The sequence below is a fragment of the Tetzosporium hominis genome (assembly GCF_002265435.1).
In the GTDB taxonomy this organism is placed as follows: Bacteria; Bacillota; Bacilli; order Bacillales_A; family Planococcaceae; genus Chryseomicrobium; species Chryseomicrobium hominis.
In genome coordinates, this window is sequence record NZ_NOKQ01000187.1 from 115,344 (window position 1) to 173,014 (window position 57,671).

Genomic DNA, 57,671 nt, shown 5'->3' on the forward strand with positions numbered 1-57,671 from the left:
ATCCGCTGTAGCACCGGCTTCTTGCATATGGTAGCCTGAAATCGAAATCGAATTGAACTTCGGCATGTTTTGAGATGTATACGAGAAGATATCCGCAATGATTTTCATCGACATTTCAGGTGGATAGATGTACGTATTTCGTACCATATATTCTTTTAAAATGTCGTTTTGAATGGTTCCTGTCAGTTGTTCTGGCAATACACCTTGCTCTTCCGCTGTTACTATGTAGAATGCCAAGATAGGAAGTACTGCTCCGTTCATTGTCATCGATACAGACATCTGATCGAGTGGAATTCCGTCGAACAAGATTTTCATGTCTTCAACAGAATCAATGGCTACACCGGCTTTTCCGACGTCTCCTTTGACACGTTCGTGATCCGAGTCATACCCACGGTGAGTGGCAAGGTCAAATGCCACAGACAAGCCTTTTTGCCCCATTGCCAAGTTGCGGCGATAGAATGCGTTACTTTCTTCTGCTGTTGAAAACCCGGCATATTGCCGTACAGTCCACGGTTTTTGAACATACATCGTCGGGTACGGCCCACGAGTGAAGGGCACCATTCCAGGTAGTTCCCCAATGTGACGTGCTTGCTGCAAATCTTCTTTTGTGTAACGCGGCTTTACTGGAATGCCTTCGTTTGTCATGATTGTCTTTTTCATTGTGCATCCTCCTTAGCTAGCAAGTTAGAGCAGAGTTCTGTACCTTTTTCAAGAAGAGACTGACCCAAATGAATTGTCCCGTTCACACCTTTTGATTGGAAGTTTTCGAAATCAGGGTGCTTGCCTGCAATATCAATATATTGAGTAGAGTCGATTATGTTCCCTACCACGTTCGAAATATCTTCATCAGTTCCCGCAATGACGACATATGCATAATTACTCATTTGAGCTGGAGAAATCACCGCTGCATCCCAACCGAACGTCGACAAGATCCCTTTACAAAAGTCTACACGAGGTTTGCTTGCTTTGTAGTCACCGGCTTGTACGATGGCCACCTTTTCAGAAAGCGGTTGAAGGGATGCGCGAAGCTCTTCGAAAGGCTCGGCAAGACGTTTGTATCCGTTGTCTTGAGAAACAACTGCAACAGCATCTGCAGGATTTGCATAGACCGTGGTGCCGATGAGGGCTTGCTTGCGTTTAGCCACGGCTTTTAGCTGAACTTCAAAGGAATTAGTTGATTGCAACTGCAACCATTCGTTTTGCTGCTGTTGAGTTTTCTCACTTAGTTCACTAAAAACTGTCCACGCTTTTTCAGCAAGTTGATCGGTCAACGATTCAATCGCATAAGCGCCCGCTGCCGGATCTTGAACTGCAGATACGAACGTTTCGTGCTCAATAATTTCTAAAATGTTTGCTGCAAGACGTTTGCTAAGTTCGGTCTCACCTGTCAGTTGATCAAACGGATAGACTGCCACTTCGTTGGCACCACCAAGAACTGCTGAAAACGCACTGTTCGCGCTTCGCAGTAGGTTGACCATTGGATCATATAAAGAATACGAGCGCAAAGACGTCTCAGCCACAACTTTTAAAGGAACTATGTCAAGCTTACGTGCATGAAGAAATGCGTTCCACAAGACGCGGGCTGCGCGAAGTTTGGCTATTTCCATGAAAAACTGCGTATCTAATGAAAAAGCTACTTTTTCAGGTGTAGTGCCGGCTTCGACCTTGTTATGTGCCTCAAGTAAAAATGCCACAAGCTCTGTGACTGCATCTGCCCCACGTTTATGCCACTCTCTTGTGTCTAGATCAACTTGTGTTCCAGGCTCTATAGCCTTCACACCTTCAGCTACCCAGACTTGTTGAAGCTTCAGAATTTGATCTTCTTGCTCTTTTGTTAATTCTGTATAAAGAGGTTCAATCGTGATCATCTCAGGAGTTGCTGTCGTGAGTGATGACCAATCTTTTCCTCGTAACGATGAGGTGACAAGTTCTTTCCATTGTTCTAGTGTCTTTGATTCAAACGAGCTTGTAGAGTGTGCCATGTTGTTCCTCCCTAACTTGAATGCGTTTTCATACCATTTCTAGTGTACTCTATTTTCTGGAATAGAAAAAGCCGTCCAACAAAGTGGACGGCCCCTAAAATTTAATAGACTGACGTGTTTTCTTTCGTCATGTTTTCTAGAATTTCTTTCACTCGTGCTAAGAAGCGGCCACATACGAGACCATCAAGTACTCGGTGATCAAGAGATAGACACAAGTTGACCATGTCACGAGCTGCAATCATGCCACCGTCCATGATAACGGGACGTTTGACAATAGACTCGACTTGAAGAATAGCTGCTTGTGGATAGTTGATGATTCCCATCGACTGTACAGATCCGAATGAACCTGTATTGTTGACTGTGAATGTACCACCTTGCATATCGTCAGATTTCAATTTACCAGCACGGACTTTGCCTGCCAGTTCGTTGATCTCACGTGCGATCCCTTTAATCGTCTTTTCATCTGCATGCTTGATAACCGGCACATACAACGCATCTTCCGTCGCAACTGCGATAGAGATGTTGATGTCTTTTTTCTGGATGATCTTGTCGCCTGCCCACATAGAGTTCATCATTGGGAATTCTTTTAACGCTTGTGCAACGGCTTTAACGAAGAAAGCGAAGTACGTGACGTTGAATCCTTCTTTTTGCTTGAACTCGTTTTTGATGGAGTCGCGATACTGAACTAAGTTCGTCACGTCCACTTCAATCATTGTCCATGCATGCGGTGCCTCGTGCTTACTGCGAAGCATGTTGGCAGCAATTGCTTTACGGATACCTGTAACTGGGATTTCCACGTCACCTGGTAGTGTCGGGATATCTTGTTTAGGTGCCGCTGGAGCTTCTTTAGCAACTGGAGCTGCTTGTGGAGCTTCCGGTTGACTCGGAGCTGCTGGTGTTTCTTGTGCTTGAGGAATCTCACCAGAATCGATAATCTTTTGAAGATCTTTTCGAGTGATACGTCCTTCTTTACCAGAGCCTGATACTAAAGCTAAGTCAATTCCGTGCTCGCCTGCCATTTTTAAAACAGCTGGAGAGAAACGACCGCCACCTGCAGGGCGTTCTACTTTCGCAGGAGTTGCTGGTTGCGCATCCTGTTTAGGTGTTTCCTGAGGGGGCTCTTCTTTAGTCGGTGCAGGAGTGGCTTCTTCTGTAGCCCCACCCTCCGTCTCAATCGTACAAACGACTTCGCCTACCGCTAATGTATCTCCTTCTGAAGCAATCAATTCCTTGATCACGCCAGTAAATGAAGAAGGAATCTCAGCAGTGACTTTATCTGTGTTTACTTCAGCAAGTGGATCGTATTTGTTGACGTGGTCGCCAGGTGCAACCAACCATTTGTCAATGGTCCCTTCCGTCACACTCTCTCCGAGCTGAGGCATTTTGATTTGTTCAAGTGCCATAGTAGTTCCTCCTTTTTAGAATTCTGCAAGCTCGCGCATTGCTTTTTCTACTTTATCTGGGTTGATCATAAAGAATTTCTCCATCGTCGGAGCATAAGGCATTGCAGGAACATCTGGTCCAGCAAGACGTTGAACAGGAGCGTCTAAGTCGAATAGGCAGTTCTCAGCGATGATAGCTGCGACTTCTGACATGATGCTTCCTTCTTTGTTGTCTTCTGTTACAAGAAGTACTTTTCCTGTTTTAGAAGCCGCTTCGATAATGCCTTCTTTATCTAATGGATACACGGTGCGTAAATCAACAACGTGAGCTGAGATACCGTCTTTTTCAAGACGTTCAGCAGCTTGAAGTGCAAAGTGAACCGCTAAACCGTAAGTGATGACCGTGATGTCTTCTCCTTCACGTTTCACATCTACTTTCCCAATTTCGATTGTGTAATCTTCTGTTGGAACTTCGCCTTTAATTAGTCGGTATGCACGCTTGTGTTCGAAGAATAAAACTGGATCTTCGTCACGAATTGCCGCTTTTAAGAGACCTTTCGCATCGTAAGGAGTTGACGGAATCACGATTTTTAAACCAGGTTGGTTTGCAAATACCGCCTCTACAGATTGTGAGTGGTACAATGCCCCGTGAATTCCTCCACCGAATGGTGCACGAATAACCATTGGACAAGTCCAGTCATTGTTAGAGCGGTATCGAATACGAGCCGCTTCCGAGATGATTTGATTGACTGCAGGCATAATAAAGTCTGCAAACTGCATTTCTGCGATAGGACGAAGACCATACATGGCAGCACCGATTCCTACTCCAGCAATTGCTGATTCTGCAAGGGGTGTATCCAGTACGCGGTACTCTCCAAATTGATCATAAAGACCGTTTGTCGCTTTAAATACGCCGCCTTTACGGCCAACGTCTTCTCCAAGAACGAATACGCGCTCATCACGTTCCATCTCTTCTTTCATCGCAAGTGTGATGGCATCAATATAAGACATGATTGGCATTAGTTGTCGCCTCCTTGCTCAGCATATACATGTTTCAGTGCATCTTCTGGAGCAGCATACGGTGCATTTTCAGCATAATCCGTTGCTTCGTTGACTTCTTTCATGATGCGGTCGTTCAGTTCTTTTTCAGACTCGTCAGTTAAGATTCCGTTTTCTTTCAAGTACGCGGCAAATGACAAGATTGGATCCAGCTTTTTACCTTCTTCGATTTCTTCAGCTGATTTGTACTGGCGGTCATCATCATCTGATGAGTGAGCCGTCAAACGGAATGTTACGGCTTCGATTAGAGAAGGACCTTCCCCGTTTCGTGCGCGCTCTACCGCTTCTTTCATAACACGGTACACTTCGATTGGATCTTTTCCGTCCACTTCAAATCCAGGCATGCCGTAAGCAATGGCACGGTCAGCAATGTTCTTACTTGCTACTTGGCGGTCAAACGGTACAGAAATTGCATATTTGTTGTTCTCTACCATTGTGATACATGGAAGCTTATGAACTCCAGCGAAGTTAAGACCTTCGTGGAAATCCCCTTGGTTAGAAGAACCTTCTCCAAGTGTTACAAAGGATACGAAATCTTTTTTCTCAATTTTTGCTGCAAGAGCCACCCCAACTGCATGAGGAACTTGAGTCGTAACCGGCGAAGAACCTGTCAAGATACGGTTCTTCTTCTGACCAAAGTGACCTGGCATTTGACGACCACCTGAGTTTGGGTCTTCAGCTTTAGCAAATGCAGAAAGCATCAAGTCACGAGCTGTCATACCAAAGTGAAGAACAACACCCATGTCACGGTAGTAAGGTGCGATATAATCTTTTTCTGTGTCTAGAGCATATGCAGCACCAACTTGAGCTGCCTCTTGTCCTTGACAAGAAATAACGAATGGAATTTTACCAGCGCGGTTTAGTAACCACATACGCTCATCGATCCGACGTGCAAGCAACATCGTCTCGTACATTTTTAATACGTCATCATTTGTAAGTCCAACTTGTTCATGACGAGTAGTCATTTCAGTTCCTCCTTTTAGCTGTGGATGGCTTTGCCGTCGACTGCAAGAGCAGCCTCTCCCATAATTTCAGAAAGCGTTGGGTGTGGGTGAACGGTAGAACCGATTTCCCAAGGAGTTGCATCTAGAACCATCGCAAGGCCAGCTTCAGAAATCAAGTCGGTTGCATGTGGTCCAATCATGTGGACTCCTAAAATGTCATTTGTATCTTTATCTGCAATTATCTTTACAAATCCATCAGATTCTCCATAAACAAGAGCTTTTCCGATAGCTTTGAAAGAGAACTTACCAGTTTTCACGTTGAAGCCGCGCTCTTTTGCTTGTGCTTCTGTCATTCCGACACTTGAAGCTTCTGGATTCGAGTAGATGCAGCGAGCTACTTTTTCCGTATCCATTGCATGTACTTCTTCCCCGGCAATGTGTTCAACAGCTGTGATACCTTCATGACTCGCTACGTGAGCAAGCTGAAGTCCTCCGATCACATCTCCGATTGCGTAGATATGAGATTCTTTTGTCTGATACGTATCTGACACTTGGATGAAGCCTTTTTCAATAACGATATCCGTGTTCTCGATTCCAATGTTTTCAACATTTGCTTGGCGACCGACAGATACGAGCATCTTCTCAGCTTGAAACGACTGATTCTCACCTTTGATTTCGGCTTGAATCGTAACGCCATTGTCTAGTGAGAGTGTTTCAGGCATCACTTTTGCAGATGTAATGATTGTGATTCCTTTTTTCTCAAGAATCTTTTTCATTTCTTTTGAAATCGCATCGTCTTCCGTAGGGATAATACGGTCTGCGTATTCAATAACTGTTACTTCGACTCCGAAATCGTGAAGCATTGAAGCCCACTCGATTCCGATAACGCCTCCACCTACGATGATGATAGATTTCGGAAGCTCTTTCATTTCAAGTGCTTCATCAGAAGTCATGACGAATTCGCCGTCAATTGTAAGACCTGGAAGCGTGCGTGGTCGTGATCCTGTAGCAAGAACGACGTTCTTCGGAATCAACATTTCGTTTTCTTCACCATTGTTCATCTCAACAGAAATGGTACCACCTGGAGAAGGACTAAAGATAGACGGTCCGAGCATGCGTCCTGTTCCTTCAAATACATCAATCTTGCCTTTTTTCATTAGACCTTGTACACCTTGGTGCAGTTGGTCGACGATTGATTGTTTACGTTTCTGGACAGCGCTGAAGTCAAGTGTGACATCCCCTGTCACAACACCAAATTCATGTGCGCGGTCTTTCGCTGTATGGTAGACCTCTGCAGAACGCAAAAGGGCTTTACTTGGAATACATCCTTTATGTAGGCATGTTCCGCCTAATTTTCCTTTTTCAACGATGGCTGTTTTCAGGCCAAGTTGTGCTGCACGAATCGCAGCCACATAACCGCCTGTTCCACCACCAAGTATGACCACATCATACTCTTTTGCCATGGGAAATCCCTCCTTTAGTTCGGATAATGCTTCGGTTGCTCTTCGCCACTTAACACGCGGTAAGCACCTTCAGCTAGAGCTTGTAGTTCATCTTCTCCTGGATACGTTACAACGTCTGCAATCCAGCTGATTCTACTTGCGATCTCTTGGACAAATGCTTTGCCGTAAGCAAGACCACCTGTTAATAAAATCGCGTCGACTTTTCCAGACAAAACGGCACTCTGAGCACCGATTTCTTTTGCGACTTGATAGGCCATAGCGTCATAAATCAACTTCGCTTCTTTATCGCCTTGTTCGATACGCTTTTCGACCGTCACCGCATCGTTTGTGCCCAAATAACTGACCAGACCACCTTGACCCACGATGAGTTTCATGACTTCATGCTGGTAGTACTGACCCGAAAAACATAGCTCGATTAAGTCTCCAATCGGCACACTTCCCGCACGTTCAGGACTGAAAGGTCCATCACCATGAAGACCATTGTTTACGTCGATCACTTTTCCTAAATGGTGTGTACCGACCGTTATTCCACCGCCCATATGGACGACGATGAGAGATAACGAATCATACGGTTTGCCTACTTCTTTTGCATAGCGTCGCGCCACAGCCTTCTGGTTTAACGCATGAAAAATAGAACGACGTTCAAGCTTTGCTGTACCGGACACACGTGCAAGTTCTTGCATTTCATCTACGACGACTGGATCGACGATATATGCGGGAATATTTAAGCCTTTAGCTATCTCGTTGGCAATGATGCCCCCTAGGTTTGATGCATGTTGCCCAGAATAGCCGATGCGCAGGTCTTCAAGCATTTGCTCGTTGACTTCATACGTGCCGCCTTCGATAGGGCGTAACAGGCCCCCGCGTCCGCACACAGCGGACAAGCGGGAGATATTCATTTGTTCTTCATCCAGGGCCTGTAAGATCATATCTTTACGAAATGCAAATTGATCGATAATTGATGGAAACTTTTCGATTTCTTCTGTTTTGTGGCGAATCGTTTTTTCAAATAGCAATTGTTCATTTTCATAAATGCCGATCTTCGTGGAGGTTGAACCTGGATTCAGGACAAGTATTCGATAAGGTTCCATTTGTAATGCCTCCCCAGAGTTGATTAGCGATTTGTTAAAGAGTGTTTTCCATTCTGTAAGAACTGACGGCGTGATTTAGCCATACGAGCGATGCGCTCTTCAGCTAAGCGATCTGCAGCAGCATATGACGCAATGCCTTCTGCTTTAGAGATTTCAAAAATACGAGTGATTGTATCGTAAATTCCTTCAACGCGTTTCATAGCGCGCTCACGATTGTAACCATTCAATTCATCCGCAACGTTCATAACCCCACCTGAGTTAATTACGTAGTCTGGTGCGTAAACGATACCTAGTTCAGCAAGCTTGTCGCCGTGACGTGGTTCTTTCAATTGGTTGTTTGCAGCACCTGCTACAACTTTCGCTTTCAATTGTGGAATCGTGTCATCGTTAATGATTGCCCCAAGAGCACATGGTGCAAAGATATCGACGTCTTGTGAATAGATTTCAGATACATCTACTTGAGTTGCGCCGAATTCTTTCACTGCACGGTCAACAGAAGCTTGGTTGATGTCTGCTACTGTCAAGATTGCGCCTTCTTTATGAAGGAAGTCACATAGTTTGTATGCTACGTTTCCAACACCTTGGACAGCTACTTTTTTACCTTCAAGTGAATCCGAACCAAAAGCTTCCATTGCAGCTGCTTTCATTCCCATGTACACACCGTAAGCTGTTACTGGAGATGGGTTACCAGAAGAGCCGAATGCAGGCGAGATACCAGTTACATAGTTTGTTTCTTCGTGGATTAGGTCCATATCCGCAACAGTCGTACCAACATCTTCTGCTGTGATGTAGCGTCCGTTTAGACCTTGGATGAAACGACCGAATGCACGGAACATCTCTTCGTTTTTATCTTTTAGTGGATCGCCGATAATTACAGTTTTCCCTCCGCCCAAGTTAAGCCCTGCTGCAGCATTTTTATATGTCATTCCTTTTGCTAGGCGCAGTGCATCTTCAATTGCTTCTTCTTCTGTAGCATAGTTCCACATACGTGTTCCACCTAGAGCTGGTCCAAGAGTTGTATCGTGAATTGCGATTATTGCTTTTAGTCCTGAAGTTTTGTCCTGACAGAAAATCAATTGCTCGTAATCATAAGTCTCCATATATTTGAAAATTTCCATTTGTAATTCCTCCAATAGTAGTTTAGTATGCGGCAAGCGCTATTGAATATAATTTGCTTTCTGCACTGTCGGCGCGTGAAGTCAGTACGATAGGTACCTTAGCACCTTCAATGACTGCTCCGACTTTGGCATGAGCAAAGTACATAAACGATTTGTATAGAATGTTTCCAGCTTCAATGTTTGGCACGACTAAAATGTCCGCGTGTCCAGCGGCTTGTGATTCAATCCCTTTCGCTTTTGCGGAAGCAACAGAAATCGCGTTGTCAAAAGCAAGAGGGCCTTCAACTGTACAGCCTGAAATTTGACCTCGTTGGTTCATCATCGTCAGCAATGCCGCATCCGTACTTGACGGCATGGACGGATTCACAACCTCTACCGCACTTAGGGGCGAGACAATCGGATGACTGATTCCGATCCTGTGTGCTACTGAAACTGCATTGACGATGATATCTTTCTTCTGTTTTAAATCAGGAGCAATGTTCATCGCGGCATCTGTAACAAATAATAGCCGGTCAAAGTCCGGAAACTCGAAGACGGCTACATGCGAAATCGTCTTGCCTGTTTTTAGACCCGTGTCATCGCGAAGTACTTCTCGAAGAAGCGCCGCTGTATCCACGTGACCTTTCATCAGTGCATCTGCTTGTCCTTTCCCTGCAGCTTGAGCAGCCTCTCGAACAGCGAGCTGTGGTGACGGGCTAAAGCGAACTTCAACATCTTCATGTTTCGGCATTAGTTCCGAAAAACTAGCAAAAGATTCTTCTGTATCAAATAAGATAAATTTCGCCAATTGATGATAAAGAGCCTGTTTCACTGCTTCTAAAACTTCTTTGTCCGCAGCACATGCAATAGCAATGGTTTTCTTTTCTCGTGCTGCACTTTGTTTTAGTAGTTCATCAAATGTTTTCATCGTCACCCTCCTTTAATCTTCGATTCCAAGTTTCTCAATCTTGTAATAAAGAGTACGAAGTGAGATTTTTAATTTTTTTGCTACTTCCGATTTATTGCCTTTAAACGTAGCAAGAGTATCTTGGATAAGCTTGCGCTCGTATTCTTCTACAAGGTCCGATAAAGAGCCTTGTGGAAGAACCGGCTGGGCTCTTCGAATCGTCGTCAGTGGGAGATGCTTTTCTTCAATCCACTTTTCAGTCGTATTCATAAAAATGAGTGTGCGACTGATGACGTTTTCGAGCTCCCGGACATTTCCTGGCCAGTCGTAGGATTCAAGCGCTCGTAATGCGCGTTCTGAGAATCCTTCAATCTGTCTACCAAACTCTTTGTTCAGTTTCACCAAGACGTGTTCTAAAATCAACGGAATATCTTCCGTTCGTTCTCTTAGTGGTGGTATAAAAATCGGCATCTTGTTGACATGAAAATAAAGTTCTTCGACAAACATGCCGTCCCGCATATTCTTTTCTAATTGATCACTCGTCGATGCAATCAGACGAATATCGCTATGGGGTACTAGTTCCAGTAGCTGCTGCTGCATATCTTGAGGAAGGTCGCCAATTTCATCTAAGAACAACGTGCCACCTTGAGCTTGTTTAATGTAACTCTCTTCTGAAGAAGAGTGAAACAGTTTGGCCAAGTCTTCTTGAGAACTACAATTCACACGAATGAACTTGTTATGCCTTCGTTCACTCTTCCTATGAATGGCATGAGCAAACAAGTCTTTCCCAACTCCAGTTTCTCCTCTTAGGAGGACCGTGACAGGAACATTGGAAGCAAGCTTTGCTTGATCTTTGGCAAATTGGATTTTTTCTGATTTCCCAATGATGTCTTCAAACGACAAGTTAGATTCAAGTGACCGGATCAACAATCTGGCTCGGTCGAGTTCTTTCATCATTGAACGCATCTCCGTAACGTCATGAATAACACCGACACTACCTTTTAATCGATTGTTCACAATGACCGGTGCTACGTTTACAATGACATCTTTTCTATCTTTTCCTACCTGTAGTTGTTTGCCTCGGACTGGCTTCCTAGTTTCAAGGACTTGCCTGTGAATACTTTCTCCGTCAGCGATATCTGCTTCAGCAGGTTTTCCGATAACGTCTTGTTCTTGAAGCCCTGTAATACGCGAATAGGCTGGGTTAATCAACAAACCGATCCCTTTTTCGTCTACAACTGAAATCGCATCGTCTGAAGATTGAATGATGGCTTCTAGCATCATTTGGATTTCTCGAAGGTTTGTCAGTTCCTCTGCCATCTGCTGAATCTCAGAAATATCTTTAAACACCGCAAAAGCCCCAATGCGTTTCCCATCTTCAGTAGTGATCGGAAACCTTGAAGTGACAATTTTGGTACCGCTTTCAAGAGTTAGTTGCTGATTCGTTTCAGATCGCCCCGATTCGATTACGTGCATTAATTTACTATCCGGAATGACTTCATGAATATGTTTGCCAATCACTTCATCTTTTGATACTTGTGTCAGCTTTGCTGCACTGCTATTGAAAAAAGTAATTTTTCCCGATTCATTGATACTGATGATTCCTTCTTCCATGGAATCAAACAAAATGCGTTGAATACGGCGCTGGGAATCCATCATATGAAAGCTACGTTCTTTTTCTTCTATTAATTGAACTAGAACAGATGCAATCTCTCCTGGAATGACCACGGTCGAACGATCTCTCCGTTTTAACAGTTCAGGAAATAGCTCAGGATCACCTGTCGCATCAATAATGACATCGATATCAGGCGTCAAATAGGGCTGCCAGTCTGTATCAGTCGGAATACCATAGGAGCGAGCAAGTTCTAATGCAGGCGCATCCGGGTTCTCATCAATTACAGCAGTGAATGAAAAGCTTCCGCTTGTATGTAGAAGACGAAGAATGGCTGTTCCACCACGACCTGCCCCTAATAAAATTATCTTTTGCAATATATTGCACACCTCCCTGGTGTTAGTGCAAGTTGTTGCATTTCCTACTTATCATAACGCAAGAGAACTCAATTGACAATCATTTTTAGCCATGCGATAGTATCAATAGTAAGGAGATGAAGCACGTGGCACGTTTAGTTGCATTGATAGTTCTAGTTATTCCAGGTATTCTGGCCGCTTATGGAATCAAATTAATGCGTGATACTTTTTTTGGAATTTCGAACCTCGGGGCTGCCCCACTTTGGTTGCAATTTATTCTTGGGTTGCTCTTTATGATTTTGGGTGTGGGATTCTTTGCAGGGTTTTTACTTCGGAGAGATCGAAAGAATGGTCGAGTATCCGACCGTTTTAAAGAGAAAAAGAGCTGAGTCCAATCGACTCAGCTCTTTCTTTGTGCGCGCTCCACAACATCTGGATAGTCACTGATCCAACCAATCACACAAGGCTTCGGATTCGTAATGAATTTTTCTCTCCCTGTTAAGCCATAGAAACGGAATCTGTAACGCTCACACAATGACTCTATCCATTTCGCTTGATAATAACGTTTATTCATATGAATCGTCTTCAGCCACGTATACTGCTTCAGTTCTTCCCAGTCCGTAGACTTTTTGCCGATTAAACACCAGTCGTACTCTGGAAACATGGAATGGCCGGCATCTAATATAGAAATATCAAATGAAGAGAAATGCACATCATCAAACTCGCGAAGCAGCTCCACAACTTCAGCTATCTTCTCAGTCTTTCCCATGTATGTCTCTTTCAATTCGACGTTCAAAGCAACTTGATGAGGTCTTGCAAACTCTAAAAATTCTCGTAATGATAAGATCCGATGACCGAACCATTTGCGGAAGAACCGTCTGCCCACTTTCCACTGCATCAGTTCTTCTGCTGCGACATCACGGACTTGTTTGTTTTGGCCTGTCAAACGGAACAAATCTAGATCATGAAGTATCATATGCTGTCCGTCCGCGGTCAACTGCAAGTCAATTTCAATTCCTCTTGCTTTTCGTTTGATCGCTTCTTTGAACGCAGCGAGTGTATTTTCCATTTTGTATCCTGATGCACCTCGATGCGCATAAACTGGAAGCATGGTATCGTCTCCTCTAGCTTGCCATGTTCTCCAATCGAATCTTGTCTGCAATCATAGCGATAAATTCCGAATTGGTTGGTTTGCTTTTTAAATGATGGACTGTGTAGCCAAATGTTTGTGAAATCGTCTCATAGTTCCCTCGGTTCCATGCCACTTCAATTGCATGACGGATGGCACGTTCTACACGAGATGGTGTCGTATCAAACTTTGCGGCGATTTGTGGATAAAGAACTTTAGTAACCGATCCTAACAGTTCAATATCATGGTATACCATTTGAATGGCTTCACGTAAATACGAATACCCTTTGATATGGGCTGGTACACCTATTTCTTTAATCACATTAGTAATGGTAAAATCGATACCTTTAGTTTTGAAGATATGGCGTTTTGGCGAAACCTCTGTCGTGCTCTGTCCGTTGCCGACGACTTGCAAAATCTGCTGAACCAGGCGGTCAAATTCAAATGGTTTTAACATAAAGTAGGCAGTACCTAGATCCACCGCTTGTTTCATCACTTCTTCTTGACCAAAGGCAGTCAACATGATCACTTTCATCTGAGGATATAACTGCTCTTTATGCAAATAGTCCATGACAGCGATGCCGTCTAGATGCGGCATGATGATGTCGAGTAACAACACATCCGGCACTTCTTTTTCCAAAAGTTCGAGACACTGCTTCCCATTAAATGCTGTGTGAATCACTTCAATTGATGGATGCTCTTTAAAATAATCGGCAATCGTATTCACCAAATCTCTATTATCATCCACAATCATTACTTTAATTTTCTTCACTACATTCATCCCCTATCCTGTATCAATCTAGTTACATACTATAAAGAAAGTACTAGCTAAGTTAATTCATTCGTTTGCAAGATAATTTCTTGCTTATCTTACAAGTGCTGACACAGAATCGTCCAATTGTCGAATAATCTTCTCTTTAGTATACCGTTTTTGTCCAATCTTCTCTACTAAAAAGTTAACGTTCCAACTCCTGAAACATGGTCTTAAAATGAGGCTACATGATCAATCAATTGCTGTTTGTCACAGCGAAGTATATAGCTTTTAAATGAATTACTCAGACTAAGAGTTACTTTTTGTTCCTGAGTTGTATTTAACTTCTCTATCAATTGTTGTTTAGAAGTAAAACTATGTAATTGGTCTTGTTTCCGGATTGGCGCATTGCAGATGTTCAAGTCTTCTGTTGCGACGACAGCTTCAAGTGACATCTCAATTTCAATTGTTGGACGTAGTAGCAGCGGGGCAGCAAAAGCCTGTTTGGGAAGGATCTAAAGTCCCGCGAGCGTGAGCATTTTTTTACCCCTAAAAAAATCACCTCCTTTTTGCTAGTGTGCGTCAAAGGAGGTGAAGCATGTCTGGTACAATTTTTCTATTTCGTCATTTCTTCGCTTGCGCTTGTTTTAATAATTCAGTTGCATGGTGCAAAGTGATCTCGGTAATGACTTCTCCAGCCATCATACGACTCAATTCTTCAGTCCGTTCTGTAAGAGTCAATTCTTGAATCGTTGTCTTAGTCCGGTCTTCTTGAACATGTTTTTCTATACGCAAATGTGTGTCTGCGATAGCAGCAACAGGTGGCAAGTGAGTAATTACAAGAACTTGCGAATCTTTAGCAATCTGTCCAATCTTTTCAGCAATGGCCTGTGCCACTCGACCTGAAACACCCGTATCCACTTCATCAAAAATGATGGAAGTGATTTCTTGATGTTTAGAGAAGATGCTTTTAAGAGCTAACATAATACGACTCAGTTCTCCGCCTGACGCGATTTTAGTGAGCGGTTTGGATGGCTCACCTACGTTAGTGGCAATATAGAACACTACATGATCTTTGCCGTTGTCCATGTAAGTCGAAGTCGGCTCTACTCGGACATCCATTACAGCACGGTCCATGTAAAGTGCACTTAGCTGTTCCATGATGCGTTCACTAAGATCACTAGCTGTCTCTTTGCGTATCGCTGATAATTCAGCAGCTTCTACTTCAAGGTCCTGCTCGATCTGAGACAATTTTTTCTCGAGCTGAGCAATCTCGACATCTCGATTCGTCAATTGATCCAGTTGACGCTCAATCTTTTCACCGTAAGAGATGACTTCATCAACAGATTGTCCGTATTTGCGTTTCAATGTCTGGAGAAGCGCTAGACGGTCTTCAACGACCTGCATACGTTCTTCATCAAATTCTAATGAATCGATTTGGGATTGGATCTGAGATTGTAGGTCCTCTAAGATGAAATAGGCATTTGCAAATTCTTCGCTGATTTTCTGATACGTCCCGTTCACACTGGAGATATCTTGTAGTGCATTCATCGAGACTCCTAGATAATCCATAGCAGCCGATTCTGAAGACAAGGCTTGCTGGGCAGTCTGTAGCTTTTCGACAAGTTTTGAGTAGTTCATCATTTCCGTGCGCTCTAATGTCAGATCCTCTTCTTCTCCACTAGAAAGTTCGGCTTCTTGAATCTCATTCAACTGAAAGCGATACAAATCCATTCGGTGTGTCATTTCTTGGTCATCGAGCTGAAGCGCATGAAGACGTTTTTTTGTTTTTTGATAACTTGTATAGACCTCAGTATAACTTTCTTTGGCTGTAATCAGTTGTTGAGAGGCGAACTGATCTAGTAAGTCGATATGAGACCGCTCGTCCATCAATTCTTGGCTTTCATGCTGCCCGTGGATGTCCACAAGCGTCGTTCCGACTTCACGCAAGAGGCCAATCGTGACAAGTTTACCGTTGATTCGGCATGTGCTTTTTCCATTCGCATTGAGTTCTCGACGCAACACAATACTTTCTTCATCTGCCGGAATGCCTAGCTCCTCAAGCTTTTTGTAGCTTGAGTGGGCAGTGGAATCTAAAGAAAATAACCCTTCTAATTCCGCTTTTTTTGCCCCGTGTCGAATGAATTCAGAAGACCCACGTGCCCCACATAACAATTGCACGGCATCGATAATAATCGACTTCCCTGCACCGGTCTCTCCAGTTAATACAGTGAGTCCTTCATTAAAGCTGACCGTCAGTTCATCTATAATTGCAAAATTGCGGATTGATAACTCCGATAACATATAGGAACCCTCTCCTCTTAAAGCATCTCGAGCAACCGTTTCTTGACGTCATCGCGGTCGCTTTCTTGTCTGCATAAAATAAGACATGTATCATCTCCACAAATCGTGCCCAAAATCTCTTCCCAATCCAAGTAATCGATAAGCGAACCTATGGCATGCGCATTTCCAGGTAGGGTCTTCATCACTAAAAAGTGACTGGCTCCATCAATGGAGACAAATGCATCGGTTAAAGCTCGTTTTAATTTTTGCATCGGATTAAAGCGTTGATCTGCAGGTAGGCTATATTTGTAGCGACCATCTGGCAATGGCACTTTCACGAGATGTAGCTCTTTAATATCACGTGATACCGTAGCCTGTGTAATCGTAAATCCTTCTGCTTTTAAAATATCTACTAAATCGTCTTGAGTTTCCACTTCATTGTTTGAAATGATGTCTCGAATCCGAATGTGGCGTTGGCCTTTGTTCATGTTCTTCACTCCATTGACTGTATATTTATACCTTAGTAGTAATACAGTATCATTCTGAGGAGATGCTCACAAGTGTTACGAAAAAAACTATGGGCGGATTTCGCCCATAGTTTAGTGAACCAAGGATTTGTGCGCTTCGTCTACGACTTGTTTGAAGTCGGGACGAGACAAGGCACCTTGTGCTTTCTTTAAATAGAATAAAAATTCGATGTTGCCTTCTCCGCCAGTAATAGGAGAGAATGTAGCGGCTTCTACTGAAAATCCTGCTTGTTCTGCATAATCGGCTACTTGTTCTAACACACCGAGATGCACTTTTGCATCGCGAACGATGCCTTTTTTCCCGACCCGGTCTTTCCCTGCTTCAAACTGTGGTTTGACGAGTGCCACTACTTCTCCTCCATCAACTAAAATGGAAGCGAGTGGCGGAAATATCAAATTTAACGAGATGAACGAGACATCAATCGTAGCAAGTGTTGGCAATCCAACTTCAAAATCTTCTGGCTTACTGTATCGGAAGTTTGTGCGTTCCATAACAGTCACGCGCTCATCACTGCGAATCTTCCAGTCGAGTTGATTGTAACCGACATCTAATGCATAAGCATGGCGGGCTCCGTTTTGCAGAGCACAATCTGTAAAGCCCCCTGTTGAAGATCCAATATCGAGAAGAATGGCATCTTCCACTTGGATAGCGAACACTTGAATTGCTTTTTCAAGCTTCAAACCGCCACGGCTCACGTATTGAAGTCGCTTTCCTTTCAAAACAAATTCACTCGAAATGGCAACTTTTTCTCCAGGTTTCATGATCTGCATCTCATCCACATACACTTGACCAGCCATGATGGCTCTTTTTGCTTGTTCTCGTGATGTAAACAGTTGTTTTTCAACGAGCAAGATATCAGCTCTTTCTTTTGGAACTTGAGCCATTACACCGTCGCCTGCTGAAGCTGTGACTTGATTTGCTTTTTCAAATCTTCGACCGAGATATGAATTTCGTTTAAGAGTTCCGGAACATCTCCATGTTCAATGAAAGCATCTGGAATACCGATTCGTGTAACATTCACTTCTTGTTGCTGTTCATTGTAATACTCTAGTACGCTACTACCAAATCCACCTTGTAAGACAGCCTCTTCGAGTGTCACCAAAGGAATCTGACGTGCAGCTAGTGAATCCAGCATCGCCCCGTCAAGCGGTTTGATAAAACGAGCATTCACTACTTCCACTGAAATGCCTTCTTCTCTTAGTTCCTCTGCTGCTTGAAGCGCCATTGGAATAGTAGTTCCGAAAGTTAGGATAGCAGCGGATGTACCCTCTTCAAGGACTTCCCATGAACCAATCGGAATAGTCTTTAGTTCTTCATCCATTGGAACACCTAAGCCGTTTCCACGAGGGTAACGAAGGGCGATCGGGCCATCATTGTATTCGATGGCAGTTTTCACCATGTGCTGTCCTTCGTTTTCGTCTTTCGGCATCATAATCACCATGTTCGGCATATGACGTAAGAATGCAATATCGTATACACCTTGGTGCGTCTCACCGTCTGCTCCAACGAGACCTGCACGGTCGATACCAAGGAAGACATTTAAGTTTTGACGACAGACGTCATGAAGCATTTGATCGTATGCGCGTTGTAAGAATGTTGAGTAGATGGCTACATAAGGTTTCATGCCGTCCATCGCCATACCAGCAGCCATAGTGATGGCATGCTGTTCAGCAATCCCTACATCAATCATGCAATCAGGAAACTCGGAAGCAAAGCCTTCAAGCTTTGATCCAACCGGCATAGCTGGTGTAATAGCCACAATTCGTTTATCTTCACGTGCTAATTTGCGAACCGTCTCTGAAATTAAGCCACTCCAAGATGGACCTTTAGCAGAAGATTTTACAAAGTCTCCTGTTTCCATTTTGTAAGGACCGGTACCATGCCACGTACCCACCGTATCAAGCTCCGCTGGTTTGTAGCCTTTACCTTTTTTCGTCAAGACATGAAGAACTACTGGACCGTCAGCATTTTTAGCAAACTTAAGATTTTCTTCTAAGTCTTCAAAATCATGCCCATTGATCGGCCCTAAATACGTAAAGCCCATCTCTTCAAAGAAGGCACCAGAGACCATCAAATACTTTAAGCTGTCTTTTACTTTTTCAGCAGTAGCTGCAATACGACCACCAACTGCTGGAATTTTTTTCATCAAGTATTCCAGATCATCTTTAGCTTTATTATAAGAGCCATGTGTGCGCAGTTTCCCTAAAATGTTATGGAGTGCGCCAACGTTAGGTGCAATGGACATCTCATTATCGTTTAAGATCACGATCATTTTCGTTTTTTCATGTCCAATGTGGTTTAAAGCTTCTAAAGCCATACCACCTGTTAAAGCTCCGTCTCCAATGATTGGAACTACATGATTGGATTTCCCAAGCACGTCACGAGCTTTCGCCATTCCCATTGCTGCAGAGAGCGATGTAGAGCTATGTCCAGCTTCCCACACGTCATGTTCACTTTCCACGCGTTTAGGGAATCCACACAATCCTTTGAACTGACGTAGCGTATCAAACTGATTAGCACGCCCTGTCAAGATTTTATGGACATAAGCTTGATGCCCAACATCCCAAATAAATTTGTCATCTGGTGAATTGAACGTTTTGTGAAGCGCTAGTGTTAGTTCCACAACACCAAGGTTTGGCCCAATATGACCACCAGTTACAGATAATTTTTCAATCAAAAAGTCTCGAATGTCTTGGCTTAGAGATTCAAGCTCTTCATTTGTCATTGTTTTTAAAAAGGATGGACTTGTTATAGTATTCAGATCCACTTCCATCACACACCTTATCTTCTTATTCCTCTGTTTATAGGTAGTTCTAATGATAGCAATATCAGACGCTAAAATACAGCGAGAAGTTAGTTCTCGCGGAAGGTTATGTAGTCTGCAAAGCTTTTTAGCAGTCCATCGGCCTTCCCAATCGTTTGTAAAGCCTCAATCGCTTGCTGATGGTATCTTGAGCGTTCTTCAATGGCTCCTTCTAATGTGAGCAAGGAAGGATACGTACTTTTGTTTGCTGCCTCATCTTTTCCTGCCGTCTTGCCTAGCTTTTCAGAGTTCGAGGTAACATCTAGAATATCGTCTTGAATTTGGAACAGTACCCCTAAAGATTCTGCATATCGAGTCAATGCTTGTCGTTCTATTTGATCAGCACCGGCTAACAATGCGCCTCCAACCACGCTGAAACGAAGCAATGCACCTGTTTTGTTGGCATGGATTGATTGCAAGTGTACAAGCTCTACACGTCTGTCTTCTGCCTCCATGTCCATCAACTGTCCTCCGACCATCCCAAGGGCACCAGCAGATTCCGCAAGAAGGTTCAATAATTCTACTTTTTGCTCTGCTGAGTAGTCTGAAGATGCAGCGATAAGACGAAAGGCTTCCGTTAAAAGTGCATCTCCAGCTAAAATAGCCGTTGCCTCTCCAAACACCACATGATTGGTTGGCTTTCCGCGTCGCAAATCATCGTTATCCATGGCAGGAAGATCATCATGAATTAGAGAATATGTATGAATGTATTCTAAAGCGCAAGCCACATCGAATCCTTTTTCTAAAGGCGTGTCAAACTCTTCTAAAACAGCAAGAAGGAGCATCGGACGTACTCGTTTCCCTCCAGCTTCTAGGGAATAAATCATCGATTTTTTTAATGATTCGACGATATCTTGCTTGCCAATAGCTTCAATAAGATGCGCATCGACTAGTGGCAGGTTTTTTGAAATAAATGATTTTACTTGCTCACTCACTTAGTCTGCCTCCTCTTCGGCGTCTATAAACTGTACAAGTTGCTTTTCTGCTTGTTGGAGTTTCGCTGAACATTGTGCTGAAAGCTCCATTCCTTGTTTATAAAGATCAATTGACTCTTCTAAAGGCACGTCTCCTTGTTCAAGACGACGCACGATTTCTTCAAGTTGCTTCATTGCTTCTTCAAATGTCCGTTCCATGATTCCCACCCTTTTCTAAAGATTGTACCTGTACAGTGGCAGTTCCGTCGTAAAAATGCAATTGAAGTGTATCCTCCTGCTGAATCTCATCAATCGTCTTTACAACTCTATGCTCTTTTTCTGCATAAAGAAACCCTTTTTGTAAGGTCTGTAACGGACTCAAAGCCTCTAATGTACGAATCCGGTTTACGAGTTGGTGTTTTTTTGCAGTAGTTTGTTGCTGTGTGCTATAAAGGATCCGTTGCCGAATGGTTTCTAGCTGCTGATTCGCACGCAGAATACGGTCTATCGGGGAGACATGCATAAGGCGCAGCCCCAGGCGTTCTTGTTGCTGTCCTGCTCGTTCGATTGAACGCACAGTCGCTTGTTGCAATTGCTCAGTCATGCGAAGGTGTTGTTCTACAAATGGCCGGTAGAGTCTACTTGCATCTTGAAACACAGTAGATTGATTCACACGCTGCAAATCGATTCGAGACTGTTTGACTTTACCCAGTGTTTGTTGAGTTATTCGATCTGAGAAACTCCGTAAACTCTTGAGCAATTGAAGTTGATCCGGCACTGCAAGTTCCGCAGCTGCAGTTGGTGTCGGCGCACGAAGATCCGCTGCAAAGTCAGCAATTGTCGTGTCCGTCTCGTGACCCACGGCACTAATGATTGGCACACGGCTTTTTACAATAGCTCTAGCAACCGTTTCTTCATTAAATGCCCACAGATCTTCAATTGAACCTCCGCCACGACCAACTATCAAAACATCAACATCTGGAAACTGATTCATTCTTTCAATCGCTTTAACGATTGCTGGCGCAGCTCCTGGACCTTGCACTAAAGTTGGGGCTACTGTCACTTTGGCTAGTGGAAATCTTCTCTCAAGAGTGGTCAGAATATCACGGATGGCAGCTCCGGTAGACGACGTGATGACGCCAATGTGTAGAGGTATTACCGGCAATGGTTGTTTTAGAGCCTGAGAAAACAATCCTTCCGTTTCAAGCTTCCGTTTTAACTGTTCATAAGCAACGAACAGAGCACCAACACCGTCAGGTTCCATAGTTTTCGCATAAAATTGATAATTCCCTGCATTTTCGTATACAGAAATATCACCCGTTACAAAGACATTCATACCTTCTTCAGCACGAAAAGATAATGCCTTTGCTTGAGAGGCAAACATCGCACACGCAATGCGAGCCCCAGAATCTTTCAAAGTGAAGTAGATATGTCCGTTGGAATGGTATTTGACGTTTGATAATTCCCCTTTGACATAAACTTTTCGTAAATAAGGATCCGCGTCAAACTTTCGTTTTATGTAGCGTGTAAGTGCTGACACTGTCAAATAAGTGGCCCCAGAGCTCATGCACATTTCCCCTTTCCCGGTAAAACAAGCTTGTACGTGATGTACAAGCTTGGCATGTCGTTCTTATTCAGCTTGTCGTTCTGCACTGAGACAGGTGTTTTCCATTAACATGGCAATCGTCATAGGACCGACTCCACCTGGTACAGGGGTTATAGCCCCTGCCACGTCTTTAGCAGAATCAAACGCAACATCTCCTGAGAGACGTCCGTCTGAATCGCGGTGAATTCCTACATCGATGACCGCAGCACCTGGTTTGATATGCTCACCAGTAATCATGGATGGCTGCCCCGTTGCCACAATCAGAATATCTGCCTGTGTCGTGAAGTCTTTTAGATTTGGTGTACGGGAGTGGGTATATGTAACTGTCGCATGACGATTCAATAGAAGTTGTCCCATAGGCTTTCCTACAATATTACTTCTGCCTACGATAACAGCATGTTTTCCTTCGATTGAAATGCCTGCATAATCAAGTAATTGAATAATACCAAATGGTGTACAAGGGATAAATCCTTGTTGGTCTAATAAAAGCTTCCCAACATTTAGAGGATGGAACCCGTCCACATCTTTTTGAGGATCGATGCTTTGTAGCACTTTATTCTCGTCAATGTGTTTTGGTAAAGGAAGCTGCACCAAAATACCGTGTACATCAGGGGCTGCGTTTAACTCCTGGATGATTTCAAGCAGTTCTTGTTCAGATATGGAAGAAGGTTTTTGAATAACAGTAGAATTCATTCCGAGGCGCTTGCTCGTACGTTCCTTACTTCCTACATACGTCTGAGAAGCTGCGTCTTCACCAACCAATACTACTGTAAGTCCTGGGGTGATACCTTGTTGCTGTAGTTTTGTTACGCGGTGTTTCACTTTTTCAATTACTTGTTCTGCTATTGCCTTGCCATCGATGATTGTCGCTGTCATGTTGCACACTCCTACTTGTTGATGTATTTCGATAATACGCCATTTACAAATCGGCTGGATTGTTCGTCTCCATATGCTTTTGTCAGTTCAATTGCTTCGTTGACCACAACGGCACCTGGGGTATCTTCCGTATGGTTGATTTCAAAAACGGCCATTCGTAAGATTGTCCGTTCAATTTTAGGTAACCGGTTTAAAGACCAGTTTTCTAATTTCTCTGCTAAGCTCGCATCGATCTCTTCGCGATGTGCGAGAGTCCCTTTTACGAGGTTTTCATAAAACACGTCGTGTTCTTCTGTAACGTGCAGCATTGCTTCGTGGACATCCATGTCCGAATGGTCCAGTTGGAATAGTACTCGTAACGCGTGTTCTCGCGCTTCTCTTCTTTTCATTCAAGTTGACTCCTTTATACGTTCACTATGTCTTTCATCATAGCATAGAAACGGCCATTACAAAACTTTATTCCTTATTCAGAAAGTTTGACAATACAAAAGAATTCCAGCCGGAATCGGCTGGAATATGTCAGTCTATTGGTTGGTTTCTGGCGTATCGAATTGAATACCCGTCACATGAACATTGACTTCTTTTACTTCAAGTCCCGTCATGTTAAAAATGGCTTGACGGACATTTTGTTGTACTTCTTGAGCAATAGTTGGAACCGATTTTCCGTAACGAATCGTACAAAAGACATCGATGAATAATCCTTTTGAAGAGATGTCTGTTTTAATTCCTTTACCATGCACTTTCTTTCCAAGCAGTTCGACAACACCTGCTGCAAAGTTTCCTCGCGTTGCGGCTACGCCGTCCACTTCATGTGCAGCGATCCCTGCAATTACCGTGATGACCTCTGGTGCAATTTGAATTGTACCTAAGTCAGCTTTCCCACTAGACATTTGGAAGAACTCTTGATCTTTCGTCTCAGCCATGCGTTGTCTCCTCCTTCATGGTTTCGTAGTGTTCTAAAAACTTTGTATCAAAGTGACCCGAACGGAACACTTCATGGTCCATCAGACGTAAGTGGAACGGGATTGTCGTCTCCACACCATCTACGATAAATTCTTGAAGGGCACGTTTCATCTTAAGTACCGCTTCATCACGAGTTGGCGCGTGTACAATCAGTTTAGCAACCATAGAATCGTAGAATGGCGGAATCGCATATCCAGGATACACCGCAGAATCCACTCGAACTCCGTAACCTCCTGGAGGTAAGTACATAACTACTTTACCTGGAGAAGGAATAAAGTTCTTTGACGGGTTTTCTGCGTTGATACGGCATTCAATCGCCCAGCCATTCATTTGGACATCTTCTTGTTTCAACTGAAGCACTTCCCCAGAGGCAACAAGCAATTGTTGTTTGATCAAATCAACACCTGTAATCATTTCTGTTACAGGGTGCTCTACTTGAATCCGCGTGTTCATTTCCATGAAATAGAACGTGCCGTTGACATGGTCATAGATAAATTCTACTGTTCCAGCAGATTCATAGTTTACTGCAAGAGCCGCTTTGACGGCAGCCTCTCCCATCTTTTGACGAGTTACTTCAGATAATGCAGGAGACGGTGCTTCTTCCACGAGTTTTTGCATACGACGCTGAATCGAACAATCGCGCTCACCTAAGTGAATGGCATTTCCGTGGCCGTCAGCTAGCACTTGGATTTCTACGTGGCGGAATTCTTCAATGAACTTCTCTAAATAGACACCAGGATTTCCAAATGCTGCTTGCGCTTCTTTTTGAGTCATCTTGATTCCAGTAACTAACTCTTCTTCAGAGCGAGCAACTCGAATTCCTTTACCACCACCACCAGCAGTAGCTTTAATGATGACAGGATAACCGATTTCAGAAGCTACTTGCTTCGCATCTTCAACAGTCTCAACAATTCCAGTTGAACCTGGTACAACAGGTACACCAGCCGCTCGCATCGTTTCACGAGCTACATCTTTTGTTCCCATTTTCGAGATAGCAGAGCTTGATGGACCAATGAATTTAATATTGCATGCTTCACAAAGTTCAGCAAAATCGGAGTTCTCAGCTAAGAAGCCGTACCCCGGGTGAATCCCGTCCGCTCCAGTCAATTTTGCTACACTCATAATATTTGAGAAATGTAAGTAAGAATCTTTTGAAGTACGTGGTCCGATACAATACGCTTCATCAGCTAATTGTACATGAAGTGCTTCTTTGTCCGCTTCTGAATAGACAGCAACTGTTTCGATGTCCATCTCTTTACATGCACGGATAATCCGCACCGCAATCTCGCCACGGTTCGCAATCAGTACTTTTTTCATGTTCGTCACCTCTTCGCTGTTTATTTAATAGAAAATAGCGGCTGACCATACTCGACTAGCTGGCCGTCTTTTACGAGGATTTCTACGATTTCCCCTTCTACTTCCGCTTCAATTTCATTAAATAACTTCATAGCCTCAACGATACAAACAACAGAGCTAGCTGTCACTTTATCGCCTACTTTCACGTATGGATCTGCTTCTGGTGATGACGATTCGTAGAACGTACCTACCATTGGTGAGTTAATTGTTTTGTATGTAGTAGAGGTTTCTTCTGCTACAGGTGCAGCTTGTGGAGCTTGTGGCTCAGGTGCTTGTGTTGTCTGTGGAGATTGAGATACGGCTTTTGGAGCTTCCACTGTAGTTTCAGCTGCTACTTCACGGACTGGCTGACTAACAACCGCTGTTCCCGTAGCGTGCTTTTTTAATTTTAATTTGGTGCCATCTGCTTCAAATACGAATTCATCTAGTGAAGATTGATCCATTAATTTAATGATTTCTCGAATCTCTTGAATTTTCATCGTTATCGAACTCCCCTATTTCAGTAATGACATTCTTTCCATTATCCATTCTACCGTTTTTCGTTCGATTGCGCATCCTTTTTTAGTACCTGCTCTTATATTCCCTACATTTCAGGCAACAGTGAATAGTGCGACAATAAAAAACTCGTACGCAGTGAGTTTTAATAAGCTGTATAATCCACCTTGATTCAGGATGAGCGCCGTCGACCTGAACATGGAATAAAGAGGGACCAGTTCTTTAGGCAGAATCGAAACGATGCGAGCTGTCAGGTCATACAACGAGTGGATTAAAAATGTTCCGAATGCTAATAACGTAGCAAAGCGAAGGTAAAACAGAGTGTTCGGTGCCACTTGTTGAACGAATTGAGAAAGTAACAGATACAGGATACTACTAGGGAGAGCGATTGCTGCTAGCTCCATTACATCTCATTCAGCCAGCGCAGATAGTCTTGAATGACTTTAGAGAATTCCGTAACAATTCGCAACAGCTTAATTGAAAAATAGAGAAACGCTGTGACCGAGATGAAAAAAGAATATTCACTTTTGTTGTTAAGTTCTAAAAAGACATGAAGAAGTGCTAAGAGGATCCCCACACCCGCCATTCGAAAGATGTCTTCAAATCCCACAAAGCCCCTCCTTTTCTACACCTTATGACTCAACATGGTGTATTAGAAGAAAAGATAAGAAGCAAAACGTAAAAAGGAGTCTCTCATCATTGAGAAACTCCCTTTTTGTGTTGTTTTATGTGTAGGGGAAGCGTTCCGCGGGCGCGGGCTGAGCCAAGGTCTCAGCTTCCGCTTGTAACCCCGCTGGAGTCACCCCTACACATCTTTCATATATATTACATTAATTAATTTATTGGGCGCGTGAAACGTATGAACCTTCAGAAGTATTGATGATTAATCTGTCACCAACGTTGATGAATAATGGAACAGTTACGACAACACCAGTTTCTAATTTTGCAGTTTTCGAACCGCCGCCAGAAGTATCGCCTTTGATTCCTGGTTCTGTTTCGATTACTTCAAGCTCTACAGTGTTTGGAAGCTCAACGCCTAGTGTTTCACCTTGGTACTGAATGATGCTTAGTTCCATATTTTCTTTCAAAAACTTCAATTCGTATTCGATTGAGCTTTCTGGAAGTTCCACTTGATCATACGTATCTGTGTCCATGAACACGTGTTGATCACCATTTGCATACAAGTACTGCATTTTGCGTGTATCGATTTGAGCTTTCTCTACTTTTTCACCTGCGCGGAATGTTCGTTCATTTACAGAACCCGTGCGAAGGTTGCGAAGTTTTGAACGAACAAACGCTGCACCTTTACCTGGTTTTACATGTTGGAATTCGATAACGCGGTACAAGTTGCCGTCAAATACGATGGTAAGACCTGTTTTAAAATCATTTACTGAAATCATGTGATTTCCTCCTATAAAATAACTAATTCTTTTGACGTATGCGTCAATTTCTCGACGCCTGTCTCTGTTACAAGAGCGTCATCTTCAATGCGCACGCCACCGATGCCCGGTAGATAGATTCCCGGCTCAATCGTGATGACCATTCCTGGCTCTAAGACAACATCTGAACGTGAAGAAAGACCAGGTCCTTCGTGAACTTCAAGTCCAATACCATGTCCTAAAGAGTGACCAAATGCTTCACCATACCCTTTAGAGGCAATGTAGTCTCGTGAAATGGCGTCGGCTTCTTTACCTGTCATCCCTGGCTTGATTTTCTCAAGAGCAAGTAGCTGAGAGTCTAATACAACTTGGTAAATTTCTTTAAGTTTGTCACTAGGTTCGCCGACAGCGAGCGTCCGCGTCACGTCTGAAACATACCCGTTGTAATAGGCACCGAAATCAAGTGTAACAAAATCTCCGGACTCAATCACTTTATCTGTTGCAACACCATGCGGTAAAGCAGAACGCGTTCCTGATGCCACAATAATATCAAACGACGAAGAAGTGGCACCTTGTTTTCGCATAAAGAACTCAAGTTCATTGGAGACTTCTAACTCAGTCATTCCCGGTTTGATAAACGTCAAAATATGTTCATATGCATCATCGGCAATTTTACAAGCCTGCTTAATAATAGTAAGCTCGTCTTCCGTCTTAATCAAGCGGATTTTTTCTACTAGGCCTGATGTCGGCACAAGCTCCGCCTTCAAAGCGTTTGCATAGCGATCATATTCCGCGTATGTCATCGCATCTTGTTCAAATCCAAGTTTAGTCAATTGCTTGTCTTCAACTAGTTGAGCCACTGCTTTTATAAGAGTGGTTTTCTGTTCGATGATCTCGTAACCTTCAATTTGGTCGTTTGCTTGCTCTGTATAACGGAAATCCGTGATGAAGAATGCCTCATCTGCTGTAATGACAGCGACGCCAGCCGTACCGGTGAATCCTGTTAAGTAGCGGCGACTGTATGCGCTGGTAACAAGTAATGCGGGTAGATCTGCTTGTTGCAATGCTTGACGAAGTTTTTGTAATTTCATGAGTAATAGCCTCCTATGTAAACACTAGTTCTAGTGTAGCATAGTGCTATTTTTCAGAAAACGAATATTCCTTCGGAACTCAAAAAAAGATGCCGAATTTAATTAGAAAAACCGCCTGCAGGCGGTTTTAGTTGTATAACATGAGTAGCTTTTCACCTGAGATCCCATTTCCTAGGGGAGAACCTGCAAGTCTCCTCGTCGCAGGCTCCTGCGGGGTCTCGCAGAACCTCTGATACCCTGGGAAATGGAATCTCATGTTCAAAATTCGATAAATTATGCAATTTATAAAGTTTTTAGAGTGGCGTTCTTCACATCTAAATTTTAAAGACCGCACTTAAGCTGAGCACCACAGTTCGTACAAGTGTTACAGCCACCAAGCTCTTCAACTGTTCCCTTGCGGCAGACCGGACATGTATTTCCTACTTCAGATCCGATAGTAACGTTCGTGCTGCGAAGATCTTGAATCGTATCGATCAAGACGATCGGACGTTTCTCTTCTACCACTTCCGTTTGCACTTCCGTCATATCATTTTCTTCTGCTTTCAATGTCAGTACTTGAGAGTCACGGCTTCCGTCCACATAGACTGTACCACCTTTGGCTCCTCCTCGGTAAAGACGCTCATAAACACCTTCAACTTGTTCAACAGTATAGCCTTTAGGAGCATTTACTGTTTTTGAAATAGAAGAATCAATCCAGCGCTGAATGATACATTGAACATCCGCATGCGCTTCTGGTTTCAGTTCCATTGCTGTTACAAACCACTCTGGAAGCTCTTCGCTTGAAGCTTCAGGATGCTTCGCTAAGTACTCACTAACAATATCAGCTTTCACTTCGATAAATTTCCCTAGACGACCGCTGCGGTAGTACGTGAAGGAGAAGTAAGGTTCAAGACCAGTCGATACACCAACCATAGTACCTGTAGAGCCAGTTGGAGCAACTGTCAGTAAGTGTGAGTTACGAATTCCGTAAGACAAAATATCTTCACGAATCGATTCGTTCATTCCTTGCATGAAGCCTGTCTCAGTGAATGCTTTACGAAGACGTGCCGTCTCTTCTTCCGTATCTCCCACTAGGAATGGGAAGCTCCCTCGCTCTTTCGCAAGCTCGATAGAAGTTTCATATGCTGTCTCTGCAATCGTTTGGAAGATCTGGTCGACGAGTACATTTCCTTCTTCAGAGCCGTATGGTTTTTCACAGTAAATCAATAGATCCGCAAGACCCATTACTCCTAGGCCGACGCGACGTTCCCCTAGCGCTTGCACTTTGTTCTCTTCTAAGAAGTAAGGTGTGGCATCAATAACGTTATCTTGCATACGCACACCAACGCGAACCGTCTGTTTCAGTGCTTCAAAATCAACTGTCAACGTCTCTTTATCAGCAAACTGAGCTAAGTTGACTGCAGCCAAATTACACACACTGTATGGAGCTAAAGGTTGCTCCCCACAAGGATTGGTAGCTACAACTTTTTGGCCGTAGGCTTTTGCATTCGTTTTATCATTGGCATTGTCGATAAAGAAAATACCTGGTTCCGCAGAATATGTTGCACAGATATTGATTAAGTTCCATAAATCGCGTGCTTTGATCGTGCGGTAGGTACGCACTTCATAGCCCATCTGTTCCCACTCACGGACGTCACCGACTTTATGCCATTCACGGTTGTACACTTCCATATCTTCTTTTGAATAATTTTCTACTGCTGGGAAGCGAAGATCGAAAGATGCGTCATCTTCTACGGCCTGCATAAATTCTTTTGTGAGGGTAACAGAAATATTTGCACCTGTTAAAAATTCTGAATTGTGGACACTGTAGTGACCGCCATCTCTAAGCTTTGACTCTGCATCGCGAATGATAGCATCGCTGAATCCGCCGTAACCTGGAATCGCTTTGTAGTTTACAATCCCTTGATACATCTGCTCTTCTTGTAAAGAGAGGGGTTTGAATTTTAGCTTGTCTTTAGCAAGTTGCGTAATCCACTCGTCTTCTGTATTTTCGATCAAATACCGCAAAATTCGGGGATTTTGCATTTTAGAGATGATGAATTCCGCAATATCTGGGTGCCAGTCAGCTAACATAATCATCTGTGCTCCACGACGTGAGCCACCTTGTTCCACTAGATGCGTGAGTTTTGCAATGTCATCAAGCCACGATACGGAACCTGAAGATTTTCCGTTAACACCACGAGCTAGAGTGTTACGAGGGCGTAATGTAGAACCATTTGTTCCTACTCCACCACCTCGACTCATGATTTCCATAACCTGTTTACGGTGATCACTAATGCCTTCACGTGAATCTGGAACGAATGGCATCACGTAACAGTTAAAGTACGTAACGTCTGTTTCCGCTCCTGCACCATAAATGACACGACCTGCTGGAATGAAATTGAGAGAAACGAGCTCTTGATAGAACTTTTCAAACCATTCGTTGCGTTTTTCTTCAGTCTTTTCAACGCTAGCAAGACCCGTCGCATTTCGCAAAGCGATCTGCTCGTAGAACAATTCCAATGGTTTTTCAATTACAGATAAAGGTCGTGTGATCTCACCAGTTTGTGCTTTTTCTGGATCATCGATTGCACTACGGTATTCTTCGTCAATGCGCACGACAGCTACTTTCTTGTCCCAATCGATTGAGACAATTTGCCCAAGGCCACGGGCTGGGAATTTAGGGTCTTCTTTTACAGTAAGAACAACGAAGTCTCCTGCTTGGAGTGTCTTTTTCTCGGTGTCTTTAAATGAGTAGCGATCAATCATGACCAGGCGAGATACGCCTTTATGAGTCAATTTCATATCGGGTGTTACGGGGTGAACCTGAGGAAATTGTTTGATAGCTTCATTGAGCTGTTGGATTGCTGCTTGTTGGTTTTGAAGAGTTGATGGTGAGACCATGTAAATTCCTCCCGAAATAAGTTCTATGATTATTGACACAATATATAGTGTATATCCAAATGATAAAGCACTATATATTGAATGTCTAGTTAGAACCTCGCAGATTTTCAAGATGAATCTTTGAACCTATTTCGGTGAAATTCCATAGCCCAGAAGTGGCGATTATTTTCTAAAATTCCATTCATCCGAACGATACCTTGTGTCTGCAAGGTTTTCAACATATTTCTGCTGTTCAGGAGTTAAAGAAAAAGAAGTCAGTTGAATATTTAGTGCCGATTCAAAGCCGTTTTTAAAGGCAGGAATGCACTGCTCAACCTTAATTGTCTTTGATATAATTTTGTTAATAGAGACAGCTTTTTGACTTAATCGCTCTTTTACTTTTTGACGTTTCTCTTCCGATTCATAAGAAAAACAATTTAAATATTTATCTTCATCAAGATCAATTAGAATAGCACCGTGTTGTAAAATAACTCCTTTCTGTCGTGTTTGAGCAGAACCTGCTACTTTCTTCCCTTCAACTACTAATTCATACCAAGAAGGAGCATCAAAACAGACTGCTGATTTTGGTTGACTTAGAGCTTCACGTTGAGAATCAGACTCTGGAACAGAAAATTCCGCTTGAAGCCCCAGGTTCCGAAACCCTTGTAAAATCCCTTCACTGATGACGCGGTAGGCTTCTGTTACCGTCTTCGGCATATCCGGATAGTCTTCAGATACGATGACACTGTAAGTGAGTTCGTGTTCATGAAGAACCGCTCTACCTCCTGTTGGTCGACGCACAAATCCAAGCCCCATCTCTTTAACAGCTGGTAGATGGATATCTCGTTCTACTCGCTGAAAATAGCCAATGGAAAGCGCTGCTGGCTCCCACTGATAAAAGCGAATGACCGGTGGAATCAATCCTTCTGCATGCCATTCAAGCAATGCTTCATCTAAAGCCATATTGTAGGCGGCGTCTTGTTTGCCAGAATCAATAAAAATCCAGTTGTTTGTCATGAGGTTGCCTCCGTTTTGCGAGATTGTCGATTGAATCTCTTCAGTCTACTACTTATAATAGAGGAAGAGAAGGGAGTAATGAAGTTGTTAGAAATCGTATTAGGTATTTTAGGTGCTATCATTGTGTTCGGAATCTATACATTTTTTACAGGAATGAAAATGAAGAAGTCCGTCACTACGTTATCACAAGATGAATTTATTCAAGGGTATCGCAAAGCTCAATTAATTGATTGCCGTGAGCCAAAAGAATTTGAAGGCGGACATATTTTAGGAGCACGCAACATTCCTGCTAGCCAGATGCGCACTCGTATGAAAGAGATCCGTAAAGACAAGCCCGTCTATTTATATTGCCAAAGCGGTGCACGCAGCGCTCGTACTGCTATGACATTAAAAAAGAATGGCTATGATCAACTTTACCAACTAGATGGCGGCTTCCGCAAATGGACGGGTAAAATCAAGTCTAAATAACTTAAAACAAGGCTCGCCAGATGGCGAGCCTTTTTGTATTATTTTGTATAACGTAGTACCGGTTTACGAGCAGCTTTCGTTTCATCCAAACGACCAATAACAGTCGTATGTGGTGCGTTTTGCACCTTTTCTGGATTTTCTTCTGTTTCTTTCGCAATTTGGATCATCGCGTCACAAAATGCATCAAGCGTCTCTTTTGATTCCGTCTCAGTTGGCTCGATCATCATTCCTTCTTCTACGTTTAGTGGGAAGTAGATCGTTGGTGGATGGTATCCGAAATCAAGCAGTCGTTTTGCCATATCAAGAGTACGAACGCCAAGTTTCTTTTGACGACGACCACTCAAGACAAATTCATGCTTACAGTGACGGTTGTACGGTAGGTCAAAGTAAGGCTCTAGACGACGCATCATATAGTTCGCATTGAGTACAGCGTATTCAGTTACAGCTTTCAAGCCGTCTGGTCCCATAGAGCGAATGTACGTATAAGCACGAACATTGATCCCAAAGTTTCCGTAGAAAGGCTTCACTCGGCCAATTGCTTGTGGACGATCATAATCAAATGTATAGCGGTCGTCTTTCTTCACAAGAACTGGAGCAGGTAAGAATGGAATCAAGTCTTTCTTTACACCAACAGGACCTGAACCTGGTCCACCACCGCCATGAGGGCCAGTGAACGTTTTGTGCAAGTTCAAGTGAACACAGTCAAAGCCCATATCTCCAGGTCGTGCTTTTGACATAACGGCATTCAAGTTCGCTCCGTCATAATACAATTTGCCCCCGACTCCGTGAATGATACTCGCCATTTCTAATATGTGTTCTTCAAATAATCCTAGTGTATTCGGGTTTGTCAGCATAAGAGCAGCTGTATCGTCCCCTGCCACACGACGTAAATCTTCTAAATCAACCAGACCATGTTCATCCGATTTTACAGTGATAGTCTCAAATCCCGCCACTGTAGCAGATGCTGGATTCGTTCCATGTGCTGAGTCTGGAACGATGACTTTTGTACGGTGATGGTCACCGTTTGCTTCGTGGAACGCACGAATCATCATAAGAGCTGTCCATTCACCGTGTGCACCAGCTGCCGGTTGTAACGTCACATCATCCATACCTGTGATTTCAATCAAGTGCTCTTGAAGATCGTACATCAATTCCATTGCACCTTGAACAGACGACTCATCTTGAAGTGGGTGTATGTTCGCAAAACCTGGGAAGCGTGCTACGCTCTCATTGATCTTCGGATTGTATTTCATCGTACAAGAACCTAATGGATAGAATCCTGAATCTACACCATGGTTACGGTTCGACAACGCTGTATAGTGACGCATGATATCTAACTCTGATACTTCAGGAAGTTCAGCAGCTTCTTCGCGAACCATTCCTTCAGGTAATAGAGAGGCTAAGTCCACTTCTGGAACATCTAAGTCTGGTAGGCTATAGCCAATACGACCTTCTGTTGAGATTTCAAAAATCAAGGGTTGGTTATCTTTATGCATAATAAGCCCCCACTTCCTGCACTAGTGCATCGATTTCTTCTTTTGTACGTTGCTCGGTCACGGCAATCAAGATGTGATCTTGCAAGTCTTTGTAATAGGTTCCAAGGTGTAAGCCACCGATCATTTCTTTTTCAAGTAAATGTTTGTTTAAGCCTTCCACACTACCTGGAAGCTTCACTACGATTTCATTGAAATGAGCGCCTGTGAAGACTACAGACAGTCCTGCTGCTTCAAATGCTTGTTTTGCATAAGCAGTTTTCGCGATATTTTGAATCGCCATTTCTTTTGTACCTTGCTTACCAAGAGCCGTCATCGCTACACTTGCTGCAAGTGCGTTCAAGGCTTGGTTGGAACAGATATTCGAAGTCGCTTTATCACGTCGGATGTGTTGCTCACGAGCTTGAAGCGTCAATACGAATCCACGACGACCTTGGTCATCGGTTGTTTCTCCCACAAGTCGTCCAGGAACTTTACGCATCAATTTTCCTGATACTGCGAAATACCCACAGTGAGGTCCACCAAATGCTTCTGGAATACCGAATACTTGTGCATCACCGACAGTAATATCGGCACCGAACTTGCCAGGTGGTGTTAAGACACCTAATGCTAACGGGTTAGATGAGCTGACAAACAGAGCACCATGCTCATGTGTCATATCTGAGATTGTTTGCATGTCTTCGATTTGGCCGAAGAAGTTAGGATACTGAACCATCACGGCTGCGATTTCATCAGAAAGTTGCGATTTCAGCGCTTCTAGATCTGTCTTTCCGTCGTTATGAGGAACGACTTCAACTGCAATGTTTTGCCCATGTGCATACATTTTGACGACATCACGGTATTCCGGATGCACAGCTTCTGAGATCAAGATTTTTTTACGACGTGTGTGACCTGCAGCCAAGTTTCCTGCTTCTGCAAGTGCTGTACCGCCGTCATACATAGAAGAGTTCGCAAGTTCCATACCTGTTAATTCACAGATCATCGTTTGGAATTCAAAGATGGCTTGCAGCTCTCCTTGAGAGATCTCAGGCTGATACGGCGTGTATGCCGTATAGAATTCAGAACGTGAAATCACGTGGTCTACGATAGTTGGTTTGAAGTGATCATAGACACCAGCTCCTAAGAAAGAAGCGTAGTGACGGCTATCTGCATTTTTGCCAGCCATCTTTGTCAATTCTTTTAAAAGTGCCGTTTCGGATTTAGCTGGTTTAATGGCATACTCGCCTTTAAAGCGTACTTTTTCTGGAATATCTGCAAACAGTTCATCAATGGATGATACACCGATTGTGTCGAGCATTTCTTTTTGGTCTTGCTCTGTCATCGGCAAATAACGATGTTTGATCATAATAGAGTCGCTCCTCTTATTTTTGTCGTTTGTAGAATGGTGTCGGGATAATTACCGCTTTTAATTGTTTCCCACGAATTTCAACAGTCAGCTCTTGTCCAATTTCGCCAAGCTCGGATTTAATTAAGGCTAAGCCAATATTTTTCTTTAGAGTTGGTGACTGAGTTCCTGTTGTTACTTCTCCTACCACTTGACCATCAACTAGTACTGGATAGCCATGACGCGGGATCCCTTTGTCAATCATTTCAATACCTACAAGTTTGCGAGGTTTCCCTTTTGCAACAATGGCATCTTTACCAATGAAAGATTCTTTGGCAGTCTTCACAGCAAAACCGATACCTGCCTCTAGTGGAGAAATGTCTTTTGAAAGCTCTTGTCCGTAAAGTGGCAAGCATGCTTCAAAGCGAAGAGTATCTCGAGCACCAAGACCCGCTGGAACCAAGCCATGCGGAGCTCCTGCTTCAAGTAACTTCGTCCAGAGTTCTGGTAACGCTGCATTGCGTGCGTACAATTCGAAGCCGTCTTCTCCCGTGTATCCAGTACGTGAGATGATGACGTCTTGTCCGGCCACTTGACCTTCTGTAAAGGTAAAGAATTTCACTGCTTGTAAATCTTTCTCTGTAAGAGGCTGAAGGATATCTACCGCAACAGGTCCTTGCAAAGCAAGAAGTCCCCATTCAGCTGATTGATCGTCGATTTGAACATCGCCTGTCACATGCTCTTTCATCCAAGCAACATCTTTGTCGATGTTAGAAGCATTGACAACAAGCAAAAAGCGTTTAGGACCAAATTTGTAAACAAGTAGATCATCTACTGTCCCACCATCTTCATAGCACATTGCTGCATACATTGCTTTTCCTTCGACCAGCTTCGATACATCGTTAGTAACGAGATGTTGAATGAACGCCTCGCTATCAGCACCTGTGACCCAGACTTCTCCCATGTGGGATACGTCAAATAATCCAGCTTTCGTACGAACTGCTTCATGCTCTTCTTTGATACTTGAAAATTGAACAGGTAATTCCCAACCACCAAAATCTATTGTTTTGGCACCATAACTTGCATACAGGTCATAAAGGGGTGTTCGTTGCATCTCAGTTCCTCCTTCAATGAATTCATAGTATTGTGAATTTTTCGCATAAAAAAAGACAGCAACCCAATTTTCCGGGCTCTGTCCTAGTATCTGAAAGTTCAGAGGTGCGTCCAGTACGAGTCTTTTTGCCTGAGAGATTCATGTTTTCACACTTGCTCCTTCGGCGACGCATATAGCGTTCTCTCCCCGTACGTTCATCCGCCAATTATGCTGTTTTCAATACCTACATCCTAACATTGTAGAATTGAAAACGCAATCTATTTCTGTTTTTTAGCTTATACACGAACTTTTTACAAATTAATCACTTGGAATGTTCGCCTTTTAGTCGATTCACTTGGAAGGAACAGTATTCGGTAATCTGCCTGAGGGTCTTCCCTTCTGTACGAATCACTACATGAGCTGCCTTCTTGTAAAATGGGAGGCGTTCATAATATAAAGCCTCAATTTCTTCACGCGTGCTCCTTTGAACAATGGGACGATTCTTATCACGATGGATCCGCATCCAAATATCAGGAAACACAGCATTTAAGAACAAAACCAATCCGGTTTTTCTCATTATTTTTCGATTTTCTTCTGAAATAGCCACTCCGCCACCCGTTGAAATGATACAGAATTCATCTCGAAAAGACTTCAAAAATTCGGTTTCTAATTTCCTGAAGTATGGCTCTCCATGCTTTTCAAATATTTCTGGAATGGTCAATCCTTGCTGTTTGACGATTTCCTTATCCATATCGTAAAAAGGAATTCGGAGAGCAAAACTCAACCGTTTTCCAATAGCCGTTTTCCCACACCCCATGAATCCGACCAAATACACTTTCTTCATAGACTCACTCATTTACTTCAATTTGTTTTTTTCAGTATACACTATCCAAAGCTGTTGCGCTTTGTCACTATAAATTTTTTCCATAGAGTGATAGTAACTGAGCTTAGAAACATAGTTAGCACTTGTGAGCAAGACAATCGTTAGAAGAAGATGTAGGAACAGTAATGTGAAGGGTAAAATAAAGCCTCTTTCACGGAACATACAACAGCGTTTCCTTTTTATAAGTGACTCCCGATAAAGCCGTAATCTCCATCTGTAACTTGTTGTCACCGATTAAAATCCTGCACGACTGGACTTCAAGTAGTACAGGTTCGTTTCCTGCACCATTTACTGTCTTTCGAAAGCGGTCTCCTACTTTCTCATAGCGTATAGAAGCTCCAGCACTATCCATTACGACAGAACAGCTCCCTAGATAGTTCCGAACATTACTAGATGAGTGGAGTACTTCTTGGAATTCCAGCCAAAAGGAGTCGACCTGCTGAACGTAAGGGTCGGCAAACTTTGAAGTGGTGGCTGCTGTAGATGCAATAACTGTCACTAACAAAGATAAGCTAGATAAAGAGATGACGAGCTGCAACAGCTGGTCTAGTAGAGAAAAGCCTTGCTGTGAATTTACTTGGAGATACACGAAATTTCGTCCGGACCTCTTGCCACACACCATAACTCCCCCTTCCAATAACTCGTATACACTACTCCGTCATTTTCCCAGCTAGCAGGATGGGGTAGCAGACGATTGAGTTCATAGTGGGCTTGTGCATCTGAACTTGCCCGAGTAGCATCTGATAAAGTCGCTGACATTTGCATTAGTAGTGGAATCACTAACGAAATGAAGACGAGTAAACAAGTGAATCCCACCAAAGCTTCCAATGTACTGAATCCTTTATCCATCAAAACGGACTCGTCCTTTTCCTATATATAGCGTTAACGTGATTTTTCCTGAAGTTGTAGTAAAGTAACAAGTTCCAAAATTCACTACATTTCCAGTTGATGAGTACTCGATTGTCTTTAAATAAGAGCTTGATAAAAACTGAACTGTCTCCGGAAACAAGACCGTTTTTATCGTTTTGAATTGCGCGGTCATCGTATATTTTGATTCCGCATAGAAAAAACGGATTACTACTGGCGTATGAAGTTCAAGAGCTATTGCTTGAGCAGCAAGCAAGTCTTGTTCTAGTAATAAGAAGAACTGAGCCTCTTCAAGTTTGATAGACTGACGATATGCAATGGAATTTGCGATGACTATACTCGATGTTAGAAGTGCTAGAATTAACAGAACTTCAATTAATGTAAAACCCGTCTCCCCCTTAGTCTTCTTTGACACCGATGACTCCAGCCACTATATCAAGTTCTGTTCCATCAGGACAGACTAGATTGGAATCTTTTACGAATCCTTCAGACACTAGATCAGCAAGCTCCGGTTTTTTCTTAAATTCTAGTTTATAGGCTTCTACTTGTGACGTCAGCATGGTTTTATATGCTTCACACCCTTTTGAGTCGATAGTAGCCGTATGACGAGCAATATTTGGGATTGTAACTAATAATAATACTGAGATGATCAACAACACGACCATCATTTCCACTAAAGTAAACCCCTTATTCGATAACCATTTTTTCATTATTTATTCCTCCTATAGTGAGATGAGATTATACATGGGCAGCATGAGAGATAGATACGCACTGATCACCATGGCACCAATGATTAAAAACAATACAGGCTGCGCCACTCCGACAAGCGCTACACTTCGTTTTTGCAGCCGTTCAATCGTAAATTCTTGATAAAGCCCTAACTCTTTAGCTACATAGCCATGAATTTCTCCATGCTCCGCATAACGAATCAAACTTTGTGGGACCCAGCCGCTTAGTCTAAGTGATTGGGAGAAGCTCTCTCCTCGTTCTAAATGCATGAGAATACTACGGCAGGCAAAGTGGACAGTCCTTGCGCGAGAACTTTGCAAATAAGACAGAGACTGAGATAGTGTGAAACCACTATCGAGTAACAGGCTGAGTTCACGGGAGATCCGGTATGCTGCACCAGCATTTTGCAGCTGAGCGACTACGGGATACCCTCTCATATAAAAAAACCACCGATTCGATTTTGATTTCATCACAAAGACCACTCCTAAGCCAAGGACTGCTGTCCCTACACCGAGTGCCAATACTATATAAAAGGGCAAAGAAAAAATAAACGTCACTTTCCCTACAGCTTGAGGATTGGCTCGTTCTAGAACTGGTAGAAAAATCGGCAGGAAATAGATGCGAAAAGTAATGAACAGCACTGACATAAAAAGTAGTAATCCTAACGGATAACTCAGTGACTTGATTACTTCTTTCCGAAATTGTTGTTGTTTTCTCATTTGCACACTTATATGCTCCAGAACTTTTGACAGCTGGCCATGAACCCCTGCAAACTGAATTGACTCTACGATTACCGCACTAAACCGTAAGTAACGGAATATCTCATCGATCTCATGACCTTCTTCAAACAAGTCATTCATGTGCTCTAGTTGGATGGCATCGCAATAAAACGGACCTAAGATTCGAATGGAGTCCGTCGCAGAAATTCCTTCAGCCATTGATATTACAAGTTTTTCGAGGAACTCGGGCTGCTCATTCTTCTTCATCCTCGTATTGCTCGTTCGATTTGGTAGGCAAGCGTCAGGTCTTTTGGAAGAAACAACTTATTACCACTAGCCAAATCGCTTAAAAGCTCGCTGATCGTTTCAGATTCGACGATTTCATAGATAGCTCCTAATGACGGAGCATGCCCTTTTCGGACGAGTAGGCGTTGTGAGATATAGGCTTTTGAAACTTGGTCGATCTCATCTGCAGAAACCCCGAGGTCCAGCAAACGATAAATGGCACCTATCGCATCTTTTGCGTGAATTGTTGAAATCACAAGATGGCCTGTTAGTGCGGCCTCCACTGCAATCTTTGCAGTTTCTTGGTCACGAATTTCGCCAATTAAAATGACATCAGGTGAATGACGTAAAATCGCCCTTAATCCTGTAGCATAAGAAAGACCTGCTACTTCATTGACTTGAACTTGTAGAAGGCAGTCTTGACTGATCTCTACAGGATCTTCAAGAGAGATGACATGCCTAGCGAGTTCCTGAGAACAGTATTTCGTAAGAGCATACATCGTAGTGGATTTTCCCGAGCCGGTGGGACCCACGAGAAGAAGAAGCCCTTGTCTAGATGCGGCAAGTTCACGCAACTTCGCTGCCTGGTCAATCCGTAAACTAATTTCATCTAGTGGAACAACTAGATTGGGCTTTGCAATACGAAGAACAACACTTTCTCTTTTTGAGACGGAAATTAAAGTCGAGACGCGGAAATGATAAGTCTCTGTTTGGATGGGTAAATGGAAGGCGCCACTCTGTGGGTTGCGCTTATTGGTTATATCAAGTGAAGATAAATACTTGAAGTAAGTGATCATGCGATCACCAAATGCATGGGGTATGGAACCAGCATCAAACATCTGTTGCTGTCTCCTAAAAAAGACTTGATATTCTTTATCATGTGGAACTAGATGAACGTCAGATGCTTCAAAAACAATAGCTTTTTCAAGAAGCTCCCTACTTCTTTGTTCAATTGGATTCGATGTGTTCACGGTCAACTCCTTTCTCCAGTACATTCTGTCATCGCCAAACAGAATGTATCTTCAGTATACCGGACAACATCGCTTTGTCTAGCATTATTTCAGAATTATCAGAATTTTAATAAGCTGCTAGAAGATGTGACAACATCTTGTCATTGTCAAAACGAGGATAGATTCTGTTTACATTCGTTTGCTACATACATTATAATAAGAGTGTGATTCGTCTGCCGTTAAAAGGAGGGACTCTTAATTATGATGGGCAATATGTATAAAGTAATGGCTTTTTGGACAGGTATTTTCTCTGTCATGTTTTATCTAGGTGATATGGTACCCGCTTCATTGATCATGTTAGCGAACACCGGTTTATTCCTTCTTCTTGGTTTCTTGAACTTATCTGAACGTATGTATATGTATATTTTCGGTGCGTACCTGATGTTCTTCTTTGCAGGATTTACGTACTATGCTTCATTTATTCATGTACCAGGAGCAGGTCACTAATCAAGAAAAACCAGATTCTCAATTTGAGGATCTGGTTTTTTGATGTTCTATTGTGTGTAGGGGAAGCGTTCCGCGGGCGCGGGCTGAGCCAAGGTCTCAGCTTCCGCTTTTAATCCCGCTGGAGTCACCCCTACGCACTTTCCATTCCGTTTCATTCAGTTCATTTATGAAACTAGTCAAATTATATTCAAACTTCTTTAATTAAATCCGTTTAAAAATGGATTGCTGTCCATTTCATCGCCGATTGTAGTCTCAGGACCATGCCCGGAATAGACAATGGTTTCTTCAGGCAAGTCCAAAAGCTTACGTGTAATCGACTGCATCAAAGTCTGCAAATTTCCACCAGCAAGATCTGTGCGTCCAATACTTCCTTGGAACAAAACGTCTCCGCTCACAATGAAACCTTTGTCTTTAAAATAGTAGCTAACGCTTCCTGGAGAGTGACCTGGTGTCTCTAAAACTTCAAACGTGAATCCTTCCAATGTGAAGGTCCCTTCTGCAAGTTCTGTAACTTGTACATCCACTTGAATGTCAGGGAGCTCTGCATACTTACCTGAGCCGTTTAACATAGGATCCTGCAGCCATCTGAATTCTGCCTTGTGCAAGTAGACCGGTAAGTTGTATCGGTCTACTAGTGCTTGCAATGCTCCAATATGATCAAAATGGGCATGTGTTAAGAAAATTGCTATAGGCTTCACTGCTGACTGCTCAAGTGCTTGAATAATTTTAGAAGAATCATCACTTGGATCTATGATAATCGCTTGTTGCCCAGAGCGAATGATGTAGCAGTTCGTTTGAATCGGACCTAATGGTAATCTGCGTATTGTTGTCATTTCTTTCACCTCTTCTGTTAGTGTAACGCAACGTTCAAACAAATGTCATGAATCCTACTCGACAAATGTTCAAGAACAACGTAAAATAAAAGAGAAATATTTGTTTACGACATTCATTTTCTGATGTCGAAAGGAGTGTCATCTATGAACTTATTAATCGTTATTTTTGGTTTGGTAACACTTTTAGCAGTAGTAGGAACTTACCAAGCGTTCAAAGAAAGAAATTTCTTAGCTGTGTTCTTCAATGTTGCAACTGCACTAGTGTTCGGATTTTTCTCAGTGGCTACGGTTATTACTCAAGGATATCCGCCAGTAAACTAATCCATTCGTATCAGAAAGAGACTTCCTTCGTGGAAGTCTTTTTTTGTACAAAAAAATCCCTTCGCTGTGATAGCCGAAGGAATTTTGTTTATTCGTTTGTAGTTCCTTCTTCAATAAGCAGCTGACCCGTTTCTCGGTTATAGAAACGAAGTAAATCGCCGTTAATCAACTGATCCGAATAGCTCAACTCCTGATTCGCAGCATCTGCATCTTCTTGACAGTTAGCCATTTCAATTTCTACACCTGTCTTAGCGTCATAACATGTGTTTTTCGTGAAAACAAAATCCTCTGTTACGAAACCACCGTCACGGAACACCACTTTTTGTTCGCGGTCTTCTGCAAATAAATCGGTACCTAATTGAATATCTTTTGAAGTTTCAATGCCCGCCATATGAAGAATCGTAGGTCGTAAATCAATTTGTCCTGCAATATCTGTGCGTTCCCCGCCGAGTCCACTATCTGGAATGTGAATGAATAGAGGCACTTCTTGAAGTCCTTGAGACACATACGGTGTCACTTCTTCGCCAAGATATTGAGACATCGCTTTATTATGGTTTTCTGAAATACCATAATGATCCCCGTACATAATAATAATGGAATCTTCATAAAGTCCTTCTGCTTTCAGTTGATCAAATAGCACTCGAAGAGATTCATCCATGTAACGAACTGTTTGGAAATAACGGTTCAATGTACCAGAATTTGAATCGTATTCTGGAATCATCTTGTCTTCTTCATCTAAAGTGAATGGATAGTGATTCGTTAATGTGATCATCCGTGTATAGAAAGGCTGCGGAATATCTTTCATCAACTGAACAGATTGTTCAAAGAACGGAATATCTTTCAATCCCCAGTTAACAGCTTGGCCTTCTTCTACAGTATAACTTTCGATATCAAAGAACTTTTCTACATTTAAAGATTTGTACATCATGTCTCGGTTCCAAAAGCTCTTATTGTTGGCATGCATTACAGATGTATGGTAGCCATTTTCTCCTAAGCGTTCAGAAAGAGAATTATACGTATTTCCACCATGAGTAAAGAATACCGCTCCTCCACCGAGTGGATACAATGAGTTTTCTACAATAAACTCTGAATCGGATGTTTTCCCGAGACCTGTTTGATGATAGAAATTAGAGAAATACATCGTATCTTTGTCTTGAGTTAATTCATTTAAGAAAGGTGTAATAACTTCACCATTCATGTCTTCATTAATTACGAAGTTTTGTAGCGATTCCATGGAAACCACGATAATGTTTTTATCCTTGGCAATCCCTTCTAGAGGTGATTGGTTTTCCACGTGGTTAGCACGAACATAGTTGTTTACTTCAACTAGTTCACTGCCATCGGCAAATGCGCGTTGTGCTTGTGATTTAGATTGAACATAAGCGTCATAAATATGGTAGTTATATGTTCCAATATTTTTAACTAGCATTTCACGGTCAAAACTGCGTGTAAGAAGTTGCGGTCTTTCAATTTCAGCAAGACCTAAGTTCAAGAAAAAAATGGCTGACGCAAACACGTAATATGCTTTACGGTGAATCTTCTTTGCTTGCTGTTCAACAGGTTGTTTCGCAATTTTACGAGCTAAGATGAATAGCAAGATCACATCGGCAAAATAGAAGATGTCAGTGAAGTAAATGCTTGAAAAAGCCGATCCACCTAAATCTCCAAAGTTGCTTGTTTGGAATAATACAGGTAATGTGATGAAATCCGTAAAGAAGCGATAGAACACAACGTTTGCATACAAAACAATCGAAAGAATAGTAGCTCCCGTTAAAATAAAGCGTCTTTGCGTCTTTTCTTTAGAAAAGAATAAAGAGATTCCGAAGAAAAGCAAAATGAAGCTTAACGGATTGATTAATAAGATGATATGCTGCATGATGTTTTCTAGTTTCAGGTCAAAACTTATATGATAAACAACAAATGTTTTTAACCATGTCAATACTATTGCAGCAAATAGTAAAGAATGTGCGGACCATTTTTTCATGGTCTACCCCTCCTTTAAATAAGTGAACAAATTTAATAAAGTTCATAAAATCTATAGATAACATAAACATAATACCCTCTATTAGACGGAATTATGCTTGATAAGTTTCATTTTTTATAAATTCACGCCAAAAGACTTACTAAATTGTAAAGCCATCGTGAATTTAGCTCTGTTCTGAGCGACGTTTTCTAACAAGTACTTTAGCTTTTAAGTAGTCTTCAGTAGCAAGCAAGCCTGATTGATGTAACTCATCTAACTCAAATTCCATAAGATCACAATCGGATTTGATATCTTTCGTATAGACATAAGTACCAAACTTCTTTAAAAGTTGCTGTACATCATAAAAACTATTCATGCTTTGTTATTCCCCACTCTTTATAATGTTCTGTTCTGTAATCAAATACTGGACAGCTACATCGTGTTGTTCAATAGGCAGTTGTTCTTCCAGTTGAAGGCTGGCTAGTAGAGAACAAGTCACACCTGAATAATCTTCTAAATAGCGGTCATAAAAACCGCCTCCAAAACCGATACGATACCCACTGAAAGTAAATACAACACCCGGAACAATGATGCAGTCTATTTCTGATTTAGCCACAGATTCACAACTTGATACTTTAGGTTCTAGAATCCCTTTATAACCTGGCTCAATATCAGACCAAGAGTTTATTTTATAAAATTGCATTTGCTTTGTTGACCCATCACTTTTTGGAACACAAACGGTCTTTTCTTGTTGCCAAAAATGTTTTATAAGTAGTGAAGTGTCGACTTCAGGAAATCGGGAAAGTGTCACGGCAATCGTCTTGAATGGATGGCTATCTAGAAATTTCACAGCGTTCGTAACTATCTGCTTACTTAGTTCTCGGTGCTCCTGCTCTCCTAAATCGTTCATCTGGTTCAAAACCGCATTTCTCAATTCACGTTTCATCTCACTCGCTCCTCTCACGAAGAACACCCATCTGAGAATTCAGATGAGTGGCCCGGGTTCAACTGTTTTTAAGAAAAAAACCAAAATCCGAGCGGGGATTTTGGTTGATCAGTTATTATTTCGTTTCACGGTGAAGAGTCATTTTCTTTTCACGAGAGCAATATTTTTTAAGCTCCAAACGCTCTGGATTGTTACGTTTGTTCTTTTTAGAAATATAGTTACGCTCTCCACAATCTGTGCATGCAAGAGTAATATTAACGCGCATTGTAGTCCCTCCCACTATATAAGGATGTTTAAAATCATTTTGAGCTGATTTATACGACTTTCCTATTATATCATACTGACTAAAAAAATCTAGTCATTTCTCAAAAAGATTTAGTTCAAGTCTACATGTTTTCCATTACGCAAGTATAATAATTGCTCTGCCATATTTGTTGCATGGTCTGCTGAACGCTCTAAATAGCGACAGATAAATGCTAACTGAGTAATTTGTGGTAGTTGTTCAGGTTGCTCAACTCCCGATCCAAGTAAATCACGTATCAACTGACCGTACATCGTATCGATTTCATCATCGAGTTTCGCAATATGTTGCGCTTGTTCTACATCTTCCGCCACAAATGCATCCAAAGTTAAACGTAAAATGGATACGACTTTGTCTTTCATTTGCTGAATCATCGGCAACTGCTTTAAATGCTGCTGTGAGCCGATGCGTTCTGTCTCTTTTGCAATATTTACTGCGTAATCTCCAACGCGCTCCATATCTCCAGCAATCTTCACTAGAACCATTAAACGACGCAAATCTGTAGCAACTGGCTGTTGGCGAGCGATTGTCAGTATTACTGCATCGTTAATTTCTTCTTCAAGCTTATTGATTTCCACATCTTTTTCTTTGATTTCGTTAGCTAATGTAACATCGTGATCTGCTAAAGCATCAACTGAATCACTTAATCGCTGAATCGACAACTGACTCATATGAATCAACTTATCGTGTAAACTTTTTAATTCCTTATCGAACAATTCTCTCATTACCACTACAAATCCCCCTTAACCGAATCTTCCTGAAATATAATCTTCTGTACGCTGGTCAGATGGATTCGAGAAGATGACATTTGTCTCGTCATACTCGACTACCTCTCCATTCAAGAAGAATGCCGTCTTGTCTGAAATACGTCCAGCCTGTTGCATGTTATGCGTTACGATGATGATCGAGTAATCTTTCTTTAACTCCTGAACCAGCTCTTCCACTTTTAATGTACTGATTGGATCAAGCGCAGATGTAGGCTCATCCATTAAAATGACATCTGGCTCGATAGCAAGAGCACGTGCGATACAAATACGTTGTTGCTGACCACCCGAGAGGCTATAAGCATTTGTAGTAAGACGGTCTTTGACTTCATCCCAAATAGCTGCTCCACGTAAACTCTTCTCAACGATTTCATCTAAGATTTTTTTGTTTTTTATACCGTGGATTCGTGGTCCGTAAGCAATATTGTCGTAAATGGATTTTGGGAACGGGTTTGGTTTTTGGAACACCATCCCAACTTTCGTACGCAATTCTTCAACAGAGTAGTCTTTCTCAAAGATGTTTCTTCCACGATAAGCAATTTCACCTGAAGTTTTTACGCCCGGTGTCAACTCCACCATGCGGTTCAATGTTTTAATATACGTAGATTTCCCACAGCCTGAAGGACCAATGATAGCTGTCACTTCATTTTCGTAAATTGGAAGATCAATATTTTTTAATGCATGGTTTGATCCGTACCACAGATTTAACCCTTTTGTATCGTAAACAATAGATGATGATTTTGGTTGAACGTTTGTTTCTGCTTGTTGTAGCATGTAAGTCTCCCCTTTTCCAAGGCGCTTAGTAGCGCTTCTGGAATTTATTTCGAATAAGTACCGCGACTGAGTTCATTAATAACAGAACGGCCATTAAAACAATGATTCCTGCTGAGGCAACATTTTGGAAATCTGCTTGCGGACGTTTCGCCCAATCGTAGATCTGCATCGGAAGTGCCGTAAATGTATCCATAACACCCGCAGGTAAGAATTGAATGATAACAGGAACTCCAATTACTACTAGCGGCGCCGTTTCTCCAATAGCACGAGACAAAGCCAAAATAGAACCTGTTAAAATCCCTGGAATCGCACTCGGCAATACCACTCGTAAAATGGTCTGCCATTTAGTCGCTCCCATTCCGTATGACGCTTGTCTTACTTCACTTGGCACTGCACGAATCGCTTCTTGTGAAGCCACGATGATGACCGGAAGAATAAGCAGACTCATCGTGAATCCTGCAGCTAAGATACTGTTCCCAAGAGCAAGCGCACGTACGAATATTGTTAGACCTAAAAGTCCGAAAACAACAGAAGGAACCCCAGCAAGGTTGGAGATGTTCACTCGGATGAAGTCATTTACACGGTTTTTCTTTGCGTATTCTTCAAGGTAGATGGCACTACCGACACCCAAAATCATAGATACGGGTGCAACCACTGCCATTAACCAAAGAGATCCTATTAGAGCTGCTTTAATTCCTGCTTTTTCTGGAAAACGGGAAGCAAAGTTTGTAAAGAAATCAGTTGTTAAATAGCCTAATCCTTGAGAAAGAATTCGATAAAACAAGACTGCCAATGTTAATAAAGCAATCAGTGTAGCTACGAAGAAGATTCCTTTAAAGATTGAATTAATAATTTTGCGTGAGTTCATTTTCTTCATGACACTTTGTTCTTCTATATAGCGCATATTAATACTCCTCTCTGAATCGTTTTGAAATACGCTGAGCGAGGAGGTTCATCAATAGCGTAAACAAGAATAAAGTGAACCCAACAGCATAAATAGAGTAATAAATTGGAGTACCGTAACCTGCATCACCAGTTGATACTTGAACGATGTAAGCTGTCATCGTTTGGATACTATCTGTAAAGTTTGCATCAAATCGTGGTGTCGATCCTGCTGCTAGAGACACAATCATGGTTTCCCCGATTGCACGTGACATGGCAAGTACAATGGATGCCAAGATTCCAGAAAGAGCTGCTGGTAACACGATTTTGATTGCGACTTCAAGCTTAGTAGAGCCCATACCTAGTGCACCTTCACGAATAGAGTTAGGTACAGCACTCATTGCGTCTTCAGATAAAGAAGCAATCATTGGAATAATCATTATTCCTACAACGATACCGGGGCTGATTGCATTGAAAATCTTTAGCTCCGGAATGAATTGCTGTAGTACTGGTGTTACAAACGTCAAAGCAAAAAATCCATAAACAATCGTTGGTACGCCAGCAAGCACTTCTAAAATAGGCTTGATAATCCGGCGAGCTGTATCACTTGCGTATTCACTTAGATAGATTGCTGAAGCTAGTCCAAGCGGTACAGCCACGACAACCGCTATGACCGTAACTTTTAAAGTTCCTACAATTAATGGCAGAATTCCAAAGCGAGCTTCTGTATTAGAGAACGGTAACCATTCAGTTCCAAATAAGAAAGAGAGGAATGGAACTTGAGTGAAGAATGTCACAGTTTCAAAAATCAAAGTAACAACAATTCCAATAGTAGTTAATACAGAAATGGCTGCAATCATAAATAAGATAATTGGTATAGCCTTTTCAATAGCTTTTTTACGGCCTTTCGAACTTTTTTGAGCTATTAGTTCTTGAACAGATGGACGAGCTTGTGCCATCATGATCCCCCTTTTCCTTACCGGACGGAAGAAAAGAGTAGCCTCTGCTACTCCTCATCTCCACGTATTGAAAGTAAAATTATTTTAAACCTTCTAATGCTTCCATACCTTTATCGTACTCTTCTTGAGGAGCTTTTACATATCCTACAGCCTCTGCCATAGCACCCGCATTTTCAATAACATACTTCATGAAGTCATACACTGCTGGATTCTCTGCAACCGCAGAGTTTTTTACATATGTGTATAGTGGACGAGATAGTGGTGAATATTCACCTGATTCAATTGTTTCATTGTTTGGTTCTACACCTTCAATGCTAACTGCTTTAATTGTATCTTGGTTAGCTAGGTAGTAAGCGTATCCGAAGAATCCAATTGCGTTCTTATCTCCTTGAACACCTTGTACAAGAACGTTGTCATCTTCAGAAAGTGTAGCAGCTGATACCATATCAGCATCCTCTAAAATGACCTCATTGAAGTAATCATATGTTCCCGAGTCTGTACCAGGAGAGTAAAAGACCACTTCTTCATCTGGCCATTCTGGATTGATATCAGACCATTTTTTAGTTGTGCCATCTTCAACCCATAATTTCTTTAAATCTTCAACTGTCAAATCTGTAGCCCAATCGTTTTCACTGTTCACGACTACTGTTAAACCGTCATATGCTAATAAAAATTCTGTATAATCAATTCCTGCTTCTTCAAGTTGAGCTGCTTCTTCCTCTTTAATTGGACGAGATGCATTCGAGAAATCTGTTGTACCAGCGATGAATTTTTCAAAACCGCCACCTGTTCCCGATACACCAACGTTTACTTGTACTTCACTTTGTGCAGAGTACTCTTCAACTAATGCTTCCAAGATAGGTGCTACTGTTGACGAACCGTCTCCAGAAACAGATCCTTCTACAACTTCCTCACTACCAGTATCTGTTGAATCTCCGTTAGCTTCTGTCTCTGATGCATCGTCTCCACACGCTCCTAAAATTAGTGCAGATCCTAGCATTGCTGTTCCCATAAAGTACTTCCAGTTTTTCATCAGGTAAATCCCCCTACAGAGTTTGTTTTTTCTTACATGCTTAACTATACAAGTACTTTGTTGAGCCTTTATGAAAGCAATGTAAAGAATGTGTAAACACAAAAAATCCAACCATCGCTGGTTGGATTTATGTTTGTTATTCTGTTTCTTCCTCTTCATCAATAGAATCCTCTGAAATCGAAGGAATGATTTTTGGATGTAACGACTCTTCCTTTTGCTCTGAATTTCGTTTTTCCATGATTTCGAAATAGGCATCGACTAGCTCGCGAGTAAGCGGTGTCGAAGAATTGGTCTTATAGACACTTTCTAGTGACGCCCAAGGTATCATAGTAGAATATGCGATTTGGGGGTTGTCATATGGTGCAAATCCTACATGAGAAAGTGTAACTGTGTCATAAAGTTTTTTTTCAACAGGATCATAGGCAGATGTCTCTGCTGTACCTGTTTTCCCAGCACCGTCATATTTAAAATCAGCAAACGCTCCACGAGCCGTTCCTTGATCCCCTTGATATACTCGGCGCATCCCTTTACGAACTTGTTCTATCTCTGCCTGAGTGTTTTCTACTATATTTAAAACTTTTGGCTGAATCTCCGCCTCCAATGCCCCCATTTCTTCCCCATTCTCAGAGGCTTTCCGAATCTCTTTAACGACGTGAGGCTGGATGCGTTTGCCACCGTTTGCAATCGTTGCAATGTATTGTGTTAACTGTAAAGGTGTATACGTATCATATTGTCCTATACTTAAATCGAGAAGGTTAAATGCTTCATCATTTTCGGGATTACTGAATCCAGCTACCTCCCCTGGTAAGTCTATTCCTGTCGGAACTCCTAAGCCAAGTTGTGCATACCCGTTCCGTAGTTTATCAAAAGCATTAAAATTAAAGTCAACGGACTCCTTCGGTCGGTAGGTCTCTCCTGCGAGTGTAAACGCAATTTTATACATATATACGTTGGAAGAGCGCTCAAGAGCAGTCAAATCATTTACAGGGATTCTGCCCGATCGATTGAATACGGAACTTTTAGCATCATCATTGGCAATATAGATTGGTTCATCTATCTTTGTTTCTCCAATACTCAATGCGTTTTCACGGTATCCAGTAAGAACCGTCCCACCTTTAATAGTAGAACCAGCTTCATAAGCTGTTGTAAATGTTCCAAACGCGTAATCGTCCACTATATACCCACCTGTTTCAGGATCACGGGCGAACTCGCTCGTTTCTGGGTCACGACGCAAGATTTTACCTACCATTGCGATGACCTCTCCTGTGTTTGGATCCATCATTGTGAAGAACATGCGGTCCAAATGACGCGTTCCAGCATTCCGCTTCGCTTCAAGTAGTCTAGCTGTTACGATTTCTTCTAACCGTGCCTGCACTTCCGTATCAATAGATAACACTAAGTCTTTTCCAGGATCCCCTTCATAGACCGGTTGTGTATCGATGACTCGGCCTTTTCCGTCTGTGATATTTTTCACCACGGATTTTTGACCTTGAAGCACTTCTTCATAATATTGCTCTACATAACTTCGGCCTACCCGGTCGTTACGAGAGTAGTCACGAGCTAAGTAGTGGTTCAAGTCGGATTTTGGAATTCCTTCTTTAGGTAATGTAGTTGTACCGAGTATGGCTAGATTCGAATTTCGGACACGGCGCCAGTCCGTCGTTGTATTGACACCTTGTAATTCATTTAGACGTTCAGAAACTCGTGCAAATTCTTCCGCGGATACATTTTCTCCTTTAATGATTTGAGGAGACAAGGCGTAGCCAGAGACCATCTCACGGTAGATCGCTATTTTCTCAAGTTCGTCTTTAGAAAAAGCGTTTAACTCTTGTTCCGGAATACTGTCTCGAATCAGACGGTTCATCTCTCGAGATTTCTCTACATTATCGAGTTCTTCGCTATCTTCAATGGCGTCTTGTTCTGCTTTATCGACATATTTATACATATCGTCTTTATTTTTACGTAGCCAGTAATCTTGAAGGTCGCTTTTTGTGATGGAGTCCGTATCTTTTTCAATCAAAGCAGCTAGCTTCTCCGCGATTCCCCACATTTCGTCACCAGTGGTCGTCTGCATTTTTGTATAAGTGATAGCACGTTCTGCTTGATTGTCTACTAGAATGCGACCTTGGCTGTCGAAAATTCGGCCTCGTGGAACACTCGTATTCACCGGTACTTCTTCTGTACGGGCAAGTATTCGTGTATAGTCTTCTCCTTTAACGATCTGTAAATAGCCTAAGCGAAAAATTAAAGCTGTAAATAGCAAGAAGATCGTTAGGAAAAGCACATTCATTCGAAAAATCAAATGTGCGCGTTGTTTGGATTTAGATGTTCGTGTTGTTTGGGATTTTATTTTTTTCATTGCGTGCACCTCGCTTACAAGTATAACACGTCTTTTCACAACAAAATGTTGCAACACCTAGACAATTTCATAAAAAAAACTCTCCTAAACCGAAGTCTAAGGAGAGGCTGTGATTCTTATTTAGCTGCTTCGTAGCGTTTTGAAACTTCGTCCCAGTTTACAACATTCCAGAATGATGTAATGTAGTCTGGACGACGGTTTTGATAGTTTAAGTAATAAGCATGCTCCCAAACATCTAAGCCTAGAATTGGCGTTTTACCTTCCATTAGTGGAGAGTCTTGGTTTGGTGTAGAAGATACTTCTACTTCACCGTTAGCGACTGATAACCAAGCCCAGCCCGAACCAAAGCGAGTTGTAGCTGCTTTAGCAAATTCTTCTTTAAATGCGTCAAAGCTTCCGAACTTGCTGTCGATTGCTTCTGCTAATGCACCCGTTGGTTGGCCGCCACCGTTTGGTGATAGGATTTCCCAGAATAGAGAGTGGTTCGCGTGTCCGCCACCATTGTTGCGTACAGCAGTACGAATGTCTTCTGGAACTGCATCAAGGTTTGAAATCAATTCTTCAACTGATTTAGAAGAAAGATCCGAATGCCCTTCAAGAGCGTTGTTCACATTTGTGATGTACGTGTTGTGATGTTTCGTGTGGTGAATGTTCATAGTCTCTTTGTCGATATGAGGCTCTAACGCGTCATATTCGTACGGTAATTTCGGTAATTCAAAAGCCATTGTCAATTCCTCCTAAGGTACTAGTAGTATATCCACTATTTACATTAGCAAAGAAGACAATGGCAATCAAATAAAAACTATTCAATTTTTCATTTTTCAGGCTTTTGACTGAAATTAGATGAACCAGACAAAGATAACGAGCATTACCGTGAACAAGATGGCTTTCACTACTGTAGAGGTTACGAGACCTACAAAAGAGCCTACTCCAGCTCGAACCGCATCTTTGATATTTTTCTTAGAAATCAGTAGCTCTGCTAAAAATGCACCTAAGAAAGGTCCAACTAGAATTCCGATCCCAGGGAGAACGATTGGCCCGATGATAAGACCAACCGTACTTCCATAAAGACCAGGTTTAGTTCCACCAAATTTTTTCACACTCGCTAGATTCGAAAGTGTATCAGCACCAAAAATCAGCACAACGAATAAAATTTGAATGACCCAAAACCAGATGTTCAATTCTTCAAATGAGAAGAATACACCGTAAAGAATATAGCCTAGTAAAAGAAATACAACAGATGGAATAATCGGATACACAAGCCCAACATAGGCAATGACAAAGCTCGCAATGATGAAAATCCAGCCGACGATTTCCATTATACGCGTTTCCCTAAGATAGCTTCTGCAATATTAACAGAGTGATCTCCGATACGCTCTAAGTTGCTTAGAATATCAACGAACATAACACCCGCTTGGCCAGTACATTGTCCCTCGTTTAGACGAGCAATATGGTTTTTACGGAATTTACGTTCCATTTTGTCGATCGTGTTTTCTTGTTCTGCCACTTCACGTGCAAGCTCCGCAGAGTTTTCATCTAGTGCAGTCATAGCTTTAGCAACCGTGTTAATAGTTAACTCAAACATTTCCGATACATCTTGAATTGCATCTTCAGTCAAGATTAGCTTATGCGATTCTTGGTACTGAATCAATTCGATAATATTTTCAAAATGGTCTCCGATACGCTCGATGTCACGTACTGTATTCATTAACATATTGTGACGAGTCGAATCTTGTGGAGACAACGATTGTGATGAAATCTTCACAAGGTAGTCTGTAATTTTGCTGTCTAGATTATTTAAAGCTTCTTCAATTTGAAGAGTCAGTTCTGCATCACGCTTAGAACGCTCTTTCAAATATTTATAAGTTAATTCGAGACCTTGAACACTCATGTTCCCCATACGAAGAATTTCTTCTTTCGCTTGCCCGATGGCAATAGAAGGCGATTGTTCAATGAAGTTTTCATCTAAATGTTTTGGTTTGTATTCAATAGACAGTTCTTCACCAGGAATTACTTTTGTAACCACATAAGCCCATAAGCCGATTAATGGGAACTGAATAATCGTATTTGCAACGTTGAATGTTCCGTGCGCAAAGGCAATCTGCATTTTAGTTTCTAAGTCTAAAATTCCTGCAATCCAAATCACATAGGATTCGAATAGTGGCAAGATCAGCAAGAAGATAGCTGTTCCGACTAGGTTGAATAATACGTGTACTGCTGCTGCACGGCGTGCAACGATTGAAGCGCCTAATGAAGCAAGGACAGCTGTAATTGTTGTACCGATGTTATCACCAAACAAAATTGGTAAAGCAGCGTCTAAAGATACAAGGTTTTCAGCATAAAGTTGTTGTAGGATCCCAATAGTTGCACTTGAACTTTGAACAAGTACTGTGAATAGTGTACCTGCGATAACACCTAGTACTGGGTTCGTACTCATTTCAACTGTTAAATCTGTAAATGCTTGTACCTCGCGGAGTGGTTTCATCCCGTCTCCCATTAATTCAAGTCCGAGGAACAGTCCACCGAAACCGAAAATTACTTCTCCGATGTTGTGAATCCGAGCATTTTTAAAGAAGAAGATAGCAAATGCCCCGAGAGCCATAATTGGTAACGCGTATGCACCGACATCAAAACCGATGATAAATGCAGTTACAGTAGTACCAATATTGGCACCCATAATAACTCCGATAGCTTGACGCAAGTTCATAAATCCTGCACTCACAAGTCCAACTACTAAGACGGTTGTTCCTGAAGACGATTGAATCAGGATAGTTACAATGATACCAACTAAGACTCCCATGAACGGATTTGTTGTAAAACGATCTAATATGTCTCGAAGTTTATCACCAGCTGATTTTTGAAGGCCATCACCCATGTATTTAATCGAGAATAAGAAAATACCTAATCCACCAAAAAACGTGAACAGCATTTCTTGCCAGTTTAATTCCACGTAAAGGTCAACTCCCATACTATTTTTTGACACGCCACCTATTATGCTTAAAGTATAAACCTATTGTAAAGAGAAATCACATGAAATTTACAAACTCTTAATATTTGGAGTTTGAAATTTCGACATGATACAATATGAACCGAAAGGAAGCGTGTTTAATGTCGTTAGTTACGTTGTTTAAATCCAGTTTACTATCTGCTAAAAAACTTGCAGCATTTCGTCTGGTTCCTATGGGAAAGACAATGCAATATATCTTCTTATTTATACTGTTGTTCTCCCTACTCGCTTTTTCACAATTCGTACTTGGAATCGGAGAAACAACAAAACAGTTTGACGGTTTAGTAGACTATTTTAATGAAATTAGTTGGCTGCTCTATCCCTTTGCTTTTGTTCTATTATTTGTTGTCCAGACCTTATTGATTTTTGCACGCATTAGTATTTTATCCGGAATCGCTTTACTCGTTGCTCCTTTACTAAAACGCCGTGCCGAATACCGTTTTCTTTGGAGAACTACTTTATTTGCCAATACATGGTCTTTTCTATTATTACTTGCTGCCTACCCCTTTCTTCCTGAAAACCTTTATGTACAGTGGTTCAGTTATGCATTAACATTAGGATTCGTGTTCGCAGCTTTGAAGTACTATCCGAAACTCGCAAAAAAAGCATAGACCCTCCCCTCCCGCATAGATTGTAATCGGGGAGGGATTTTTTATGCGCTACATACTGGCTTCACTAACCATTTGCTTACTCTGTTATGCCGTCCAAGTCGATCTTTCAAAAACTCCGGAAACGACTTTGTGTGATCCACTTTCCGAGTACTCGCTTGAGATTGCTTCCCCAGCGGGATCCTTAGAAGAAGTGTACGCAACTAGCAACGCACCTATCAGTTTTTTAGAGTGGACACATCTCCTAAACCAACTGAATCCAAACGAACGCAACTTTTCGAATCGCTCATTCGTTTAACCGTATTGGAAACCCTGCACGAATTAAGCTTCCTTCTTGTCTTTCTCTCTAGTACATTGGTAGAATGAAGTGAAGCGCAACAACAAAAGGAGCGAATACAATGCCAGAAATGATCCATCGTTCAAACACACGACCAGTTCGTGTTGGAGATATCACCATTGGTGGAAGTAACGAATTATTTATTCAGAGTATGACAACAACAAAAACTCACGATGTGGAAGCAACTGTAGCCGAAATTCTTCGTTTAGAAGAAGCAGGATGCCAAGTTGTCCGTGTAGCTTGCCCAGATGAGCGTGCTGCATACGCAATCGGAGCAATTAAAGAACGCATCAACATTCCACTTGTTGTTGATATTCATTTTGATTATAAACTAGCGTTAATCGCCATCGAGCAAGGAGCCGACAAGATCCGTATCAATCCAGGAAATATCGGTCGTCGTGAAAAAGTAGAAGCTGTAGTAAATGCAGCAAAAGCGAAAGGCATTCCAATTCGTATTGGAGTTAATGCCGGTTCTCTTGAACGCAAAATCCTTGAGAAATACGGCTACCCTACTGCTGAAGGTATGGTAGAAAGTGCTTTGCACCACATTAAAATTCTAGAAGACCTAGATTTCCACGATATTATCGTATCTATGAAGGCTTCTGACGTAAGTCTTGCGATTGAAGCGTATCGCTTGGCATCACAAGCATTTGATTATCCATTGCACTTAGGTATTACAGAATCAGGAACATTGTTTGCTGGTTCTATCAAGAGTGCTGCCGGTCTTGGTACCCTTCTAAGTATGGGAATTGGAAACACATTACGTGTATCTCTTTCTGCTGACCCAGTCGAAGAAGTAAAAGTAGCACGAGAACTATTGAAAGTATTCGGTCTTTCTTCAAATGCGGCGACTTTGATCTCGTGTCCGACATGTGGTCGTATTGAAATCGACTTGATTTCTATTGCGAACGAAGTGGAAGAATACATTTCTACTATCAAAGCACCAATCAAAGTAGCTGTACTAGGTTGTGCGGTGAATGGACCAGGTGAAGCGCGTGAAGCGGATATTGGTATCGCTGGAGCACGTGGAGAAGGCCTTCTTTTCCGTAAAGGAAAAACTGTTCGTAAAGTACCAGAGGAAACTATGGTAGACGAGCTGAAGATTGAGATTGATAAGATTGCAGCTGAGTATTTTGCTCAACAAGAGCTTGAAAAGCAAAACGCCGATCGTCAGGAAGTGTAATCATGGCTCGATTCGGAATTGATATTGATGGTACAGTGACGTGTCCTACTTCCCTGCTTCCTCATATTAACGAAGCGTTTCAAACGAATCTTGTGCTCGATGACATTAAAGAATACGATTTGACAGCTGCGTTTCCA

Annotated in this window: 62 protein-coding genes and 1 riboswitch (2 of these 63 cut by a window edge); of the genes, 8 read left to right on the forward strand and 54 right to left on the reverse strand. The window is 42.2% G+C overall.

Annotation, left to right across the window (positions count from 1 at the left end):
* The 10 genes from scpA to CF394_RS04455 form a co-directional block, all read right to left on the reverse strand.
* Positions 1-660, reverse strand: the start of a protein-coding gene (gene scpA / locus CF394_RS04410; RefSeq protein WP_094942017.1) for a methylmalonyl-CoA mutase. It extends 1,434 nt beyond the left edge of the window; 660 of the gene's 2,094 nt are visible here — the first part of the coding sequence; it begins with the start codon at positions 658-660; the stop codon falls past the left edge of the window.
* Positions 657-1,982: a methylmalonyl-CoA mutase family protein gene (locus tag CF394_RS04415; RefSeq protein WP_094942018.1), complete on the reverse strand. Its 1,326-nt coding sequence runs from the start codon at positions 1,980-1,982 to the stop codon at positions 657-659. Before CF394_RS04415 ends, scpA begins: the two co-directional genes overlap by 4 nt.
* Before the next feature lie 101 nt (positions 1,983-2,083).
* Positions 2,084-3,385, reverse strand: a complete 1,302-nt coding sequence (locus CF394_RS04420; RefSeq protein ID WP_094942019.1) for a dihydrolipoamide acetyltransferase family protein — start codon at positions 3,383-3,385, stop codon at positions 2,084-2,086.
* Positions 3,386-3,400: 15 nt separating this feature from the next.
* Complete coding sequence (locus CF394_RS04425; RefSeq protein ID WP_094942020.1) at positions 3,401-4,384, reverse strand: alpha-ketoacid dehydrogenase subunit beta; 984 nt, start codon at positions 4,382-4,384, stop codon at positions 3,401-3,403.
* Positions 4,384-5,388 carry a thiamine pyrophosphate-dependent dehydrogenase E1 component subunit alpha gene (locus CF394_RS04430; RefSeq protein WP_094942021.1) on the reverse strand — a complete coding sequence of 335 codons (1,005 nt, stop codon included), beginning with the start codon at positions 5,386-5,388 and terminating at the stop codon, positions 4,384-4,386. Before CF394_RS04430 ends, CF394_RS04425 begins: the two co-directional genes overlap by 1 nt.
* A 14-nt stretch (positions 5,389-5,402) precedes the next feature.
* Positions 5,403-6,830 carry a dihydrolipoyl dehydrogenase gene (gene lpdA, locus CF394_RS04435; protein WP_094942022.1) on the reverse strand — a complete coding sequence of 476 codons (1,428 nt, stop codon included), beginning with the start codon at positions 6,828-6,830 and terminating at the stop codon, positions 5,403-5,405.
* Positions 6,831-6,844: 14 nt separating this feature from the next.
* Complete coding sequence (gene buk / locus CF394_RS04440; protein WP_094942023.1) at positions 6,845-7,921, reverse strand: butyrate kinase; 1,077 nt, start codon at positions 7,919-7,921, stop codon at positions 6,845-6,847.
* A 23-nt stretch (positions 7,922-7,944) separates the two neighbouring features.
* Positions 7,945-9,039: a Leu/Phe/Val dehydrogenase gene (locus tag CF394_RS04445; RefSeq protein ID WP_094942024.1), complete on the reverse strand. Its 1,095-nt coding sequence runs from the start codon at positions 9,037-9,039 to the stop codon at positions 7,945-7,947.
* A gap of 22 nt (positions 9,040-9,061) precedes the next feature.
* Positions 9,062-9,946, reverse strand: coding sequence for a bifunctional enoyl-CoA hydratase/phosphate acetyltransferase (locus tag CF394_RS04450; RefSeq protein ID WP_094942025.1), 885 nt, complete (start codon positions 9,944-9,946; stop codon positions 9,062-9,064).
* 12 nt (positions 9,947-9,958) lie between these two features.
* Positions 9,959-11,914, reverse strand: a complete 1,956-nt coding sequence (locus tag CF394_RS04455; RefSeq protein ID WP_094942026.1) for a PAS domain-containing protein — start codon at positions 11,912-11,914, stop codon at positions 9,959-9,961.
* A gap of 125 nt (positions 11,915-12,039) precedes the next feature.
* Between CF394_RS04455 and CF394_RS04460 the strand changes: the two genes are divergently transcribed.
* On the forward strand, positions 12,040-12,282 hold the full coding sequence (locus CF394_RS04460; RefSeq protein WP_094942027.1) for a DUF2627 domain-containing protein: 243 nt from the start codon (positions 12,040-12,042) through the stop codon (positions 12,280-12,282).
* Positions 12,283-12,293: 11 nt separating this feature from the next.
* Here CF394_RS04460 and CF394_RS04465 read toward each other — a convergent pair whose 3' ends face one another.
* The 21 genes from CF394_RS04465 to CF394_RS04560 all read right to left on the reverse strand — a co-directional run bounded on the left by CF394_RS04465 (position 12,294) and on the right by CF394_RS04560 (position 31,946).
* Positions 12,294-13,004, reverse strand: a complete 711-nt coding sequence (locus CF394_RS04465; RefSeq protein ID WP_094942028.1) for a glycerophosphodiester phosphodiesterase — start codon at positions 13,002-13,004, stop codon at positions 12,294-12,296.
* A 13-nt stretch (positions 13,005-13,017) separates the two neighbouring features.
* A complete protein-coding gene (spo0A, locus tag CF394_RS04470) occupies positions 13,018-13,794 on the reverse strand; it encodes a sporulation transcription factor Spo0A (RefSeq protein ID WP_094942029.1) in 777 nt (258 codons plus the stop codon).
* Between the two features lie 212 nt (positions 13,795-14,006).
* Positions 14,007-14,228 (reverse strand): hypothetical protein, encoded by a 222-nt coding sequence (locus CF394_RS15610; RefSeq protein WP_133079802.1) that lies wholly within the window; start codon positions 14,226-14,228, stop codon positions 14,007-14,009.
* Positions 14,229-14,397: 169 nt separating this feature from the next.
* The gene (gene recN / locus CF394_RS04475) at positions 14,398-16,077 is read right to left on the reverse strand and encodes a DNA repair protein RecN (RefSeq protein ID WP_094942030.1); all 1,680 of its coding nucleotides are present in this window, start codon (positions 16,075-16,077) and stop codon (positions 14,398-14,400) included.
* A gap of 17 nt (positions 16,078-16,094) precedes the next feature.
* Positions 16,095-16,544 (reverse strand): transcriptional regulator AhrC/ArgR, encoded by a 450-nt coding sequence (gene ahrC, locus CF394_RS04480; protein ID WP_094942031.1) that lies wholly within the window; start codon positions 16,542-16,544, stop codon positions 16,095-16,097.
* A gap of 111 nt (positions 16,545-16,655) precedes the next feature.
* On the reverse strand, positions 16,656-17,468 hold the full coding sequence (locus CF394_RS04485) for a TlyA family RNA methyltransferase (protein ID WP_094942032.1): 813 nt from the start codon (positions 17,466-17,468) through the stop codon (positions 16,656-16,658).
* A complete protein-coding gene (gene dxs / locus CF394_RS04490) occupies positions 17,468-19,357 on the reverse strand; it encodes a 1-deoxy-D-xylulose-5-phosphate synthase (RefSeq protein WP_439332857.1) in 1,890 nt (629 codons plus the stop codon). Before dxs ends, CF394_RS04485 begins: the two co-directional genes overlap by 1 nt.
* An 80-nt stretch (positions 19,358-19,437) precedes the next feature.
* Positions 19,438-20,322, reverse strand: a complete 885-nt coding sequence (locus CF394_RS04495; protein ID WP_094942033.1) for a polyprenyl synthetase family protein — start codon at positions 20,320-20,322, stop codon at positions 19,438-19,440.
* Positions 20,323-20,520, reverse strand: coding sequence for an exodeoxyribonuclease VII small subunit (gene xseB, locus CF394_RS04500; RefSeq protein WP_165767454.1), 198 nt, complete (start codon positions 20,518-20,520; stop codon positions 20,323-20,325).
* Complete coding sequence (gene xseA / locus CF394_RS04505; RefSeq protein WP_094942035.1) at positions 20,504-21,868, reverse strand: exodeoxyribonuclease VII large subunit; 1,365 nt, start codon at positions 21,866-21,868, stop codon at positions 20,504-20,506. The genes xseB and xseA overlap by 17 nt, the downstream gene beginning before the upstream one ends.
* Positions 21,869-21,931: 63 nt before the next feature.
* Positions 21,932-22,783 (reverse strand): bifunctional methylenetetrahydrofolate dehydrogenase/methenyltetrahydrofolate cyclohydrolase FolD, encoded by an 852-nt coding sequence (gene folD, locus CF394_RS04510; RefSeq protein ID WP_094942036.1) that lies wholly within the window; start codon positions 22,781-22,783, stop codon positions 21,932-21,934.
* An 11-nt stretch (positions 22,784-22,794) separates the two neighbouring features.
* On the reverse strand, positions 22,795-23,172 hold the full coding sequence (gene nusB / locus CF394_RS04515) for a transcription antitermination factor NusB (protein WP_094942037.1): 378 nt from the start codon (positions 23,170-23,172) through the stop codon (positions 22,795-22,797).
* A 135-nt stretch (positions 23,173-23,307) separates the two neighbouring features.
* Positions 23,308-23,706: an Asp23/Gls24 family envelope stress response protein gene (locus CF394_RS04520; RefSeq protein ID WP_094942038.1), complete on the reverse strand. Its 399-nt coding sequence runs from the start codon at positions 23,704-23,706 to the stop codon at positions 23,308-23,310.
* The gene (gene accC, locus CF394_RS04525) at positions 23,699-25,063 is read right to left on the reverse strand and encodes an acetyl-CoA carboxylase biotin carboxylase subunit (RefSeq protein WP_094942039.1); all 1,365 of its coding nucleotides are present in this window, start codon (positions 25,061-25,063) and stop codon (positions 23,699-23,701) included. Before accC ends, CF394_RS04520 begins: the two co-directional genes overlap by 8 nt.
* Before the next feature lie 20 nt (positions 25,064-25,083).
* A complete protein-coding gene (accB, locus tag CF394_RS04530; protein ID WP_094942040.1) occupies positions 25,084-25,581 on the reverse strand; it encodes an acetyl-CoA carboxylase biotin carboxyl carrier protein in 498 nt (165 codons plus the stop codon).
* 111 nt (positions 25,582-25,692) lie between these two features.
* On the reverse strand, positions 25,693-26,001 hold the full coding sequence (locus tag CF394_RS04535; RefSeq protein ID WP_094942041.1) for a hypothetical protein: 309 nt from the start codon (positions 25,999-26,001) through the stop codon (positions 25,693-25,695).
* On the reverse strand, positions 26,001-26,207 hold the full coding sequence (locus tag CF394_RS04540; protein WP_094942042.1) for a SpoIIIAC/SpoIIIAD family protein: 207 nt from the start codon (positions 26,205-26,207) through the stop codon (positions 26,001-26,003). The genes CF394_RS04535 and CF394_RS04540 overlap by 1 nt, the downstream gene beginning before the upstream one ends.
* 229 nt (positions 26,208-26,436) lie before the next feature.
* Complete coding sequence (efp, locus tag CF394_RS04545; protein ID WP_094942043.1) at positions 26,437-26,997, reverse strand: elongation factor P; 561 nt, start codon at positions 26,995-26,997, stop codon at positions 26,437-26,439.
* A gap of 11 nt (positions 26,998-27,008) precedes the next feature.
* Complete coding sequence (locus tag CF394_RS04550) at positions 27,009-28,067, reverse strand: M24 family metallopeptidase (protein ID WP_094942044.1); 1,059 nt, start codon at positions 28,065-28,067, stop codon at positions 27,009-27,011.
* A 321-nt stretch (positions 28,068-28,388) separates the two neighbouring features.
* Positions 28,389-30,950 (reverse strand): vitamin B12-dependent ribonucleotide reductase, encoded by a 2,562-nt coding sequence (locus CF394_RS04555; RefSeq protein ID WP_094942045.1) that lies wholly within the window; start codon positions 30,948-30,950, stop codon positions 28,389-28,391.
* A 162-nt stretch (positions 30,951-31,112) separates the two neighbouring features.
* Complete coding sequence (locus CF394_RS04560) at positions 31,113-31,946, reverse strand: lipoate--protein ligase family protein (protein WP_094942046.1); 834 nt, start codon at positions 31,944-31,946, stop codon at positions 31,113-31,115.
* A 78-nt stretch (positions 31,947-32,024) separates the two neighbouring features.
* Between CF394_RS04560 and CF394_RS04565 the strand changes: the two genes are divergently transcribed.
* Positions 32,025-32,414: a rhodanese-like domain-containing protein gene (locus tag CF394_RS04565; RefSeq protein WP_094942047.1), complete on the forward strand. Its 390-nt coding sequence runs from the start codon at positions 32,025-32,027 to the stop codon at positions 32,412-32,414.
* Positions 32,415-32,452: 38 nt separating this feature from the next.
* Here CF394_RS04565 and gcvPB read toward each other — a convergent pair whose 3' ends face one another.
* The 9 genes from gcvPB to comGA form a co-directional block, all read right to left on the reverse strand.
* The gene (gene gcvPB / locus CF394_RS04570) at positions 32,453-33,910 is read right to left on the reverse strand and encodes an aminomethyl-transferring glycine dehydrogenase subunit GcvPB (protein ID WP_094942048.1); all 1,458 of its coding nucleotides are present in this window, start codon (positions 33,908-33,910) and stop codon (positions 32,453-32,455) included.
* Entirely contained in the window at positions 33,903-35,249 is a 1,347-nt protein-coding gene (gene gcvPA / locus CF394_RS04575; RefSeq protein WP_094942115.1) for an aminomethyl-transferring glycine dehydrogenase subunit GcvPA, read from the reverse strand. Before gcvPA ends, gcvPB begins: the two co-directional genes overlap by 8 nt.
* Positions 35,250-35,268: 19 nt before the next feature.
* Positions 35,269-36,345, reverse strand: coding sequence for a glycine cleavage system aminomethyltransferase GcvT (gene gcvT / locus CF394_RS04580; RefSeq protein WP_094942116.1), 1,077 nt, complete (start codon positions 36,343-36,345; stop codon positions 35,269-35,271).
* 107 nt (positions 36,346-36,452) lie between these two features.
* Positions 36,453-36,543, reverse strand: a riboswitch (glycine riboswitch).
* A 103-nt stretch (positions 36,544-36,646) separates the two neighbouring features.
* The gene (locus tag CF394_RS04585; protein ID WP_094942049.1) at positions 36,647-37,168 is read right to left on the reverse strand and encodes a shikimate kinase; all 522 of its coding nucleotides are present in this window, start codon (positions 37,166-37,168) and stop codon (positions 36,647-36,649) included.
* A 190-nt stretch (positions 37,169-37,358) separates the two neighbouring features.
* Positions 37,359-37,796: a ComGF family competence protein gene (locus tag CF394_RS04595; RefSeq protein ID WP_165767455.1), complete on the reverse strand. Its 438-nt coding sequence runs from the start codon at positions 37,794-37,796 to the stop codon at positions 37,359-37,361.
* A 252-nt stretch (positions 37,797-38,048) separates the two neighbouring features.
* On the reverse strand, positions 38,049-38,489 hold the full coding sequence (gene comGD / locus CF394_RS04600; RefSeq protein ID WP_094942052.1) for a competence type IV pilus minor pilin ComGD: 441 nt from the start codon (positions 38,487-38,489) through the stop codon (positions 38,049-38,051).
* Positions 38,473-38,784, reverse strand: a complete 312-nt coding sequence (comGC, locus tag CF394_RS04605) for a competence type IV pilus major pilin ComGC (protein WP_094942053.1) — start codon at positions 38,782-38,784, stop codon at positions 38,473-38,475. The genes comGD and comGC overlap by 17 nt, the downstream gene beginning before the upstream one ends.
* Before the next feature lie 12 nt (positions 38,785-38,796).
* Positions 38,797-39,789 carry a type II secretion system F family protein gene (locus tag CF394_RS04610; RefSeq protein WP_094942054.1) on the reverse strand — a complete coding sequence of 331 codons (993 nt, stop codon included), beginning with the start codon at positions 39,787-39,789 and terminating at the stop codon, positions 38,797-38,799.
* Positions 39,786-40,802, reverse strand: coding sequence for a competence type IV pilus ATPase ComGA (comGA, locus tag CF394_RS04615; RefSeq protein ID WP_094942055.1), 1,017 nt, complete (start codon positions 40,800-40,802; stop codon positions 39,786-39,788). Before comGA ends, CF394_RS04610 begins: the two co-directional genes overlap by 4 nt.
* Positions 40,803-41,021: 219 nt before the next feature.
* On the opposite strand from comGA, the gene CF394_RS04620 reads away from it, so the two are divergent.
* A complete protein-coding gene (locus CF394_RS04620) occupies positions 41,022-41,264 on the forward strand; it encodes a DUF2626 family protein (RefSeq protein WP_094942117.1) in 243 nt (80 codons plus the stop codon).
* Positions 41,265-41,461: 197 nt separating this feature from the next.
* On the opposite strand, the gene CF394_RS04625 is transcribed toward CF394_RS04620, so the two are convergent.
* The gene (locus CF394_RS04625; protein ID WP_094942056.1) at positions 41,462-42,097 is read right to left on the reverse strand and encodes an MBL fold metallo-hydrolase; all 636 of its coding nucleotides are present in this window, start codon (positions 42,095-42,097) and stop codon (positions 41,462-41,464) included.
* A gap of 144 nt (positions 42,098-42,241) precedes the next feature.
* On the opposite strand from CF394_RS04625, the gene CF394_RS04630 reads away from it, so the two are divergent.
* Positions 42,242-42,418 carry a DUF2759 domain-containing protein gene (locus CF394_RS04630; protein WP_094942057.1) on the forward strand — a complete coding sequence of 59 codons (177 nt, stop codon included), beginning with the start codon at positions 42,242-42,244 and terminating at the stop codon, positions 42,416-42,418.
* A gap of 88 nt (positions 42,419-42,506) precedes the next feature.
* On the opposite strand, the gene CF394_RS04635 is transcribed toward CF394_RS04630, so the two are convergent.
* From CF394_RS04635 to CF394_RS04695, 13 genes are all read right to left on the reverse strand, one after another.
* Positions 42,507-44,402 carry an LTA synthase family protein gene (locus CF394_RS04635; protein ID WP_094942058.1) on the reverse strand — a complete coding sequence of 632 codons (1,896 nt, stop codon included), beginning with the start codon at positions 44,400-44,402 and terminating at the stop codon, positions 42,507-42,509.
* Positions 44,403-44,565: 163 nt separating this feature from the next.
* Positions 44,566-44,757 (reverse strand): YqgQ family protein, encoded by a 192-nt coding sequence (locus CF394_RS04640; protein ID WP_094942059.1) that lies wholly within the window; start codon positions 44,755-44,757, stop codon positions 44,566-44,568.
* Positions 44,758-44,763: 6 nt separating this feature from the next.
* Positions 44,764-45,327 carry a 5-formyltetrahydrofolate cyclo-ligase gene (locus CF394_RS04645; RefSeq protein WP_094942060.1) on the reverse strand — a complete coding sequence of 188 codons (564 nt, stop codon included), beginning with the start codon at positions 45,325-45,327 and terminating at the stop codon, positions 44,764-44,766.
* A gap of 115 nt (positions 45,328-45,442) precedes the next feature.
* On the reverse strand, positions 45,443-45,592 hold the full coding sequence (gene rpmG / locus CF394_RS04650; protein ID WP_053588882.1) for a 50S ribosomal protein L33: 150 nt from the start codon (positions 45,590-45,592) through the stop codon (positions 45,443-45,445).
* 110 nt (positions 45,593-45,702) lie between these two features.
* Complete coding sequence (gene phoU / locus CF394_RS04655) at positions 45,703-46,359, reverse strand: phosphate signaling complex protein PhoU (protein ID WP_094942061.1); 657 nt, start codon at positions 46,357-46,359, stop codon at positions 45,703-45,705.
* Between the two features lie 12 nt (positions 46,360-46,371).
* The gene (gene pstB, locus CF394_RS04660) at positions 46,372-47,166 is read right to left on the reverse strand and encodes a phosphate ABC transporter ATP-binding protein PstB (RefSeq protein ID WP_094942062.1); all 795 of its coding nucleotides are present in this window, start codon (positions 47,164-47,166) and stop codon (positions 46,372-46,374) included.
* Positions 47,167-47,191: 25 nt separating this feature from the next.
* A complete protein-coding gene (gene pstA / locus CF394_RS04665; RefSeq protein WP_094942063.1) occupies positions 47,192-48,070 on the reverse strand; it encodes a phosphate ABC transporter permease PstA in 879 nt (292 codons plus the stop codon).
* A gap of 1 nt (position 48,071) precedes the next feature.
* Entirely contained in the window at positions 48,072-49,007 is a 936-nt protein-coding gene (gene pstC / locus CF394_RS04670) for a phosphate ABC transporter permease subunit PstC (RefSeq protein WP_439332855.1), read from the reverse strand.
* 79 nt (positions 49,008-49,086) lie between these two features.
* Positions 49,087-50,040 carry a PstS family phosphate ABC transporter substrate-binding protein gene (locus CF394_RS04675; RefSeq protein WP_094942065.1) on the reverse strand — a complete coding sequence of 318 codons (954 nt, stop codon included), beginning with the start codon at positions 50,038-50,040 and terminating at the stop codon, positions 49,087-49,089.
* 136 nt (positions 50,041-50,176) lie between these two features.
* Positions 50,177-52,399, reverse strand: a complete 2,223-nt coding sequence (locus CF394_RS04680) for a peptidoglycan D,D-transpeptidase FtsI family protein (protein WP_094942066.1) — start codon at positions 52,397-52,399, stop codon at positions 50,177-50,179.
* Positions 52,400-52,515: 116 nt separating this feature from the next.
* Positions 52,516-53,124, reverse strand: coding sequence for a superoxide dismutase (locus tag CF394_RS04685; protein WP_094942067.1), 609 nt, complete (start codon positions 53,122-53,124; stop codon positions 52,516-52,518).
* Between the two features lie 114 nt (positions 53,125-53,238).
* A complete protein-coding gene (locus CF394_RS04690) occupies positions 53,239-53,718 on the reverse strand; it encodes a DUF456 domain-containing protein (protein ID WP_094942068.1) in 480 nt (159 codons plus the stop codon).
* Positions 53,718-55,349: a Na/Pi cotransporter family protein gene (locus CF394_RS04695; RefSeq protein WP_094942118.1), complete on the reverse strand. Its 1,632-nt coding sequence runs from the start codon at positions 55,347-55,349 to the stop codon at positions 53,718-53,720. Before CF394_RS04695 ends, CF394_RS04690 begins: the two co-directional genes overlap by 1 nt.
* Positions 55,350-55,507: 158 nt before the next feature.
* On the opposite strand from CF394_RS04695, the gene CF394_RS04700 reads away from it, so the two are divergent.
* The 4 genes from CF394_RS04700 to CF394_RS04715 all read left to right on the forward strand — a co-directional run.
* Positions 55,508-56,017: a DUF1189 family protein gene (locus CF394_RS04700; protein ID WP_165767456.1), complete on the forward strand. Its 510-nt coding sequence runs from the start codon at positions 55,508-55,510 to the stop codon at positions 56,015-56,017.
* Positions 56,018-56,060: 43 nt separating this feature from the next.
* Positions 56,061-56,312, forward strand: a complete 252-nt coding sequence (locus tag CF394_RS04705; protein WP_094942070.1) for a hypothetical protein — start codon at positions 56,061-56,063, stop codon at positions 56,310-56,312.
* 100 nt (positions 56,313-56,412) lie between these two features.
* Positions 56,413-57,534, forward strand: coding sequence for a flavodoxin-dependent (E)-4-hydroxy-3-methylbut-2-enyl-diphosphate synthase (ispG, locus tag CF394_RS04710; protein WP_094942071.1), 1,122 nt, complete (start codon positions 56,413-56,415; stop codon positions 57,532-57,534).
* A gap of 2 nt (positions 57,535-57,536) precedes the next feature.
* A protein-coding gene (locus CF394_RS04715; RefSeq protein ID WP_094942072.1) for a hypothetical protein crosses the window boundary here: on the forward strand, positions 57,537-57,671 show its beginning. It continues 432 nt past the right edge of the window; only the first 135 of its 567 coding nucleotides appear in the window; the start codon lies at positions 57,537-57,539; its stop codon lies beyond the right edge, outside the window.

Bases quoted from the DNA above. Each gene is read 5' to 3' on its own strand.
- folD (WP_094942036.1), bottom strand. From the start codon at position 22,783: ATGACAGCGACAATCATCGATGGCAAGGCAATAGCAGAACAAGTAATT.
- CF394_RS04680 (WP_094942066.1), bottom strand. From the start codon at position 52,399: ATGAAAAAAATAAAATCCCAAACAACACGAACATCTAAATCCAAACAA.
- CF394_RS04535 (WP_094942041.1), bottom strand. From the start codon at position 26,001: ATGGAGCTAGCAGCAATCGCTCTCCCTAGTAGTATCCTGTATCTGTTA.
- gcvT (WP_094942116.1), bottom strand. From the start codon at position 36,345: ATGCAACGAACACCCCTTTATGACCTGTATGCAAGTTATGGTGCCAAA.
- CF394_RS04550 (WP_094942044.1), bottom strand. From the start codon at position 28,067: ATGAAATTACAAAAACTTCGTCAAGCATTGCAACAAGCAGATCTACCC.
- CF394_RS04620 (WP_094942117.1), top strand. From the start codon at position 41,022: ATGGGCAATATGTATAAAGTAATGGCTTTTTGGACAGGTATTTTCTCT.
- rpmG (WP_053588882.1), bottom strand. From the start codon at position 45,592: ATGCGCGTTAATATTACTCTTGCATGCACAGATTGTGGAGAGCGTAAC.
- CF394_RS04445 (WP_094942024.1), bottom strand. From the start codon at position 9,039: ATGGAAATTTTCAAATATATGGAGACTTATGATTACGAGCAATTGATT.
- CF394_RS04485 (WP_094942032.1), bottom strand. From the start codon at position 17,468: ATGGCTCAAGTTCCAAAAGAAAGAGCTGATATCTTGCTCGTTGAAAAA.
- lpdA (WP_094942022.1), bottom strand. From the start codon at position 6,830: ATGGCAAAAGAGTATGATGTGGTCATACTTGGTGGTGGAACAGGCGGT.
- accB (WP_094942040.1), bottom strand. From the start codon at position 25,581: ATGAAAATTCAAGAGATTCGAGAAATCATTAAATTAATGGATCAATCT.
- CF394_RS04420 (WP_094942019.1), bottom strand. From the start codon at position 3,385: ATGGCACTTGAACAAATCAAAATGCCTCAGCTCGGAGAGAGTGTGACG.
- CF394_RS04685 (WP_094942067.1), bottom strand. From the start codon at position 53,124: ATGGCTTTTGAATTACCGAAATTACCGTACGAATATGACGCGTTAGAG.
- CF394_RS04585 (WP_094942049.1), bottom strand. From the start codon at position 37,168: ATGAAGAAAGTGTATTTGGTCGGATTCATGGGGTGTGGGAAAACGGCT.
- CF394_RS04610 (WP_094942054.1), bottom strand. From the start codon at position 39,789: ATGAAGAAGAATGAGCAGCCCGAGTTCCTCGAAAAACTTGTAATATCA.
- pstB (WP_094942062.1), bottom strand. From the start codon at position 47,166: ATGCTACAACAAGCAGAAACAAACGTTCAACCAAAATCATCATCTATT.
- CF394_RS04625 (WP_094942056.1), bottom strand. From the start codon at position 42,097: ATGACAACAATACGCAGATTACCATTAGGTCCGATTCAAACGAACTGC.
- recN (WP_094942030.1), bottom strand. From the start codon at position 16,077: ATGTTATCGGAGTTATCAATCCGCAATTTTGCAATTATAGATGAACTG.
- ahrC (WP_094942031.1), bottom strand. From the start codon at position 16,544: ATGAACAAAGGCCAACGCCACATTCGGATTCGAGACATCATTTCAAAC.
- dxs (WP_439332857.1), bottom strand. From the start codon at position 19,357: ATGGAAGTGGATCTGAATACTATAACAAGTCCATCCTTTTTAAAAACA.
- CF394_RS15610 (WP_133079802.1), bottom strand. From the start codon at position 14,228: ATGTCACTTGAAGCTGTCGTCGCAACAGAAGACTTGAACATCTGCAAT.
- CF394_RS04565 (WP_094942047.1), top strand. From the start codon at position 32,025: ATGAAGTTGTTAGAAATCGTATTAGGTATTTTAGGTGCTATCATTGTG.
- ispG (WP_094942071.1), top strand. From the start codon at position 56,413: ATGCCAGAAATGATCCATCGTTCAAACACACGACCAGTTCGTGTTGGA.
- comGC (WP_094942053.1), bottom strand. From the start codon at position 38,784: ATGAAAAAATGGTTATCGAATAAGGGGTTTACTTTAGTGGAAATGATG.
- CF394_RS04465 (WP_094942028.1), bottom strand. From the start codon at position 13,004: ATGCTTCCAGTTTATGCGCATCGAGGTGCATCAGGATACAAAATGGAA.
- CF394_RS04520 (WP_094942038.1), bottom strand. From the start codon at position 23,706: ATGGCTGAGACGAAAGATCAAGAGTTCTTCCAAATGTCTAGTGGGAAA.
- CF394_RS04425 (WP_094942020.1), bottom strand. From the start codon at position 4,384: ATGCCAATCATGTCTTATATTGATGCCATCACACTTGCGATGAAAGAA.
- xseB (WP_165767454.1), bottom strand. From the start codon at position 20,520: ATGGAACGGACATTTGAAGAAGCAATGAAGCAACTTGAAGAAATCGTG.
- buk (WP_094942023.1), bottom strand. From the start codon at position 7,921: ATGGAACCTTATCGAATACTTGTCCTGAATCCAGGTTCAACCTCCACG.
- CF394_RS04705 (WP_094942070.1), top strand. From the start codon at position 56,061: ATGCGCTACATACTGGCTTCACTAACCATTTGCTTACTCTGTTATGCC.
- CF394_RS04430 (WP_094942021.1), bottom strand. From the start codon at position 5,388: ATGACTACTCGTCATGAACAAGTTGGACTTACAAATGATGACGTATTA.
- pstC (WP_439332855.1), bottom strand. From the start codon at position 49,007: ATGGCACAAGCTCGTCCATCTGTTCAAGAACTAATAGCTCAAAAAAGT.
- CF394_RS04555 (WP_094942045.1), bottom strand. From the start codon at position 30,950: ATGGTCTCACCATCAACTCTTCAAAACCAACAAGCAGCAATCCAACAG.
- comGA (WP_094942055.1), bottom strand. From the start codon at position 40,802: ATGTACTGGAGAAAGGAGTTGACCGTGAACACATCGAATCCAATTGAA.
- xseA (WP_094942035.1), bottom strand. From the start codon at position 21,868: ATGAGCTCTGGGGCCACTTATTTGACAGTGTCAGCACTTACACGCTAC.
- CF394_RS04690 (WP_094942068.1), bottom strand. From the start codon at position 53,718: ATGGAAATCGTCGGCTGGATTTTCATCATTGCGAGCTTTGTCATTGCC.
- CF394_RS04645 (WP_094942060.1), bottom strand. From the start codon at position 45,327: ATGAAACGTGAATTGAGAAATGCGGTTTTGAACCAGATGAACGATTTA.
- CF394_RS04630 (WP_094942057.1), top strand. From the start codon at position 42,242: ATGAACTTATTAATCGTTATTTTTGGTTTGGTAACACTTTTAGCAGTA.
- CF394_RS04560 (WP_094942046.1), bottom strand. From the start codon at position 31,946: ATGACAAACAACTGGATTTTTATTGATTCTGGCAAACAAGACGCCGCC.
- CF394_RS04675 (WP_094942065.1), bottom strand. From the start codon at position 50,040: ATGAAAAACTGGAAGTACTTTATGGGAACAGCAATGCTAGGATCTGCA.
- gcvPB (WP_094942048.1), bottom strand. From the start codon at position 33,910: ATGCATAAAGATAACCAACCCTTGATTTTTGAAATCTCAACAGAAGGT.
- nusB (WP_094942037.1), bottom strand. From the start codon at position 23,172: ATGAAAAGAAGAGAAGCGCGAGAACACGCGTTACGAGTACTATTCCAA.
- CF394_RS04450 (WP_094942025.1), bottom strand. From the start codon at position 9,946: ATGAAAACATTTGATGAACTACTAAAACAAAGTGCAGCACGAGAAAAG.
- CF394_RS04415 (WP_094942018.1), bottom strand. From the start codon at position 1,982: ATGGCACACTCTACAAGCTCGTTTGAATCAAAGACACTAGAACAATGG.
- pstA (WP_094942063.1), bottom strand. From the start codon at position 48,070: ATGCGCTATATAGAAGAACAAAGTGTCATGAAGAAAATGAACTCACGC.
- accC (WP_094942039.1), bottom strand. From the start codon at position 25,063: ATGAAAAAAGTACTGATTGCGAACCGTGGCGAGATTGCGGTGCGGATT.
- CF394_RS04635 (WP_094942058.1), bottom strand. From the start codon at position 44,402: ATGAAAAAATGGTCCGCACATTCTTTACTATTTGCTGCAATAGTATTG.
- efp (WP_094942043.1), bottom strand. From the start codon at position 26,997: ATGATTTCAGTAAATGATTTTAAAACAGGTCTTACCATCGTATTTGAC.
- CF394_RS04700 (WP_165767456.1), top strand. From the start codon at position 55,508: ATGTCGTTAGTTACGTTGTTTAAATCCAGTTTACTATCTGCTAAAAAA.
- CF394_RS04640 (WP_094942059.1), bottom strand. From the start codon at position 44,757: ATGAATAGTTTTTATGATGTACAGCAACTTTTAAAGAAGTTTGGTACT.